This window comes from Rhodanobacter sp. FW106-PBR-R2A-1-15, from assembly GCF_058789735.1.
This window is the reverse complement of the sequence record NZ_JBYTEM010000006.1, coordinates 57,125-112,055: the sequence shown is the minus strand read 5'-3', so window position 1 is coordinate 112,055 and position 54,931 is coordinate 57,125. Positions and strand designations below refer to the sequence as shown.

At 66.6% G+C, this 54,931-nt stretch carries 56 protein-coding genes, 1 tRNA gene and 1 other RNA gene (2 of these 58 cut by a window edge); 23 read left to right on the top strand and 35 right to left on the bottom strand.

Annotation, left to right across the window (positions count from 1 at the left end; translation table 11 throughout):
* Window positions 1-37, bottom strand: the 5' end (the start) of a protein-coding gene (locus AC3WTD_RS05470) for a carboxypeptidase-like regulatory domain-containing protein (RefSeq protein ID WP_027492515.1). It extends 359 nt beyond the left edge of the window; only the first 37 of its 396 coding nucleotides appear in the window; its start codon is at window positions 35-37; its stop codon lies off the left edge, out of view.
* Window positions 38-340: 303 nt separating this feature from the next.
* Window positions 341-1,348, bottom strand: a complete 1,008-nt coding sequence (locus AC3WTD_RS05465) for a hypothetical protein (RefSeq protein WP_492613143.1) — start codon at window positions 1,346-1,348, stop codon at window positions 341-343.
* 515 nt (window positions 1,349-1,863) lie between these two features.
* Here AC3WTD_RS05465 and AC3WTD_RS05460 point away from each other — a divergent pair.
* Window positions 1,864-2,106: a hypothetical protein gene (locus tag AC3WTD_RS05460; RefSeq protein ID WP_492613142.1), complete on the top strand. Its 243-nt coding sequence runs from the start codon at window positions 1,864-1,866 to the stop codon at window positions 2,104-2,106.
* A gap of 30 nt (window positions 2,107-2,136) precedes the next feature.
* Here the strand turns inward: AC3WTD_RS05460 and AC3WTD_RS05455 are convergent, their stop codons facing one another.
* Window positions 2,137-3,198, bottom strand: a complete 1,062-nt coding sequence (locus AC3WTD_RS05455) for a hypothetical protein (RefSeq protein ID WP_492613141.1) — start codon at window positions 3,196-3,198, stop codon at window positions 2,137-2,139.
* 273 nt (window positions 3,199-3,471) lie between these two features.
* Between AC3WTD_RS05455 and AC3WTD_RS05450 the strand changes: the two genes are divergently transcribed.
* The 6 genes from AC3WTD_RS05450 (at window position 3,472) to AC3WTD_RS05425 (ending at window position 9,092) form a co-directional block, all read left to right on the top strand.
* Window positions 3,472-5,052 (top strand): SDR family NAD(P)-dependent oxidoreductase, encoded by a 1,581-nt coding sequence (locus AC3WTD_RS05450; RefSeq protein WP_492613140.1) that lies wholly within the window; start codon window positions 3,472-3,474, stop codon window positions 5,050-5,052.
* Window positions 5,053-5,156: 104 nt separating this feature from the next.
* Window positions 5,157-5,873 (top strand): pirin family protein, encoded by a 717-nt coding sequence (locus AC3WTD_RS05445; protein WP_492613139.1) that lies wholly within the window; start codon window positions 5,157-5,159, stop codon window positions 5,871-5,873.
* Window positions 5,874-6,011: 138 nt separating this feature from the next.
* Window positions 6,012-7,088, top strand: coding sequence for a bifunctional DNA-binding transcriptional regulator/O6-methylguanine-DNA methyltransferase Ada (gene ada / locus AC3WTD_RS05440; RefSeq protein ID WP_492613138.1), 1,077 nt, complete (start codon window positions 6,012-6,014; stop codon window positions 7,086-7,088).
* Window positions 7,085-7,816: a 2OG-Fe(II) oxygenase gene (locus AC3WTD_RS05435; RefSeq protein WP_492613137.1), complete on the top strand. Its 732-nt coding sequence runs from the start codon at window positions 7,085-7,087 to the stop codon at window positions 7,814-7,816. Before ada ends, AC3WTD_RS05435 begins: the two co-directional genes overlap by 4 nt.
* Window positions 7,813-8,469, top strand: coding sequence for a DNA oxidative demethylase AlkB (gene alkB / locus AC3WTD_RS05430; RefSeq protein WP_492613136.1), 657 nt, complete (start codon window positions 7,813-7,815; stop codon window positions 8,467-8,469). Before AC3WTD_RS05435 ends, alkB begins: the two co-directional genes overlap by 4 nt.
* A 182-nt stretch (window positions 8,470-8,651) precedes the next feature.
* Complete coding sequence (locus AC3WTD_RS05425) at window positions 8,652-9,092, top strand: DNA-3-methyladenine glycosylase family protein (RefSeq protein ID WP_492613152.1); 441 nt, start codon at window positions 8,652-8,654, stop codon at window positions 9,090-9,092.
* On the opposite strand, the gene AC3WTD_RS05420 is transcribed toward AC3WTD_RS05425, so the two are convergent.
* A complete protein-coding gene (locus AC3WTD_RS05420; RefSeq protein WP_492613135.1) occupies window positions 9,073-9,258 on the bottom strand; it encodes a hypothetical protein in 186 nt (61 codons plus the stop codon). The two genes, AC3WTD_RS05425 and AC3WTD_RS05420, sit on opposite strands and share 20 nt — an antisense overlap.
* A gap of 65 nt (window positions 9,259-9,323) precedes the next feature.
* Here AC3WTD_RS05420 and AC3WTD_RS05415 point away from each other — a divergent pair, with 65 nt between their 5' ends.
* Entirely contained in the window at window positions 9,324-10,265 is a 942-nt protein-coding gene (locus AC3WTD_RS05415; RefSeq protein ID WP_492613134.1) for an MBL fold metallo-hydrolase, read from the top strand.
* Window positions 10,266-10,276: 11 nt separating this feature from the next.
* Here AC3WTD_RS05415 and bla read toward each other — a convergent pair whose 3' ends face one another.
* The 11 genes from bla to cmk form a co-directional block, all read right to left on the bottom strand.
* Complete coding sequence (bla, locus tag AC3WTD_RS05410; protein ID WP_492613133.1) at window positions 10,277-11,155, bottom strand: subclass B3 metallo-beta-lactamase; 879 nt, start codon at window positions 11,153-11,155, stop codon at window positions 10,277-10,279.
* Between the two features lie 101 nt (window positions 11,156-11,256).
* Complete coding sequence (locus AC3WTD_RS05405; protein WP_492613132.1) at window positions 11,257-11,604, bottom strand: tRNA-binding protein; 348 nt, start codon at window positions 11,602-11,604, stop codon at window positions 11,257-11,259.
* Window positions 11,601-12,890, bottom strand: coding sequence for an NAD(P)/FAD-dependent oxidoreductase (locus AC3WTD_RS05400; RefSeq protein WP_492613131.1), 1,290 nt, complete (start codon window positions 12,888-12,890; stop codon window positions 11,601-11,603). The genes AC3WTD_RS05405 and AC3WTD_RS05400 overlap by 4 nt, the downstream gene beginning before the upstream one ends.
* A gap of 78 nt (window positions 12,891-12,968) precedes the next feature.
* Entirely contained in the window at window positions 12,969-13,844 is an 876-nt protein-coding gene (galU, locus tag AC3WTD_RS05395; RefSeq protein WP_027492503.1) for a UTP--glucose-1-phosphate uridylyltransferase GalU, read from the bottom strand.
* Window positions 13,841-15,739, bottom strand: coding sequence for a polysaccharide biosynthesis protein (locus tag AC3WTD_RS05390; protein ID WP_492613130.1), 1,899 nt, complete (start codon window positions 15,737-15,739; stop codon window positions 13,841-13,843). Before AC3WTD_RS05390 ends, galU begins: the two co-directional genes overlap by 4 nt.
* Window positions 15,726-16,742, bottom strand: coding sequence for an MraY family glycosyltransferase (locus tag AC3WTD_RS05385; RefSeq protein WP_492613129.1), 1,017 nt, complete (start codon window positions 16,740-16,742; stop codon window positions 15,726-15,728). Before AC3WTD_RS05385 ends, AC3WTD_RS05390 begins: the two co-directional genes overlap by 14 nt.
* 49 nt (window positions 16,743-16,791) lie before the next feature.
* Window positions 16,792-17,964, bottom strand: coding sequence for a lipopolysaccharide assembly protein LapB (gene lapB, locus AC3WTD_RS05380; RefSeq protein WP_027492500.1), 1,173 nt, complete (start codon window positions 17,962-17,964; stop codon window positions 16,792-16,794).
* Window positions 17,961-18,209 (bottom strand): lipopolysaccharide assembly protein LapA domain-containing protein, encoded by a 249-nt coding sequence (locus AC3WTD_RS05375; RefSeq protein ID WP_027492499.1) that lies wholly within the window; start codon window positions 18,207-18,209, stop codon window positions 17,961-17,963. The genes lapB and AC3WTD_RS05375 overlap by 4 nt, the downstream gene beginning before the upstream one ends.
* A 167-nt stretch (window positions 18,210-18,376) precedes the next feature.
* Window positions 18,377-18,676, bottom strand: coding sequence for an integration host factor subunit beta (locus AC3WTD_RS05370; RefSeq protein ID WP_008436224.1), 300 nt, complete (start codon window positions 18,674-18,676; stop codon window positions 18,377-18,379).
* Between the two features lie 78 nt (window positions 18,677-18,754).
* A complete protein-coding gene (rpsA, locus tag AC3WTD_RS05365; protein WP_027492498.1) occupies window positions 18,755-20,428 on the bottom strand; it encodes a 30S ribosomal protein S1 in 1,674 nt (557 codons plus the stop codon).
* Between the two features lie 176 nt (window positions 20,429-20,604).
* The gene (cmk, locus tag AC3WTD_RS05360) at window positions 20,605-21,282 is read right to left on the bottom strand and encodes a (d)CMP kinase (protein WP_027492497.1); all 678 of its coding nucleotides are present in this window, start codon (window positions 21,280-21,282) and stop codon (window positions 20,605-20,607) included.
* A gap of 111 nt (window positions 21,283-21,393) precedes the next feature.
* Here cmk and AC3WTD_RS05355 point away from each other — a divergent pair, with 111 nt between their 5' ends.
* The 4 genes from AC3WTD_RS05355 (at window position 21,394) to ykgO (ending at window position 25,100) form a co-directional block, all read left to right on the top strand.
* Window positions 21,394-21,651 (top strand): acyl-CoA-binding protein, encoded by a 258-nt coding sequence (locus AC3WTD_RS05355; protein ID WP_039953753.1) that lies wholly within the window; start codon window positions 21,394-21,396, stop codon window positions 21,649-21,651.
* Window positions 21,652-21,739: 88 nt separating this feature from the next.
* Window positions 21,740-23,758, top strand: coding sequence for an oxidoreductase (locus tag AC3WTD_RS05350; RefSeq protein WP_492613128.1), 2,019 nt, complete (start codon window positions 21,740-21,742; stop codon window positions 23,756-23,758).
* A gap of 242 nt (window positions 23,759-24,000) precedes the next feature.
* A complete protein-coding gene (locus tag AC3WTD_RS05345; protein WP_492613127.1) occupies window positions 24,001-24,912 on the top strand; it encodes a LysR substrate-binding domain-containing protein in 912 nt (303 codons plus the stop codon).
* Between the two features lie 62 nt (window positions 24,913-24,974).
* Window positions 24,975-25,100: a type B 50S ribosomal protein L36 gene (gene ykgO / locus AC3WTD_RS05340; protein ID WP_007508267.1), complete on the top strand. Its 126-nt coding sequence runs from the start codon at window positions 24,975-24,977 to the stop codon at window positions 25,098-25,100.
* Between the two features lie 86 nt (window positions 25,101-25,186).
* Here ykgO and greA read toward each other — a convergent pair whose 3' ends face one another.
* From greA to carA, 3 genes are read right to left on the bottom strand one after another with little or no spacing between them, the layout of a single operon-like run.
* Window positions 25,187-25,663: a transcription elongation factor GreA gene (gene greA, locus AC3WTD_RS05335; RefSeq protein ID WP_027492492.1), complete on the bottom strand. Its 477-nt coding sequence runs from the start codon at window positions 25,661-25,663 to the stop codon at window positions 25,187-25,189.
* Window positions 25,660-28,887, bottom strand: coding sequence for a carbamoyl-phosphate synthase large subunit (carB, locus tag AC3WTD_RS05330; RefSeq protein ID WP_492613126.1), 3,228 nt, complete (start codon window positions 28,885-28,887; stop codon window positions 25,660-25,662). The genes greA and carB overlap by 4 nt, the downstream gene beginning before the upstream one ends.
* Window positions 28,880-30,016: a glutamine-hydrolyzing carbamoyl-phosphate synthase small subunit gene (gene carA / locus AC3WTD_RS05325; RefSeq protein WP_492613125.1), complete on the bottom strand. Its 1,137-nt coding sequence runs from the start codon at window positions 30,014-30,016 to the stop codon at window positions 28,880-28,882. Before carA ends, carB begins: the two co-directional genes overlap by 8 nt.
* Window positions 30,017-30,233: 217 nt before the next feature.
* On the opposite strand from carA, the gene AC3WTD_RS05320 reads away from it, so the two are divergent.
* Window positions 30,234-30,929, top strand: a complete 696-nt coding sequence (locus AC3WTD_RS05320) for a 2OG-Fe(II) oxygenase (RefSeq protein WP_027492489.1) — start codon at window positions 30,234-30,236, stop codon at window positions 30,927-30,929.
* A gap of 41 nt (window positions 30,930-30,970) precedes the next feature.
* Here AC3WTD_RS05320 and dapB read toward each other — a convergent pair whose 3' ends face one another.
* The 5 genes from dapB to hrcA all read right to left on the bottom strand — a co-directional run bounded on the left by dapB (window position 30,971) and on the right by hrcA (window position 36,814).
* A complete protein-coding gene (gene dapB / locus AC3WTD_RS05315) occupies window positions 30,971-31,771 on the bottom strand; it encodes a 4-hydroxy-tetrahydrodipicolinate reductase (RefSeq protein ID WP_027492488.1) in 801 nt (266 codons plus the stop codon).
* Window positions 31,772-31,822: 51 nt separating this feature from the next.
* Entirely contained in the window at window positions 31,823-32,950 is a 1,128-nt protein-coding gene (gene dnaJ, locus AC3WTD_RS05310) for a molecular chaperone DnaJ (protein ID WP_492613124.1), read from the bottom strand.
* A 105-nt stretch (window positions 32,951-33,055) separates the two neighbouring features.
* A complete protein-coding gene (dnaK, locus tag AC3WTD_RS05305) occupies window positions 33,056-34,972 on the bottom strand; it encodes a molecular chaperone DnaK (protein ID WP_027492486.1) in 1,917 nt (638 codons plus the stop codon).
* Between the two features lie 154 nt (window positions 34,973-35,126).
* A complete protein-coding gene (gene grpE, locus AC3WTD_RS05300) occupies window positions 35,127-35,660 on the bottom strand; it encodes a nucleotide exchange factor GrpE (RefSeq protein WP_027492485.1) in 534 nt (177 codons plus the stop codon).
* Between the two features lie 83 nt (window positions 35,661-35,743).
* Entirely contained in the window at window positions 35,744-36,814 is a 1,071-nt protein-coding gene (hrcA, locus tag AC3WTD_RS05295) for a heat-inducible transcriptional repressor HrcA (RefSeq protein WP_027492484.1), read from the bottom strand.
* Between the two features lie 123 nt (window positions 36,815-36,937).
* Between hrcA and recN the strand changes: the two genes are divergently transcribed.
* A complete protein-coding gene (gene recN, locus AC3WTD_RS05290) occupies window positions 36,938-38,611 on the top strand; it encodes a DNA repair protein RecN (protein ID WP_492613123.1) in 1,674 nt (557 codons plus the stop codon).
* A gap of 13 nt (window positions 38,612-38,624) precedes the next feature.
* On the opposite strand, the gene AC3WTD_RS05285 is transcribed toward recN, so the two are convergent.
* On the bottom strand, window positions 38,625-39,260 hold the full coding sequence (locus AC3WTD_RS05285) for a response regulator transcription factor (RefSeq protein ID WP_027492482.1): 636 nt from the start codon (window positions 39,258-39,260) through the stop codon (window positions 38,625-38,627).
* 92 nt (window positions 39,261-39,352) lie between these two features.
* Here AC3WTD_RS05285 and AC3WTD_RS05280 point away from each other — a divergent pair, with 92 nt between their 5' ends.
* Complete coding sequence (locus tag AC3WTD_RS05280) at window positions 39,353-40,945, top strand: MASE1 domain-containing sensor histidine kinase (RefSeq protein WP_027492481.1); 1,593 nt, start codon at window positions 39,353-39,355, stop codon at window positions 40,943-40,945.
* A gap of 296 nt (window positions 40,946-41,241) precedes the next feature.
* Here the strand turns inward: AC3WTD_RS05280 and fur are convergent, their stop codons facing one another.
* Window positions 41,242-41,664, bottom strand: a complete 423-nt coding sequence (gene fur / locus AC3WTD_RS05275; RefSeq protein ID WP_492613122.1) for a ferric iron uptake transcriptional regulator — start codon at window positions 41,662-41,664, stop codon at window positions 41,242-41,244.
* 74 nt (window positions 41,665-41,738) lie between these two features.
* On the opposite strand from fur, the gene AC3WTD_RS05270 reads away from it, so the two are divergent.
* Window positions 41,739-42,209 (top strand): outer membrane protein assembly factor BamE, encoded by a 471-nt coding sequence (locus tag AC3WTD_RS05270; RefSeq protein WP_027492479.1) that lies wholly within the window; start codon window positions 41,739-41,741, stop codon window positions 42,207-42,209.
* 17 nt (window positions 42,210-42,226) lie between these two features.
* Here AC3WTD_RS05270 and AC3WTD_RS05265 read toward each other — a convergent pair whose 3' ends face one another.
* The gene (locus tag AC3WTD_RS05265) at window positions 42,227-42,505 is read right to left on the bottom strand and encodes an RnfH family protein (RefSeq protein WP_235642104.1); all 279 of its coding nucleotides are present in this window, start codon (window positions 42,503-42,505) and stop codon (window positions 42,227-42,229) included.
* Window positions 42,498-42,929, bottom strand: coding sequence for a type II toxin-antitoxin system RatA family toxin (locus tag AC3WTD_RS05260; protein WP_492613121.1), 432 nt, complete (start codon window positions 42,927-42,929; stop codon window positions 42,498-42,500). The genes AC3WTD_RS05265 and AC3WTD_RS05260 overlap by 8 nt, the downstream gene beginning before the upstream one ends.
* Window positions 42,930-43,069: 140 nt before the next feature.
* On the opposite strand from AC3WTD_RS05260, the gene smpB reads away from it, so the two are divergent.
* Window positions 43,070-43,561, top strand: a complete 492-nt coding sequence (gene smpB, locus AC3WTD_RS05255; protein WP_027492477.1) for an SsrA-binding protein SmpB — start codon at window positions 43,070-43,072, stop codon at window positions 43,559-43,561.
* Between the two features lie 53 nt (window positions 43,562-43,614).
* Here smpB and ssrA read toward each other — a convergent pair.
* Window positions 43,615-43,968: a transfer-messenger RNA gene (gene ssrA, locus AC3WTD_RS05250) on the bottom strand.
* 200 nt (window positions 43,969-44,168) lie between these two features.
* Here ssrA and AC3WTD_RS05245 point away from each other — a divergent pair.
* On the top strand, window positions 44,169-44,492 hold the full coding sequence (locus AC3WTD_RS05245; protein WP_027492476.1) for a c-type cytochrome: 324 nt from the start codon (window positions 44,169-44,171) through the stop codon (window positions 44,490-44,492).
* Between the two features lie 19 nt (window positions 44,493-44,511).
* The gene (locus AC3WTD_RS05240) at window positions 44,512-44,865 is read left to right on the top strand and encodes a c-type cytochrome (protein ID WP_008436183.1); all 354 of its coding nucleotides are present in this window, start codon (window positions 44,512-44,514) and stop codon (window positions 44,863-44,865) included.
* A gap of 76 nt (window positions 44,866-44,941) precedes the next feature.
* On the opposite strand, the gene AC3WTD_RS05235 is transcribed toward AC3WTD_RS05240, so the two are convergent.
* Complete coding sequence (locus AC3WTD_RS05235) at window positions 44,942-45,550, bottom strand: NfuA family Fe-S biogenesis protein (protein WP_027492475.1); 609 nt, start codon at window positions 45,548-45,550, stop codon at window positions 44,942-44,944.
* 152 nt (window positions 45,551-45,702) lie between these two features.
* Here AC3WTD_RS05235 and AC3WTD_RS05230 point away from each other — a divergent pair, with 152 nt between their 5' ends.
* A complete protein-coding gene (locus AC3WTD_RS05230; RefSeq protein WP_492613120.1) occupies window positions 45,703-46,044 on the top strand; it encodes a 4a-hydroxytetrahydrobiopterin dehydratase in 342 nt (113 codons plus the stop codon).
* Here the strand turns inward: AC3WTD_RS05230 and AC3WTD_RS05225 are convergent, their stop codons facing one another.
* Window positions 46,045-47,043, bottom strand: a complete 999-nt coding sequence (locus AC3WTD_RS05225; RefSeq protein WP_492613119.1) for an RluA family pseudouridine synthase — start codon at window positions 47,041-47,043, stop codon at window positions 46,045-46,047.
* A gap of 335 nt (window positions 47,044-47,378) precedes the next feature.
* On the opposite strand from AC3WTD_RS05225, the gene AC3WTD_RS05220 reads away from it, so the two are divergent.
* Entirely contained in the window at window positions 47,379-50,522 is a 3,144-nt protein-coding gene (locus tag AC3WTD_RS05220) for an Rne/Rng family ribonuclease (protein WP_492613118.1), read from the top strand.
* A gap of 81 nt (window positions 50,523-50,603) precedes the next feature.
* On the opposite strand, the gene AC3WTD_RS05215 is transcribed toward AC3WTD_RS05220, so the two are convergent.
* Window positions 50,604-51,257, bottom strand: a complete 654-nt coding sequence (locus tag AC3WTD_RS05215; RefSeq protein WP_027492471.1) for a response regulator — start codon at window positions 51,255-51,257, stop codon at window positions 50,604-50,606.
* 138 nt (window positions 51,258-51,395) lie between these two features.
* Window positions 51,396-51,641 carry a hypothetical protein gene (locus AC3WTD_RS05210; protein WP_492613117.1) on the bottom strand — a complete coding sequence of 82 codons (246 nt, stop codon included), beginning with the start codon at window positions 51,639-51,641 and terminating at the stop codon, window positions 51,396-51,398.
* A gap of 625 nt (window positions 51,642-52,266) precedes the next feature.
* Here AC3WTD_RS05210 and AC3WTD_RS05205 point away from each other — a divergent pair.
* A complete protein-coding gene (locus AC3WTD_RS05205; RefSeq protein ID WP_492613116.1) occupies window positions 52,267-53,226 on the top strand; it encodes a RelA/SpoT domain-containing protein in 960 nt (319 codons plus the stop codon).
* A gap of 231 nt (window positions 53,227-53,457) precedes the next feature.
* Here the strand turns inward: AC3WTD_RS05205 and AC3WTD_RS05200 are convergent.
* The 3 genes from AC3WTD_RS05200 to tpiA form a co-directional block, all read right to left on the bottom strand.
* Window positions 53,458-53,542, bottom strand: a tRNA-Leu gene (locus AC3WTD_RS05200).
* A gap of 11 nt (window positions 53,543-53,553) precedes the next feature.
* The gene (gene secG, locus AC3WTD_RS05195; protein ID WP_027492469.1) at window positions 53,554-54,015 is read right to left on the bottom strand and encodes a preprotein translocase subunit SecG; all 462 of its coding nucleotides are present in this window, start codon (window positions 54,013-54,015) and stop codon (window positions 53,554-53,556) included.
* A gap of 7 nt (window positions 54,016-54,022) precedes the next feature.
* The gene (gene tpiA, locus AC3WTD_RS05190) at window positions 54,023-54,790 is read right to left on the bottom strand and encodes a triose-phosphate isomerase (RefSeq protein ID WP_027492468.1); all 768 of its coding nucleotides are present in this window, start codon (window positions 54,788-54,790) and stop codon (window positions 54,023-54,025) included.
* 125 nt (window positions 54,791-54,915) lie between these two features.
* Between tpiA and AC3WTD_RS05185 the strand changes: the two genes are divergently transcribed.
* Window positions 54,916-54,931 carry the 5' portion of an SDR family NAD(P)-dependent oxidoreductase gene (locus AC3WTD_RS05185; RefSeq protein ID WP_492613115.1) on the top strand. Its footprint extends 794 nt past the window's final position, so only the first 16 of its 810 coding nucleotides appear in the window; its start codon is at window positions 54,916-54,918; the stop codon falls past the right edge of the window.

The following is a 54,931-nucleotide window of genomic DNA, read 5'->3' as shown; positions in this document are numbered from 1 at the left end:
GCCGGGGAGGATGGCTCGGGAGGGAGTGCTTGTTCATGGAATTTTCCTGATTTCGTTGAAACGACAGGGGACCTGAGCCCGCCAGCTTGCCTGGCCATCCGCTCACGGAAATTCCGGACGGCCGCCTGCCAGGCCTGGGGATGGCCACCTTGGCAGGCATCGATTCGCCCTCCGTCCGCGGCCATCGGGAGCCGCGCGGCCACACGCGATGGTTGCGCGCAGCCTATGCCACGTCAGGCCGGCGCCGAAGGGTCAGAGGTCATTGAAGGTCGGAAGTCATGCATCTGTGAAGTTGCAGCGATGCGCGCCCGTTTTTACGGCAACCGCTCGGCCCACAGGCTCAGCCGTTCTTTTCCTGTGCCTGTTTGACTGGCCACGGCGCGGCGCGCCAGCAGGCGTTGTAGAAATCCTTGATGGCCTGGCTGGCCGGATAGAGCACGAAGGTGGCGCCGTAGCGGAACGCGCTGCGCCGACCACCGACCCAGGCGCCGATGGAGCTCGACGAAAGCAGCCGCCCCAGCTCGCCAGGCGGCCACGGCCGGCTGATCACCACGGCGCTATCGACGACGCGCGCCGCACCGCGCGGTTCGACCAGCACAGGCTGGCGATCGACCTCGAAATACGATCGCGTTTCGTGCGCCACGATCTGCGCGGCGCGGGTGGCACCCACCTGGTCGTAGGCGGTGAGCGTCACGCTGCCCGGCTGACATTGCAGGACCAGCCGATAGGTGCCGCGCCGGTTCTCCTGATGCAGTTCCAGCGAAGGCGCCGGCGGCAACAGCCAGCTTTTCGTCTTCAAGGGCAACCGGCCGTTGTTGGCCAGGCCGGCGACGGTCATCTGGTCCGCGTCCAACCAGATCGGCGAATCGACGGCGGACGCCGACGGCGCAGCGAGAGCATCGAGGTCGATGCCCATCGCCTTGAGGTAGGCGTCCGCCTCCCCCTGCAGCGGCTGGTCCGGCGTGGTACCGGCGGACCGGTGGCGGATCAGACCGATGCGATCGCCACCCGTGGGAGCCCAGCGGTAAAGGCCGCCAAAGTAGGCATAGGCGCACGCACCGCTGCAGACGGCGGCCTTCGCGCCCCGGTAGCCGCCACGCTTGCGCCGCGGCGTGCCCAGATGCGTCGTCATCGAGCTGGCGCGGAACAGGCGCCCCAGCGCCATGCCGGCCGCCAGCTCGCCCTGCGCGGAGTTCAGGTAGACGTCGGCCCCGGCGGGAACCTTGCCCGACTTCAGCAAGGCCTCGAACCGCTGCGGCGCATCGGCGTCGATCACGCCGTAGAGATAAATCTGCGGCGCCCCGGCCAGCGTCACCGTCATGCGGTCGTCGTTGACTTGGATGGCCATGCGCTGCGGCGTGGTATCTGCGTTGCGGCGCGCCGCAACGCCTTCGGCGCGCGCCGCACTGACCAAGCCTGCACAGACGAGCAGCCACCAAGCGCAACCAACGATGCGCGAGCAGCGTCGGCGTGCAGCGTTCTCGAATGGGCCGTATCGCACTACTGCTCCCACGATTCAAACGATGGGGTTTCGAAGCTGCAGGATGTCCCGCAGGTGAACGCGGGAGCGTGCCATGGGAACGTGATCGGCAGCAACGAGAAACGCGCCTTCCACCCGGCAGACCCGGTCGATCGACGCCACCACCACGCTGCAGGTCAACACGCAGACCTACTTCTGGCAGGCCAACGGGCACATCCTGCGCATGCATTTCAATGTGGCGCGGTCATTCTCGACGCGGGCGCGGGTCGAGAATGCCAGCGTCTGCGGTACCCCGGCGGGCTTTCGCAGGCACGCTCGGCCGGGGCGCTCGTTCTACGTCGACGCCGTCTGGGAATACAGCCTCAGCCGGCGCTGGGTGCTGGGTGCTGGCGCTCGACCTCAGCTGTTGGCGCAGTCACGGTGCCCGCGTACGCGGTGATGGGGCTGCGGGTTCGCCTACCCCCCTGGACGGGCGCTCCAGCGAGGCGTTCGGCTTTGCGCCGGCGATCGAGTACAGCTGGAGTCCCACGCTGGGCGTGCTGTTTGGTACCCGTGTCATCACCGACGGACACAACACGCCGACCACGATCACGCCGCCGCTGGCGATCAACTACTACGTGCACTGAGTCGCGCTACGCCAGCGGGGTCGCGGGGGTTCAGCCGAAGGTGACGTGCGTCGGCTCCGGACGTACGCCGGGGCGCCGGCCGTCTACGAACATGTGCAGGCGGCCGCCGACCACCGCGACCTGGGCACGGCCAGCCAGCTGCATCGCCGGGAACGCCGCCGGCGACTTGGCCAGGCCAAGCTGATGCTCGGCGCGCATCCGCGCGCTCTTGGCGGCAAACCAGGCCTTCGGGCCGGCCAGCAGGGCGCCCGAATCGGACTCCGCCCGGCGCGAGTCCTCGATGCTTCGGCGCAGGTGGGCCAGGTGGTGCTCGTTGAAGACCTCGCTCAGGGCGGCGGTCTTGAACGGCGAGGCGGCGTACTCGTCGAGCAGGCTGCCCAGCGCGGCAACCACGCGCAACACGATCCGTCGGTTCACACACTCCACGTCCGAGCTACCGGTCGAGGCTTGCCAGATGCCGTCGAGGGCTGCGGCCAGCGCAAAGTACTCGGCCTGGTTGAGCGGGCGGCGCGCCAGCGGGGTGCTCCGCCGATCGATCAGCCAGGCCTGGTCGACTGCCGGTAGCGCCCGCGAGCGGCTCGCGACGCGGGCACGGGCCTCTTTCATCGACAGGTTCTCGTCGGCGGCCAGCCGCAGCGAGAGCGCCTCGCGGGTCAGCGGCTGCGTGCGCGTGGTGCCGTCGGCGCGGTACCAGCGGCGGTACTCCAGCGTGGCCGGGTGGAACATGTCGTGCGGCGGCCGCAGCGCGACGCACGCCTCGGCGGCGTAATCGAGCGCCGGCGCCATCGACCGCAGGCCGGCAGCGTGGGCGGCAAGCACCCGCCCAAGCAGGATCTCGGCCACGACCAGGTGCCGATGACAGTCAGCCCGATGCCCGGCCCCGCTTCGCGCGAAATAGACGAAACGTACGCGAGCCGCGGGCCTGGCGTTGCCCGGCCGGAGGGGCGCCTTGGTGCCATGACAACCCTGCCCGGCGATCCGGTGGCCGATCGGCAGCGCGCGGTGCGCGGTAGGCAGGTCGCCCAGCAGGGTATCGACGGAGGAAACAGCAACACCGGCAGTTCTGGCCTTGGCGGCCTCTTTCAGGGGCACACTTGCGGGGGTCGACACACTCACAAAAAACCTTCGCTGCTGAAAGGCGGCCACGATGCTCGACTCTGTCACACCGCGCCGCCCGGATACCGCTGATGCCGTCCCGCCTGGACAGCCACGACGCCACTTTTGCATTAGCCGTGCCACGAAAATGTGCACTGCTGCGCAATAATCGAACTTCGACTCTGTTTGAGTCGCGCCGGCGCTTTCCGGGCCGAGACGGAAAACAGGCAAAATAGGCGGCTGGCGAGGCACTTGCCCGCCCCTACGACGATGGATCAGCTCTTGACGACCGTGCCCGCCCCCACCGCCCTGCCCGATCATGCGGGCGCCGACCTGCTGGAGCGCCTGCGCGACGCCACGGCACTGCTGGAATCGGTAGCCGCCGACCGGCAGCTGCTGGACCGGCTTCCAGCCGAGGATCGCCAACGTCTGCACCAGGCCGTGGCGCAGCTCTACCACCCCGACCCGGCGGCCCGCCGGATCAAGCTGAAAGCCGCCGAAAAGGCACGCTACGCCTCGAAGGTGGCGGCTGAAGACACCGTGCTGAACCAGACCGGCATCCGCAGCCTGCGCCGCAAGCCGGTATTCACCACGCCGAACGCATTCGCGCCGGAAGGCTTCCTGCCGCACGACGTGCCGCCGGCGGCCGACGCCGCGCAACCGCGCGAGTCGGTCGAGCCGAAGCACTGCTACGTGTGCAAGCAGAAATACACGGCCATCCACTTCTTCTACGACCAGCTGTGCCCGGAGTGCGCCGCGTTCAACTATGCCAAGCGCGGCGAGCTGGCCGACCTGCGCGGCCGGGTGGCGCTGCTTACCGGCGGCCGCGTGAAGATCGGTTACCAGGCCGGACTCAAGCTGCTGCGCGCCGGCGCCGAGCTGATCGTCACCACCCGCTTCCCACGCGACTCGGCCGCGCGCTATGCGGAAGAACCCGACTTTGCCGAATGGGGTCACCGCCTGCAGGTCTACGGCCTCGACCTGCGCCACACGCCCAGCGTGGAGGCGTTCTGCCAGGAACTGGTGGCGACGCGGCCACGGCTGGATTTCATCATCAACAACGCCTGCCAGACCGTGCGCCGGCCGCCGGAGTTCTACGCGCACATGATGGAAGGCGAGACCGCCGCGCTGCACGAGTTGCCCGAGCACGTGCGCCGGCTGGTAGGCCACTACGAGGGCCTGCGCGGCGCGGAGATCCTGCCCGGCAGCACCGCGCTGGCCAGCCGCGGTCCGGAACTGGCCGGGCTGACCCGCGCTGCCGAGCTGTCGCAGCTCCCCCTGCTGCCGGAAGAGCTGCTGGCGCAGAGCCACCTGTTCCCCGAAGGCCGGCTGGACCAGGACCTGCAGCAGGTCGACCTGCGCCAGCGCAACTCGTGGCGGCTGCTGATGGCCGAAGTGCCGTCGGTGGAATTGCTGGAGGTACAGCTGGTGAACGCGATCGCGCCGTTCATCATCAACGCGCGGCTGAAGCCGCTGATGCTGCGCACGGGCGAGCGCGACAAGCACATCGTCAACGTGTCGGCGATGGAAGGCCAGTTCTACCGCAGCTTCAAGACCACCCGCCACCCGCACACCAACATGGCCAAGGCCGCGCTGAACATGATGACGCGCACCGCGGCCACCGATTACCACAACGACGGTATCCACATGAACAGCGTCGACACCGGCTGGGTGACCGACGAGGACCCGGCCGAGCTGGCGGCGAAGAAGGTGCGCGAGGAGCGCTTCCACCCGCCGCTGGACATCGTCGACGGCGCCGCGCGCATCGTCGATCCGATCATCCACGGCATCAATACCGGCGAGCACGTGTGGGGCCAGTTCCTGAAGGATTACCGGCCGACCGACTGGTGAGTCCACTGGCGCCGAAACGACGACGATCCGTTTCCTTCGCGCCGGTTTCAGATGCTGCTGCGTAACCTTATGTTGGGAACAGGCGCCATCGGGCGCGATCAAGCATGAGGGATACCGCTGTGATTGAACGCAGACCTTTCGACCGCCTGGGCGGAGCCAACCACGGCTGGCTCAAGGCGAAACACCACTTCTCGTTCGCCGGCTACCACGACGCGAAGCGCATGGGTTGGGGCGCGCTGCGTGTGTGGAACGACGACACCATCGCGCCGCAGACCGGCTTTCCGCCGCATCCGCATGCGGACATGGAGATCATCACCTACGTGCGCGAAGGCGCCATCAGCCATCAGGACAGCCTCGGCAACGCCGGTCGCACCGAAGCCGGCGACGTGCAGGTAATGAGCGCCGGCACCGGCATCACCCATGCCGAGTACAACCGCGAGAACGTGACCACGCGCATCTTCCAGATCTGGATCATCCCCGACGAGAACGGCAAGCCGCCGTCCTGGGGCGCGCGACCGTTCCCCAAGGGGGACCGTTCGGGCCGCTTCGTGGCACTGGCCAGCGGTTTCAAGGAAGATACCGAGGCCTTGCCGCTGCGTACCAACGCGCGCGTGCTCGGCGCCACGCTCAAGGCCGGCGAAAGCGTCGCATACGCGTTGCAGCATGGTCGCTACGCCTACCTGGTGCCGGCCACCGGCAAGGTGGACGTCAATGGCGTGAAGCTGGAGGCCCGCGACGGCGCGGCGATCCGCGACGAGGCCACGCTGCACATCACCGCGATCGAGGATGCCGAGCTGGTGCTGGTGGACGCCGCGCCCTGAGTTTCGCATGGCGGTCGACGCCATGCCGGTGCTCGCCGGCATGGCTGCGCTTCGATTCGACCGCAAGACCCGGAGTGCCACGGCGGCTGTCGGTCCGTAGATTGCGCCTTGAGCGATAATCCGACGGAAGGAACAGCCATGCATACCTTCGACAAACAGGCGGCACGCGCCGCCACCCTGGCCGACCCGCGCTGGGTCGCGGTACAGGCGCGCGATGCGCACGCCGATGGAAGCTTCTTCTACTCGGTGCGCAGCACCGGCGTGTACTGCCGCCCGTCCTGCTCCGCACGAGCGGCCCGGCCGGAGAACGTCGCCTTCCACGCCACCGCCGCCGAAGCGGAGCGCGCCGGCTTTCGCCCCTGCAGGCGCTGCCGGCCCGATCAGCCGTCGCTGGCGCAGCAGCAGGCGGCGATGGTCACCGCCGCCTGCCGCGCGATCGAGCATGCCGAGACCGCGCCGACGCTGGAACAGTTGGCCCAACCGAGCGGCCTCAGCCCGTTCCATTTCCACCGCGTGTTCAAGGCGGTCACCGGGGTGACCCCGAAACAGTACGCCGCGGCGCATCGCAACCGCCGCGTGCGCAATGGCCTGGAGCACAGCCACAGCGTGACCGCGGCGATCTTCGATGCCGGCTACAACGCCAGCAGCCGCTTCTACGAAACTGCCGACCAGGTACTGGGCATGACACCTTCCAGCTATCGCGCCGGCGGCGTCGACAGCGAGATCCGTTTCGCCATCGGCGCCTGTTCGCTGGGCGCGATCCTGGTGGCGCAGAGCGAACGCGGCGTGTGCGCGATCCTGCTCGGTGACGACCCGGACGCGCTCGCGCGCGAGCTGCAGGATCGCTTCGCCAAGGCCCGGCTGATCGGCGGCGACCGCGATTACGAACGCCTGGTGGCGCAGGTGGTCGGCTTCATCGAGGCGCCCGCGATCGGCCTGGACCTGCCGCTGGATGTGCGCGGTACCGCATTCCAGCAGCGCGTATGGCAAGCGCTGCGCGAGATTCCAGCGGGAAGCACCGCCAGCTACGGCGAAATCGCGCGGCGCATCGGCGCACCCACGGCAGCGCGCGCGGTGGCCCAGGCGTGCGCCAGCAACCTGCTGGCGGTGGCGATCCCGTGCCACCGCGTGGTGCGCAACGACGGCGGCCTGTCCGGCTATCGCTGGGGCGTGCCGCGCAAACGCGCCCTGCTGGAGCGCGAGGCGCAGGCATGAATGCGCAGCTGCAAGCGTCCGCCGGCACCGGGGCGCGGCTGCACGGGTACGACTGGGCCGGCATCGCCGATGAGCTCGATACGCACGGCGGCGCGATGCTGAAAGCCCTGCTGTCGCCGCAAGAGTGCCTGGCATTGGCCGGCATGTATGCGGACGACGAACGTTTCCGCAGCCGTGTGGTGATGGGCCAGCACGGTTTCGGCCGTGGCGAGTACCGCTATTTCGAGTACCCCCTGCCCGAACGGGTGGTCGCGCTGCGCGACGGGATCTATCCGCCGCTGGCGCCCATCGCCAACCGCTGGAACGCGGCAATGGGGTTGGCCACACGCTACCCGGCCACGCATGCCGAGTTCATCGCCCGTTGCCATGCCGCCGGCCAGCAACGTCCCACCCCGCTGCTGCTGCAGTACGGCGCCGGTGATTACAACTGCCTGCACCAGGACCTGTACGGTGAGCAGGTGTTTCCGCTGCAGCTGGCGGTCCTGCTGTCCGAGCCGGGACGCGATTTCAGCGGCGGCGAATTCGTGCTGACCGAGCAGCGCCCGCGCATGCAGTCGCGCGTCGACGTGGTGCCGCTGCGCCAGGGCGACGCGGTGCTGTTCGCGGTGCACCAGCGCCCGGTGCAGGGCACGCGCGGCAGCTACCGGGTGAACCTGCGCCACGGCATCAGTCGCGTGCGCAGTGGTCGCCGCCATACGCTCGGCATCATCTTCCACGACGCCGCATGATCACCACCGACCTGTTCGGCGCCAACCACCATCCCGTCCGTCGGGACGAGCGGCTGTGCGACGGCGCGGTGGTGCTGCGCGGCTTCGCCCTGGCGGAGGAATCGGCGTTGCTGCAGGCGGTGACGGCGATCGCGGCGCAGGCCCCGTTCCGCCATCAGCTCACGCCCGGCGGCCTGCGCATGTCGGTGGCGATGACCAATGCCGGGCCGCTGGGCTGGACCAGCGATCGCCGCGGCTACCGCTACGCTCCACGCGATCCGGACCGCGGCGAGCCATGGCCGCCGCTGCCGCCGGCATTCATGCGGCTGGCGGTGGCCGCCGCCGCACGCGCCGGCTTTCCCGGCTTCGTGCCGGATGCCTGCCTGCTCAATCGCTACGAACCCGGCACCCGGCTCAGCCTGCACCAGGACCGCGACGAACGCGATCTCGGGCCGCCGATCGTGTCGGCGTCGCTGGGCATACCGGCGGTGTTCCTGTTCGGCGGCCTGCGGCGCACCGACCCCGTGCAGCGCGTGCCGCTGGCGCATGGCGACGTGGTGGTGTGGGGCGGCGCGGCGCGATTGCGCTTCCATGGCGTGCTGCCGCTGAAGACGAACCATCACGCCGCGCTGGGCGAGCGCCGCATCAACCTGAGTTTTCGCCGTGCCGGCTGACGCCGCCACGTTCCTGGCCGCGCTCGACGCCGACTGGGCAAGCCTGATCGCGCAGGTCGGCCCGTGCAGCCACCAGGCAAAACCGGCGCGCGCGCCGTACGAGGCGCTGGTACGCGCGGTGGCCTACCAGCAACTGCACGTGCGGGCCGGCGACGCGATCCTGGCGCGGCTGCTGGCGCTGCATCCGCAGGCAGGCGTTTCCGTCACCGGCGCAATTGCTGGAGGCCGATGTCGACAGCCTGCGCCGCTGCGGCTTTTCGGCGCGCAAGATCGAGACGATCCGCGGCATTGCCGCGGCCACGGTCGACGGCGTCGTTCCCGATCTGGCCACGGCATTGGTGCTGCCGGACGAGGAACTGGTCGCCCGGCTCTGCGTGTTGAAAGGCATCGGCCGCTGGACGGTGGAGATGTTCCTGATCTACAGCCTGGACCGCCCGGACATCCTGCCAGCGGACGACTTCGGCGTACGCGAGGGCTATCGCCTGCTGAAGTCGCTGGACACGGCGCCCGCGCCGAAGGCGCTGGCGGCGATCGGTGCGAACTGGAGCCCGCACCGCACCGCTGCGGCCTGGTACCTGTGGTGCGTGCCACGCCCGCCGAAGCTCAGGCAGACGGTGGGCTGACGCCCAGCCGGTGCCCGTACACCAGCTTGCCGCCCAGCCAGCCGGCCACGCCCAGGCAGAGGAAACCCAGCACGCTCAGCCCGATGGCCAGCAGGCCCGGTGCAATGACCTGCAGGTGATGCAGGCGCAGGAACAAGCTGGTCCCGGATGGCCGGAACTCGACCATGGTCCGGGTGCCTGCGCTGCGGCGGCTTGCTACCCTCGACGGATCGTCCGGTTCACGAGGCAGGCATGGCACACACCCACGGCATCCACGGCATCCACGGCATCCACACCATCGACACCGGCTTCGTGCGTCCGCAGTTCGATGCGGCCTACCTGGTGGTCGAGCACGACCGCGGCGCCTTCATCGACTGCGGCACGAACTTCGCTGTGCCGCGCATGCTGGCGGCGCTCGACGAAGCCGGGATTTCCGCCGCCGCGGTGGACTGGCTGATCCTCACCCACGTGCACCTGGACCACGCCGGCGGCGCCGGCGAGCTGATCGCAAGGCTGCCGAACGCGCAGCTGGTGGTGCACCCGCGCGGCGCCCGTCACATGATCGATCCGTCGGCGCTGTGGGCCGGCGCCAGCGCGGTGTACGGCGAGTCGGTGATGGAGCAGACCTACGGGCGGCTGCGCCCGATCCCGGCCGAGCGGGTGACCGCGGTGCCGGACGGACACGTGGTGGATCTGGCCGGTCGTCCGCTGCGCTGCCTTGACACCCCCGGCCACGCGAAGCACCACCTCACCGTATACGACGAGCGCGCCGCCGTGTGCTTCACTGGCGACGTATTCGGCCTCTCCTACCACGATTTCGATACCAAGAACGGCCCGTTCATCCTGCCCACCACATCGCCGGTGCAGTTCGATCCGCCCGCGCTGCATGCGTCGATCGAGCGCTTGCTCGCGCTGAAGCCCGAGGCGATGTACCTCACCCACTATGGCCAGGTGGAGGGCGTCGAACGGCTGGCGGCCGATCTGCACGTGCAGATCGACGCGATGGTCGCGCTGGCCCGCGCCGCGCACGGCCGGCCCGACCGGCACGCTGCGCTGATGGAATCGCTCACCGAGCTCTACGCCGCCCGCGCCGAAGCCCATGGCTGGCAGCAGGGCCGCGACGCGCTGCGTCAGCTGCTGGGCATGGACATCGAGCTGAACGCACAGGGGCTGGAGGTATGGCTGGACCGCTGATCGGCAGCGGCTCACTTGCCTGTTGTGCGTGCTTCTTGCCGCTCCTTCGTCAGTCGTTCCTCGAAACGTGGCTCCGCCGCCGCGGCGTAGCTGCGGCAGGCGCCGGTATCGATCAAGGCGGCGGACGAACGCTTGCGATCGCGTGCGGCAACCTTCTGCATGAAGCCGCTGGCCTCCGGATGCGGGGTGATCAGGATGTCGCAAGGCAGACCGGCGACGGTCGCGAAGGACTGGCGGAAAGCCGCGACCCGGGCGAGCTCGTCGCTGTAGCGGAAGCTCTCGCGGCTGAGTGCAGTGAGGCTGTCGACATAGGCCAGCGACAGGCAGCGCCCCGCTTCGCACGAGCGCCAGGTCCACGAGGTGCTGCCCGTGGTGTGGCCGGGCGTGTAATGCGCCGTGACGGCGATCGAGCCTGCCTGCGCCGCTGCACCGTCGGCCACCACCTTGACCGGCGTGACCGCCGGGTAGCGCGGCGCCATGCCGTACTGGGGATCGTCCGGGTCGCCGCCGCCTAGGCGTAGCGCCTTCGCACCGGCCGCGCTGGCCGCCACCGTGGCGCCGCTGTCGCGCGCCAGCCGGGCGATGGCCCCGGCGTGGTCGGAATGGGCGTGCGAGTTGAGGATCAGCCTGACGTCGCGCAGACGGAAACCGAGCGCGCGGATGTTCGCCTCGATCTGCGCCGCGTTGCCTTCCAGCGTGCCGTCGATCAGCACGTGGCCCTGCGGCGAGGTGATCAGGATCGCGCTCAGCCCTTGCGTGCCCACGTACCAGCTGTTGCCGTAGATGTGGAACGGCTGCTGCGGCTGGCTCCAGCTCGCCTGCTGCGCCTGCGCCAGGCTGGCCAGAGAAAGGCCAGCGCCGATCCACAGCGTGCGGATGATGCGGTTCATGCGCGAGCTCCATGACCGGACGGGACCGTCATGGTGGCTGGCGATGGCGAACAGGTGCTGGCACGTTGCAGGCAAATTGCGGGCAACGTGCCGTGATCGGCTCAGGCCAGCCGGGTGCCGTTCGGTACCGGGCGTTCGATCGCGGTGAGCACCACGCCCGCGTCGGTGGGAAAGCCGGTCAGCAGGAACTGCGAGCGGAACGGGCCGATCTGCTTTTCGGGGAAGTTGATCACCCCCACGACCTGCCGCCCCAGCAGATCCTCGGCTTGGTACAGCGCGGCAATTTGCGCGCTGGTCTTCTTCTCGCCGTAGGGGCCGAAATCCACCCAGACCTTCCACGCCGGCTTGCGCGCCGCGGGAAACGGATCCACCTTCGTCACCGTACCGGCGACGATCAGCACCTGCTCGAAATCGGCCCAGCTGATCTCGGGGTGATTCACTTCGCTCATCCTTCCAGCCTCGTCTTCAGACAATCGCGGCTCTGCTGCCACCAGTAACTGGCCTGTGCCGCAAGATAACCGAACGGGCGATGGGTGCTGCCCAGGCCGTAGTCGGCGAACTGTTGCCAGCGGTCGTCGCCTTCGGCGATCGCCGCCGCCAGCAGTTCGCCGGCGACACAGGTCGGCGCCAGCCCGTGCCCGCCGAAGGCCTGCGCCCACCACAGGCCGCGGCCGTCGCCGCCGATCTGCGGCATCTGGTGCCGCGCGTAGCTCATCAGGCCCGACCAGGCGTGGTCGACTCGCACGCCATCCAGTTGCGGGAACACCCGCAGCAGGTCTTTCATCAGCAACCGCTGCACTCCGCGCGGCGAGCGGTTGAGCACCGAGATGCGCCCGCCCCACAGCAGGCGGGTATCCGGCAGCGCGCGGTAGTAGTCGAAGGCGAAGCGGCTGTCGTAGATCGCCGCGTGGGTGTGCAGGCAGTCGTCCAGCCGCACGCCGAGCGGCTCGGTCACCATCACGTAGGTGGCGATCGGCAGGATCGCGCGGTCGATCGTTTTCTGCAGGCCGGCCAGGTAGCCGCCGCAGGCCAGCACTACCTGGTCGGCCAGCAGGTCGCCTTGCGCCGTGCGCAGGCGCCACCGCATGCCCTCGCGCACGAGGCTGCGCACACCGCTGTACTCATGGATGCGCACGCCCTTCCCGGCTGCCGCGGCGGCCAGGCCGATCGCGTAGTTGAGCGGGTGCAGGTGCAGCGCATCGCGCTCGTACAGGCCGTCGTGGTAACGCTCGCTGCGGATGCGCGCGCGCAATTCGGTTTCGGGCAGCCACTGCCAATGTACGCCGTAATGGTCGCCCAGCAACTGCTGGCGCTGGCGCAACACGGCCGGATCGCGGAACCAGTTGGCCCAGATCACCCCTTCGTCGACCATGTCGCAGGCGATCGAATGATCGGCGACGCGCTGGCGGATGCGCCCGACCGCCTCGGTGGTGAGTTTGAACAGCGCCTGCGCGCGCGCCTCGCCCAACTGGTCGAGCAGCGTTTGCTCGCCCAGCGAATAGCCGGCGAAGACGAAGCCGCCGTTGCGGCCGGAGGCGCCGAAGCCGACCTGCTCGTGCTCCAGCAGCACCACCTCGCGCACGCCACGCTCGGCCAGCCCCAGCGCAGTGTTCAGGCCGGCGAAGCCGCCGCCGATCACCGCAACGCGCGCCTGCGTGCTGCCCTGGAGCGGTTGCCAGGCCGGATACGGCGTGGCGGTGGCGCGATAGTAGGACGTGGCCGAGGGGGACTTCATGCTGCAGCGATGAGCGACGCCGGTGTCCGTGACGTAGTGGGCACGGCCTTCATGGCCGCGCGTTGTGGCCGCCGTGGTTCAAAGCTGGCCAAGGAACTCTCGCACGGTGGGCGCAAGCTTCGGATCCTGCATCGCCATGTGCATGGTGGCGCGCACCAGCCCGGCCTTGTTGCCGCAGTCGAAGCGGGTGCCTTCGAAGCGGTAGGCCAGTACCTTGCCTTGCTCCTTCAGCAACGCATCGATGGCGTCGGTGAGCTGGATCTCGCCGCCGGCGCCGGGCGTGGTCTGCTCCAGCAGCTGGAAGATGCGGCCCGGCAGCACGTAGCGGCCAACCACGGCCAGATTCGACGGTGCGTCGGCCGGCTTGGGCTTCTCCACCATGTGGCGGATCTGCGCGCTGCGCTCGTCGACCGGCACGGCATCGACGATGCCGTACTTGTCGGTCTGGTCGCGCGGCACTTCCTCCACCGCGATCACCCCGGCCTGCTGCGCATCGGCGAGCTCCGCCATCTGCCGCAGCGCGCCCTTGCCGGCACCGTTCCAGATCAGGTCGTCCGGCAGGATCACGCCGAACGGCTCGTCGCCGACCACGGGCTTGGCGCACAGCACGGCATGGCCCAGGCCGAGCGCCTCGGGCTGGGTCACGAAGATCGCCCGCACGTGCCGCGGCAAGGTGCCCTGCACCAGTGCCAGCAGCTCGGCCTTGCCCTTCTCTTGCAGTTTCGACTCCAGCTCGTAGGCCTTGTCGAAGTAGTCGGCGATCGCATGCTTGTAGCGGTTGGTGACGAAGACCAGGGTGTCGGCACCTGCATCCACCGCCTCGTCGACGGCATACTGGATCAGCGGCTTGTCGAGCACCGGCAGCATTTCCTTGGCGACCACCTTGGTCGCCGGCAGGAAGCGCGTGCCGAGTCCGGCCACGGGAAACACCACTTTGCGCAGGGGCTTGCTCACTCATTGATCTCCGGGTTGGCGCGGCGGATCGACACCACGTTGTCCGGATGCACCGTTTCGCTCCAGCGGAACGAAGGCAGCAGGCTGGATACGCAGCGGCGAAGTTCTTCCTCATTGAAAACATCGGCCGCCTCGGCGGCCTTGCACAGCATGGCCTGCAGCAACTCCCACGACACTTCGCGATGCTGCGCCAGGAAGATCTTGGCGTGCGCGGTGGCGCTGTAGTTCTCCAGCGGATGGAACAGTTCCTCGAACAGCTTCTCGCCCGCACGCAGGCCGGTGTACACGATCGGTATCTCGCTGCCCGGCTTCTTGCCGGCGAGGCGGATCATCTGCTCGGCCAGATCGCGGATCTTCACCGGCTCACCCATGTCCAGCGCGAAGATCTCGCCGCCCTTGCCGATGCTCGCGGTCTGCAGGATCAGCTGGCAGGCCTCGGGAATGGTCATGAAGTAGCGCGAGATCTCCGGGTGCGTCACGGTAACCGGGCCGCCCTCGCGGATCTGCCGCCGGAACAGCGGCACCACCGAACCGGCCGAATCCAGCACGTTGCCGAAACGCACCGTCATGAAGCGCGTGGCGGTGTGCGCATCGAGATTCTGGCAATAGATCTCCGCGACGCGCTTGCACGCGCCCATCACGCTGGTCGGGTTGACCGCCTTGTCGGTGGAGATCAGCACGAAGCATTCCACGCCGACCGCGCAGGCCGCATCGGCCACCGTGCGCGTGCCCAGTGCATTGTTGCGGAACGCCGTGCGCAACTGGTCCTGCAGCAGCGGCACATGCTTGTAGGCGGCGGCATGGAACACCACCTGCGGCCGGAAGTCCGCGAAGGCCTTGCGCATGGCGGCCTCGTCGCCGCAGTTGGCCAGGATGCCGTCGAAGATCAGCTCGGGGAAATCCGCGCGCAGCTCCTGGCTGATCCGGTACAGGTTGTACTCGCTCTGTTCGACCACGGTGAGCGACTGTGCGCCCAGCCGGGCCACCTGGCGGCACAGCTCCGAGCCGATCGAGCCGCCGCCGCCGGTGACCAGCACGCGGCGCCCGCTCAGGGTTTCGCGAATCGCGGTCCAGTCCAGTTCCACCGTGTCGCGGCCGAGCAGGTCCTCGATCGCCACTTCCTTGATCTGGTTGAACTGGGCGCGGCCGGCCACCACGTCTTCCAGCCGCGGCACCGTCCGGTACGGCAGGTCGGTGGCGTCGCACAGCGAGACCACCCGCCGCATCTCGGCGGTCGAGGCGCCGGGCAGCGCGATCAGCAGCATGTCGACCGCCACTTCGCGGGCGACCTCGGGCAGCTGGTCGAACCGCCCGAGCACCGGGTGACCGTTGATACTGGCGCCGCGCAGGCTGGGGTTGTCGTCGACGAAACCGACCACGCCGTAGCGGTTGTCGCGCTGCAGGTCGCGCGAGAGTACTTCGCCGGCCCGGTCGGCGCCGACGATCAGCACGCGCTTGGCGACCTGGTTCTGCAGCAGGTCGTTGCGGCTGTCCTTCCAGTAGCGATAGGCCAGGCGCGGTACCCCCAGCAGCGCGGCAAGCAGCAACGGGTAGAGCACCAGCACCGAGCGCGGAACCCCTTCCAGCCGGTTGTAGAGGAACAGCGACACGCCGATGAACAGCGAGCCGACGACCACGGCGCGCGCAATGTTCCACAAATCCGGCAGGCTGGCGAAACGCCAGACGCTGCGGTACAGCCCGGTCCAGCGGAAGATCAACCCCTGCACCAGCAGCACGATCGGAAACTCGAACAGCCGGAAACTGAAGATCTCGTCGGGTTTCAGCGCATACCGCAGCAGCTTGGCGATCCACCAGGCGAGCGCGGCCATGGCCAGGTCGTGCAGCACGACAGCGATACGCGGATGGATGAAGCCGACAAGCCTACGCAGCGACATGGGTTACCTTGGGCAGATGGCGTCGCAGGCAGCGACGTTTCAGCGCCAGCCAGGCGACTGCCGCTGCAAGATAGACAGCCATGGTAATCGGCAGCGCCATGTACAGATGACTCCAGGCCAACCAGGCCGAAGGTGCCGCGACCAGCAGGTTCCAGCCCATATAGATCATGTCCGAGCGTGCGTGAGTTCCCCCGCGTCGCACCAGCCACTGGTAGAGGTGTTCGCGATGGGCAGTGTACCAGCGCCGCCCGCGCCACATGCGGGTCAGCAGGGTCAGGCTGGCATCCGCCACGAAGGCGGATGACAGGATCAGCGCCGGCCACAACCACGAGGGATCGACGCGCCACAGCATGGCACTGAAGGCGAAGATCAGCAGGCCCACGCTGCCGCTGCCGACGTCGCCCATGAAGATCCGCGCCGGCGGCCGGTTGAAGCACCAGAAGCCCAGCGCCGATGCCGCAAAGACCGCCGCCGCCAGCGCAGATTGCCCCGCTGCGACAGCCAGCCCGGCCAGGCCGGCGCCCACGAAGATCGCCTGCTGCGCCAGCAGGCCATCGATGCCGTCCATGAAGTTGTGCAGGTTGATGCTCCAGGCGCCGGCGATCAGCAGCAGCGGCATCCACCATCCCGACAAGCCGGTAGTCAGCAGGCCCAGCGAAAACAGGCCCACCGCCAGCAATTGGACGCCCAGTCGCGGCAGGATCGGCAGCGAGCGGTGGTCGTCCCACCAGCCAGCCAGCGCCACCAGCACCAGCGCGGCGAGCAGGCTGGCGATCACGCTTGCCGGCCACGCCGCCGGCGGATGCCGCAGCACGCCCGGCAGACACACCAGCATGGCCACGACGATGCCGATGCCACCGCCGCGCGGGGTGGGCAGGCGATGCGAGCGGCGTGGCCCGGGCTGGTCCAGCATGCCGCGCCGCTGCGCGTAGCCGATCGCGCCGCGCACCAGCAGCAGGGTGATCGACAAGCTGGCCAGCAACCATCCGATGGTCGTGTACATGCTCACTTCAATGGGCTCACTGCAATGGGCTCACTTCACTCGGCTCATTTCACTCACTGGCGACGCCGTGGATCGGCCGGATCGTGCTCCAGCTCTTGCAACTGGGGCATTGCCAATGATGCGCCTTGGCACCGAAACCGCAGCGGCTGCAGCGGTACATCGCCTGGCCTTCCAGCAGCTTGCGGGTGAGATCGCGCAGGATCAGAAAATTCTCGCGCGCCTCGCCTTCGATCTTGTCCATGGTGGCGTCGATCAGGGCCATCAGTCCACGCACCGATGGCCGCTTGCGCAATTGTGCGGTCAGGAAGTCGATCGCCGCCCGCTCGCCATCGCGCTGGCGGTACAGGTGGGTCAGCGCCAGCACCGGCGACACGCCGTGGTAGCGCCCGAGCATGTCGTGCAGGAAATGTTCCGCGCGTTCCATCTGCTGCGAACGGGCGTAGCTGTTGAGCAGCGGCGGCAGGATATCCGGGGTGAAGGCGATATCAGCCTTGATCGCTGCCTCGTAGGCAGCGACCGCCTCGGCGTGCTGGCCGTCCTCGGACAGCAGGCGGCCGGTCAGCATGAAGGCGCGCACGCAGCCGGGCTGGCACTCGAACGCCTGGCGCAGGTAGTCGCGCGCCTCGGCGCGGGCGCCGTGCTGGCGCGAGCGGTCGGCCAGCTCGCAGTAGAACTGGGCGATCATCGGCGCCTCGTCCTCACCGGTCATCACTTCCAGCCGCCGCGCGTGCTCGATCGCCTTGTGCCAGTCACGCTCGTGCTGGTAGATCGCGATCAGGTGGCGCAGCGCCGACGGCGCGTGTGCATCCATCGCCACCAGGTCGGAGAACAGCGCCTCGGCACGATCCAGCAGGCCGGCACGCATGTAATCCTCGCCCAGCTCCAGCAAGGCCACCGTCTTCATCGCATCGGTCAGACCCGGCCGTGAAACCAGGTGCTGGTGCAGCCGGATCGCGCGGTCCACTTCGCCGCGGCGGCGGAACAGGTTGCCCAGCGCCAGGTGCGTCTCGACCGTGTCGCGGTTGTACTCGGCCAGCTTGAGGAAGACCTCGATCGCCTTGTCCTGCTCTTCGTTGAGCAGGTAGTTCAGGCCGCGGAAATAGTCCGAGGACAGTTCGCTGACCTCGGCACCGGAACGGCGCGCATCAGCCTGACGGGAAGCCCACCAGCCCAGCACGAAGGCAGCCGGCACCAGCGGAACCAGTACATACAGGAGATTCATGGTTTGGCCGGCGACTGCTTGTCCGCGCGGGGTTGCCGGCGGCGTTGGCGCATGCTTGCACCGAGCCAGGCGGTGAGCCCGCCCAGCAGCCAGCCGATCACCAGCGCCCCCAGCAGGGCGGCACCCTTGGGCAACTGCATCCGGACAAACGCGAAGTCGTAACCGACCAGGTCGGCATTGAGCGCACCCAGCACGACGCCGGCGGCAACGAAGATCACGAGAACGATGATGGCGAGCAGTCGCATGGCCAAGACTTTACCCGATTGGTCGTGACAGGCACAGGCAGCACCGGCCGCCTCGTGCGGCAGCGCTTCATCGCGGGCCAGCGGTCGCCTGGCGGCAGGCAACAAAAAGGCAGGACCAACTTGCGTCGCCTGCCTTCGATTGGTTTTCCGGTGTGGCGGCCAGGATATCAGGCGGTTTTCTGCTCCAGATCCTGGTTGACGCGCTCGCGCAATTCCTTGCCCGGCTTGAAATGCGGAACGTGCTTGCCGGGCAGCGCCACGGCCTCGCCCGTCTTGGGGTTGCGCCCCATGCGCGGCGGCCGGTAATGCAGCGCAAAGCTGCCGAAGCCGCGCACCTCGATGCGTTCGCCGTGAGCGAGGGCATGGCTCATCTGCTCGATGACGCTCTTGACGGCCATCTCGACGTCCGCGAACGCAAGATGGGTCTGGCGCCTGGCGAGCGCCTCGATCAATTCGGATTTAGTCATGGGGCCCCAATGTCCGTGACATGAAACAACGGGGCGACGGCGATGAGCCGCCGCCCCGTATCAGGCTGCTGCAGGCGCTCAGTCGGCCTTGTTGAACTGCTCCTTGAGCAGCGCACCAAGCTTGGTCGTACCGCTGGCCGCGGACGAATAATCCACCGACGTGTCGGGTGCATCTTCCTCGTCCTTGGCGCGGATCGAGAGCGCCAGCTGGCGACCCTTGCGATCCATGCCGGTGAACTTGGCCTCGACCTTGTCGCCCACCTTCAGGTGCTGGGTGGCGTCGTCGATGCGTTCCTTGGCGATGTCGTTGGCGCGCAGGTAACCCTCCACGCCTTCGCCCAGGTCGATCACGGCGCCCTTCGCGTCGACTTCCTTGACGGTGCCGGTAACGATGCTGCCGCGCGGATTCGCCGCCATGAACTGGCCGAACGGATCCTGCTCCATCTGCTTGATGCCGAGGCTGATGCGCTCGCGCTCCGGATCCACCGCCAGCACCACGGCCTCGATCTCGTCGCCCTTCTTGAAGTTGCGCACGAGGTCTTCGCCGGACATCTGCCAGGAGATGTCGGACAGGTGCACCAGGCCGTCGATGCCGCCGTCCAGGCCGATGAACACGCCGAAGTCGGTGATCGACTTGATCTGGCCGGAGACCTTGTCGCCCTTCTTGTGCATGGCGGCGAACGCTTCCCACGGGTTGGAGCGCGTCTGCTTGATGCCCAGCGAGATGCGGCGACGCTCTTCATCCACGTCCAGCACCATCACTTCGGTCTCGTCGCCGACCTGCACCACCTTGGCCGGGTTGACGTTCTTGTTGGTCCAGTCCATCTCGGACACGTGCACCAGGCCTTCCACGCCCGGCTCGATCTCGACGAAGCAGCCGTAATCGGTGACGTTGGAGACCTTGCCGAACAGGCGGCTGCCGACCGGGTAGCGACGGGCGATGGCGACCCACGGGTCGTCGCCCAGCTGCTTCAGGCCCAGCGAGACGCGGTTGCGCTCCTTGTCGTACTTCAGCACGCGCACGTCCAGCTCGTCGCCGACGTTGACCACTTCGGACGGATGACGCACGCGCTTCCACGCCATGTCAGTGATGTGCAGCAGGCCGTCGATGCCGCCCAGGTCCACGAACGCGCCGTAGTCAGTGAGGTTCTTGACCGTGCCCTTGACCACGGCGCCCTCGGTCAGGCGCTCCAGCAGCTTCTCGCGCTCCTCGGAGAACTCGGTCTCGACGACGGCGCGGCGGCTGACCACCACGTTGTTGCGCTTGCGGTCCAGCTTGATGATCTTGAACTCGAGTTCCTTGCCCTCGAGGTAGACCGGGTCGCGCACCGGGCGCACGTCGACCAGCGAGCCCGGCAGGAACGCGCGGACGTCCTTGATGTCGACGGTGAAACCACCCTTGACCTTGCCGGAGATCATGCCGACGATGGTCTCTTCCTTGTCGAACGCCTGCTCCAAGTCGTCCCACACCATCGAGCGCTTGGCTTTCTCGCGCGACAGCTTGGTCTCGCCGAAACCGTCTTCCAGGGCTTCGAGGGCTACCTTCACCTCGTCGCCCACCTGCACTTCCAGCACGCCGCTCTCGCTCTTGAACTGCTCGATCGGGACGATGCCTTCGCTCTTCAGGCCGGCATTGATCACGACGACGTCGTTGCGGATTTCCACCACGATGCCGGTGACGATGGCACCGGGCTTCAGCTTGGAAATGGCCTGCTGGCTCTGTTCAAACAGTTCGGCAAAACTTTCAGTCATGTTGATTCCATAGTGGGAAAAGACCGTCGCCCGTTGCGCCTGGTTGAGTGTTGCGCACGGACTTTCCGGTCCACCGGTTGTGGGTGTTTTCGGGTGGTTCCGCAGAACCGACCGTCGACACCATGGGCCAAAACCCCCTGCCACGGCAGGGGCACAGAAGCCGCCGCGCAATCCGCTCAGGACTGCACGACGGCAAGTACTTTCGCGACGACCTCGTCGATACCCATGCCGGTGGTATCCACCAGCACGGCATCTTCGGCAGGCTTGAGCGGCGCAACCGCACGTGATGCATCGCGGCTGTCACGCGCCTCAATTTCTCGCTGAAGGCCGCCAAGTGTAACGTTGAGTCCCTTTTCCTTCAACTGCTTATAGCGCCTTTTCGCCCGTTCGGCGGCGCTCGCGGTGAGGAAAACCTTGTGCGCGGCATCCGGGAAGATCACCGTGCCCATGTCGCGCCCATCGGCGACCAGCCCAGGCGCCCTGCGGAAACCCAGTTGCAGCGCCACCAAGGCCTCGCGCACCGACGACATCGAGGCGATCGCCGAGGCCGCCGCTCCGGCGGTTTCGGTGCGCAGCTCGTCGGTGGCGTCGTGGCCGTTGACGATCACCCGGGTCTCGCCGCCGCTGGCGGCGCGGAACTGGATCTTCGTGCCCTGCGCGCAGCGGGTCACCGCCTCCACGTCCGACAGGTCCAGCCCTTCCGCGCCGGCGGCGTAGCCCACCGCGCGGTACAGCGCCCCGGAGTCCAGCAGCCGCCAGCCCAGCCGCTCGGCCACCAGCGCGCTGACGGTGCCCTTGCCCGATCCCGACGGCCCGTCAATGGTGAGTACGGGAACGGCGGGAGCATGGCTCATGGCGGAGTCCTGGGCTGGCTGGAGAAGCGGCAGTTTAACGCGTTGACCCTATTGGGAACGCGTGCTATCTAGCCGGTCTCCCCTGTCCGCCAGCCCTGCCCGCACCGCCTTATGACCGACCTTCGCCGCGAGTTCGAGCAGGCTGCCAGAGACATTCGGCGATTGGCCAGGCGCCCGGACAACGACACCTTGCTGAAGCTCTATGCGCTCTACAAGCAGGGCTCGGAGGGCGATCTCAAGCGGGCGCAGCCCGGTTTCTTCGATTTCGTCGGCACCGCCAAGCATGAAGCCTGGGCGCAGCTGAACGGGGTTCCCGAGGAAGAGGCCATGCGGCGCTACATCGCGCTGGTCTACCAACTGCTGGCCTGAGGCCTGCGGCGGCTTGCACACGCGGCGCTTGCTTTCAAACGCCGAATCCCGGCACATTCATACGGCCGTTTGAATTTCAGGGGGTCGCATGAATTACCCGAAGCTGTTCGCTCCGCTCGACCTGGGTCACATCACCCTGCCCAACCGCATCCTGATGGGCTCGATGCACACCGGGTTGGAGGACAAAGCCCGCGACTACGACAAGCTGGCCGCGTATTTCGCCGAACGTGCCCGCGGCGGCGTCGGGCTGATGGTCACCGGTGGCATCTCACCGAGCATCGAGGGCTGGCTGAAGCCATTCGGCGGCCGCCTCACCCTGCCCTGGCACAAGCCGCGGCATCGCAAGCTGACCCGTGCCGTGCACGCCGAAGGCGGGCGTATCTGCCTGCAGATCCTGCATGCCGGCCGCTATGGCTATCACCCGCTGTCGGTGGCGCCATCGAGAATCAAGTCGCCGATCACCCCGTTCACGCCGCGGGCGCTCAGCACCCGCGGGGTGGAGCGCACCATCGGCGATTTCGTGCGCTGCGCGAGGCTGGCACAGGACGCCGGCTACGACGGCGTCGAGGTGATGGGTTCGGAAGGCTATCTGATCAACGAATTCATCGCCGCACGCACCAACCAGCGCAACGATGCCTGGGGCGGCGACGCCGCGCGGCGCATGCGTTTTCCGGTCGAGATCGTGCGCCGTACGCGCGAGGCGGTGGGCCGCGATTTCATCATCATCTACCGCCTGTCGATGCTCGACCTGGTCGAAGGCGGCCAGGACTGGGAGGAGGTCGCCAGCCTGGCCAGGGCGGTGGAGGCGGCCGGCGCCAGCATCATCAACACCGGCATCGGCTGGCACGAGGCGCGCGTGCCGACCATCGTCACCAGCGTGCCGCGCGCCGGCTTCGCCTGGGTGACGCAGAAGCTCAAGGGCGAGGTGGCGATCCCGCTGGTCGCCACCAACCGCATCAACATGCCGGACGTGGCCGAACGCATCCTCGCCGAGGGTGAGGCTGACATGGTCTCGATGGCGCGCCCGCTGCTGGCCGACCCGGCCTGGGCGAACAAGGCGAAGGCCGGGCGCAGCGAGCGCATCAACACCTGCATCGCCTGCAACCAGGCCTGCCTTGACCATGTGTTCCAGAACAAGCGCGCCAGCTGCCTGGTCAACCCGCGCGCCTGCTATGAGACCGAGCTGAAGATCGAAGCCAGTGCTGCGCGCAAGCGCATCGCCGTGGTCGGCGCGGGCCCGGCCGGCATGGCCTGTGCTGCCACCCTGGGCGAACGCGGCCATGCGGTGACCCTGATCGACCAGGCCGGCGAAATCGGCGGCCAATTCAACTACGCCAAGCAGATCCCGGGCAAGGAAGAATTCCACGAGACGCTGCGCTATTTCCGCCACCGACTGCAGGATGTCGGCGTCGGCGTCCGGCTCGGTCAGGCGGCGGACGCTGCCTCGCTGCGTGCCGGCGGCTACGACGAGGTGGTGATCGCCACCGGCATCACGCCGCGTCGGGTGAGCTTTCCCGGCAGCGACGATCCGCGCGTGCTGGGCTATCTCGATGTGCTGGCCCGACACCATCCGGTGGGTGCCCGGGTGGCGATCATCGGCGCTGGCGGCATCGGCTTCGACGTGGCCGAGTTCCTGGTCGAGCACGCGCCATCCCCCACCACCGACGTGGTTCGCTGGACCCGCGAATGGGGCGTGGACCTGCAGCTGCGGCAGCGCGGCGGCCTGCAACCGCCGCATCCGGAAGCACCGGCACGTCAGGTCTGGTTGCTCCAGCGCAGCGAGGGGCGTCCCGGTGCGCGGCTCAACAAGACGACCGGCTGGGTACACCGCGCCACACTCAAGACGAAGCGGGTGACCATGCTGGGCAAGGTCGGTTATGAGCGTTTCGACGACCAGGGGCTGCACATCACCGTCGACGGCAAGCCGCAAGTCCTGCCGGTCGAGCACGTGGTGGTCTGTGCCGGCCAGGAGCCGAACCGCAGCCTCGCCGACGAACTGATCTCGATCGGCATGAAGGTGCACGTGATCGGTGGCGCCGACGTGGCCGCCGAGCTGGACGCCAAGCGCGCCATCGCCCAGGGCACCCGCGTGGCCAGCGAAATCTAGACGCCGGCACCGTTGCCATCGGGCAGCGGTGCCGGTCATGCAAAAGAAAGCGCCCCGCAGGGAAGACGCATCAACATGGGTTCAGGGGGGGAGTTGAACCAGATGTTGTATTTAGCGTCGCTGCGGGGCGAGGGCCGCCGCCACTAGGGGGGAGGGGAAGTGGCGGGACGGAAGTGATTTTATGATCGACGGAATAAAGTATCTAATATATATTTAGAACGTTATTTATTTCATATCACTATATGTTTGATCTTCGCCAATTACGCTACTTCGTCGCTGTCGCGGAAGAACTGAGCTTCACCCGCGCCGCGCTGAGACTGCACCTTTCCCAGCCTCCGCTATCGCAACAGATCCAGTCGCTGGAGCAGGATCTGGGCGTGCGCCTGCTGGAACGCACCAAACGCAGCGTGGCGCTCACCGAACCCGGCCGGGTGTTCCTTGAACAGGCCCGGCAGATCCTGGCCAAGGTGGATGAGGCGCGCAACCAGACGGTGGCCGCTGCCGCGGGTTACACCGGCCAGTTGCGGCTGGCCTACACCGTTTCGGTCTCGTTCCACCCGGTCATGCCACGGACCTTGCTGCGTTTTGGCCAGATCGCTCCCGACGTGCGCCTGCAACTGAACGAGATGTACACCGAACCGCAGTTTGCAGCCCTGCTCGCCGGCAGGATCGACGTCGGCTTTGTCCGCGACGAGCCGGTGCAGCCGCAGTACGCCCGCGACCTGCGCTTCAGCGTGATCGACCGCGAACCGCTGCTGCTTGCGCTGCCCGCGGGCCATCCGCTGGCTGGCCGCAGCCGCCTGCACCTGGCCGAAGTGGCCGGCGACGCGTTCGTGTCGCAACCGCGCGAACTTGCCGCCACGCTCTATGACCGGCTGGTGAAACTGGCGACGCAGGCCGGCTTCCAGCCGACGATCACCCAGCACGCCCAGCAGATCACCGGCCTGCTGGCCCTGGTGGCCGCCGGCTTGGGGCTGGCCCTGGTGCCGGCCAGCATGCGTGCCGTGCGCCTGGTCGGGGTTTGCTACGTGCCGCTGGAAGATTCCGATGCCTATCTGTTGCTGGCCGTGGCTTCCAGGACCGACGACCATTCCCCCGCCCTGCAGCAATTCCTGGCCACGGTGGCGCAAACCGCCCTCACGCCGGACTTGTGAGCAGCCACGCCGCCCGCTATACTTACGCGCTTACATTTTTAGTCTAGTGTCAGGAGCTGGCCGTGAAGGTGCTTAACTCTTTGAAGTCCGCCAAGGCGCGGCATCGCGACTGCAAGGTTGTGCGTCGTCGCGGCAAGGTGTTCGTGATCTGCAAGAGCAACCCCCGTTTCAAGGCTCGCCAGCGCTGAGCCCAGCCTGACGATGTCACAAAAAAGGCCGCGAAAGCGGCCTTTTTTGCGAGTGATCTCCGGCCAGCGGCGGTGCTGGCCGGAGATCATTCGTAGCGGACGTCGATGATCTCGTAGTGCTTGACGCCGTTCGGGGCGGTGAATTCGAAGCTGTCGCCGGCGCTCTTGCCGATCAGCGCGCGGGCGATCGGCGAGGACACCGCGATCAGCCGCTGCTTGATGTCCGCCTCCAGGTCGCCGACGATCTGGTAGGTCACCGTGGCGCCGGAGTCCTCGTCCTCCAGGTCCACCGTGGCGCCGAACACCACCTTGCTGCCGGCGCTCAGCCTCACCACGTCAATGACCTCGGCGGTCGACAGCAGCGCTTCCAGCTGCGCGATGCGTCCCTCGGTGAAGCTCTGCAGCTCACGCGCGGCGTGGTACTCCGCATTCTCCTTGAGGTCGCCGTGGGCGCGGGCTTCGGCGATCGCCGCGATGATACGCGGGCGTTCGACCGACTTCAGCCGCTCCAGCTCGGCGCGCAGGCGCTCGGAACCGGTCTTGGTAATCGGGGCGCGACTCATGCGTTTAGCTCCTTGTGCAGATCCTGCAGGCTGTGTACCTCACCGTCGCCGTGGAAATCCAGCGAATGCACCAGCGCGCGGGCACCGGCCACCGTGGTGGAATAGGTGACGCGATGCTGCAGCGCCTCGCGCCGGATCGAGAACGAATCGGCGATCGCCTGCTTGCCCTCGGTGGTGTTGACGATGTAGACGATCTCGCCGTTCTTGATCAGGTCGACGATGTGCGGACGGCCTTCGAGCACTTTGTTGACCCGTTCGCAGGCCACGCCGTGCCCGGTCAGGTAGCTGGCGGTACCGGCGGTGGCCACCACGCTGAAGCCGCGCGCGATGATTTCCCTGGCGACCGGCAGCAGGCGGTCCTTGTCGGCGTCACGCACCGACAGGAACGCCTTGCCGATCACCGGTGTCTTGATCCCGGCCGCCTCGTGGCCACGCGCGAAGGCCGCGCCGAAGCTGCGCCCCACGCCCATCACCTCGCCGGTCGAGCGCATCTCGGGGCCGAGGATCGGGTCGACATTCTGGAACTTCAGGAACGGGAAGACCGCCTCTTTCACCGAGTAATACGAGGGAATCACCTCGCGCGTCGCGCCCAGGGCGACCAGCGAGCGGCCTGCCATCACGCGGGCGGCGATCTTGGCCAGCGACACGCCGGTGGCCTTGGACACGAACGGCACCGTGCGCGAGGCACGCGGATTCACTTCCAGGATGTAGACAGTGTCGCCCTGGATCGCGAACTGCGTGTTCATCAGGCCGATGACCTTCAGCTCTTTCGCCATCGCGCTGACCTGGCGGCGCATTTCGTCCTGGATTTTCGCGCTCAGCGAATATGGCGGCAGCGAGCACGAAGAATCGCCCGAGTGCACGCCAGCCTCCTCGATGTGCTCCATGATGCCGCCGATCAGCACGGTGCCTTCGGCATCGGCAATCACGTCCACGTCGACCTCGACCGCATGGTCGAGGAAGCGGTCCAGCAGCACCGGCGAATCGTTCGACACCTTCACCGCATCACGGATGTAGCGCGACAGGTCGGCGTCGTCGTGCACCACTTCCATCGCGCGGCCGCCGAGCACGTAGCTCGGGCGCACCACCAGCGGGTAACCGATCTCGCGGGCCAGCGCCAGCGCCTCGTCGGCGTTGCGCGCGGTGCGGTTGGGCGGCTGCTTCAGACCGATCTTCTCGATCATGTGCTGGAAGCGCTCGCGGTCCTCGGCCAGGTCGATCGAATCGGGGCTGGTGCCGATGATCGGCACGCCGGCTGCCTCCAGCGCGCGCGCCAGCTTCAGCGGGGTCTGCCCGCCGTACTGCACGATCACGCCCTTGGGCTTTTCCACGTGGACGATTTCCAGCACGTCCTCCAGCGTCACCGGTTCGAAGTAAAGCCGGTCGGAGGTGTCGTAGTCGGTCGACACCGTTTCCGGGTTGCAGTTGACCATGATGGTTTCGTAACCATCCTCGCGCAGCGCCAGCGACGCGTGCACGCAGCAGTAGTCGAACTCGATGCCCTGCCCGATCCGGTTCGGGCCGCCGCCGAGCACGATGATCTTGTCGCGGCCGGTCGGTGCCGCCTCGCATTCTTCCTCGTAGGTCGAATACATGTAGGCGGTGCTGGTGGCGAACTCGGCCGCGCAGGAGTCCACCCGCTTGTACACCGGGCGCACGCCCAGGGTCTGCCGCAGGTGGCGCACGGCGGCTTCGTCGCTGCCGATCAGCTCGGCAATGCGCGCGTCGGCGAAACCGAGTCGCTTGAGTTCGCGCAGCCGCGGCGCATCGAGCGCGGTGATGCCCTGCCTGGTGATTTCCGCCTCGGTCTGCACGATGTCCTCAAACGCAGCGAGGAACCACGGATCGATCCGGCTGAGCTCGAACACTTCTTCCAGCGAGAGTCCGGCACGGAACGCGTCGGCCAGGTGGAACACGCGATCGGGCCGCGGCTCGCGCAACTCCCGCTTGAGCACGGCCAGCCCGTCGTCGGTGCCCAGGTCCAGGCCGGTCGGGTTGAGGCCGGTCTTGCCGATCTCCAGCCCACGCAAGGCCTTCTGCAGCGATTCGTGGAAGCTGCGCCCGATCGCCATCACTTCGCCGACCGATTTCATCTGCGTGGTCAGGCGGGCGTCGGCCGCCGGGAATTTCTCGAAGGCGAAACGTGGAATCTTGGTGACCACGTAGTCGATCGACGGCTCGAACGAGGCCGGCGTGCGACCGCCGGTGATGTCGTTCTTCAGCTCGTCCAGCGTGTAGCCCACCGCCAGCTTGGCGGCGACCTTGGCGATCGGGAAGCCGGTAGCCTTCGACGCCAGCGCGGACGAACGCGACACGCGCGGGTTCATCTCGATCACCACCACGCGACCGTCGACGGGGTTGACGCCGAACTGGACGTTGGAGCCGCCGGTGTCCACGCCGATCTTGCGCAGCACCGCGATGGAGGCATCGCGCAGGCGCTGGTATTCCTTGTCGGTGAGGGTCTGCGCCGGCGCCACGGTGATCGAGTCGCCGGTGTGCACGCCCATCGGGTCGAGATTCTCGATGGCGCAGATGATGATGCAGTTGTCCGCGGTGTCGCGGACCACTTCCATCTCGTACTCCTTCCAGCCCAGTACCGATTCGTCGATCAGCACTTCGTGGGTGGGTGACATCTCCAGGCCGCGCTTGACGATGGCCTCGAACTCCTCCTTGTTGTAGGCGATGCCGCCGCCGGTGCCGCCCAGCGTGAAGCTGGGCCGGATGATCACCGGGAAGCCGAGCCTGGCCTGGATCTCCACCGCGTGCTCGAAATTCCTGGCCACGTCCGACTTCGGGCTCTCCAGCCCAATCTCGGTCATCGCCCGCTTGAACAGCTCGCGGTCCTCGGCCATGCGAATGGCTTCGCGCCGGGCGCCGATCAGTTCGACGTGGTACTTCTCCAGCACACCGTGATCGGCCAGGTCCAGCGCGCAATTCAGCCCGGTCTGGCCGCCCATGGTCGGCAGCACCGCGTCAGGGCGCTCCTTGGCGATGATGCGCTCCACCGTCTGCCAGTTGATCGGCTCGATGTACACCGCGTCGGCGGTGTCCGGGTCGGTCATGATGGTGGCCGGGTTGGAGTTCACCAGGATCACCCGGTAACCCTCTTCCTTCAACGCCTTGCACGCCTGCGCGCCGGAGTAGTCGAACTCGCAGGCCTGGCCGATCACGATCGGGCCGGCGCCGATGATGAGGACACTCTTGATGTCGGTACGCTTAGGCATGGGTGCGGGCCTCCTGCATCAGTGCGGCGAAACGTTTGAACAGATAACCCATGTCGAGCGGGCCGGGGCTTGCTTCGGGATGGCCCTGGAAGCAGAACGCGGGTCGGTCGGTCAGCGCGAAGCCCTGCAGCGATCCGTCGAACAGCGAGACGTGGGTGACCCGCACGTTCGCCGGCAGTGTGGCCGGATCCACCGCGAAGCCATGGTTCTGGCTGGTGATCAGCACCCGGCCGTCGTCCAGATCCTTCACCGGATGATTCGCGCCGTGATGGCCGAACTTCATCTTCAGCGTCTTGCCGCCCAGCGCCAGGCCCATCAACTGGTGGCCGAGACAGATGCCGAACAGCGGGATCTTCGCCTCGAGGAACTGGCCGGTTGCCGCGATGGCGTAGTCGCAGGCCGCCGGATCGCCGGGGCCGTTGGACAGGAACACGCCATCGGGTTGCATGGCGAGCACCTCGGCGGCAGGCGTCTGCGCCGGCACCACGGTGACCTCGCAGCCCTGCTCGGCGAGCAGGCGCAGGATGTTGAGCTTGGTGCCGAAGTCGTAGGCGACCACCTTGAAGCGCATTGCGGGCTGGTTGAACGCGGTGCGGTCGAGGTCGTACACGCCCTCCTTCCACACGTACGGCGCGGCGGTGCTGACCACCTTGGCCAGGTCCATGCCGTTCAGGCCGGGAAACGCGCGGGCCTTGGCTAGCGCAGCATCTGCGTCGACCTGCTCACCGGCCACGATGCAGCCGGCGAGCGCGCCCTTGTCGCGCAGGATGCGGGTCAGCCGGCGGGTGTCGATGCCGGCGATCGCGACCGTGCCGTGGCGCTTCAGGTAATCGGGCAGGCTCTCGGTGCTGCGCCAGCTGCTGGCGCGGCGCGGCAGGTCGCGCACGATCAGCCCGGCCGCGTGCACGGTGGTGGATTCGGCGTCTTCGGCGTTGACGCCGGTGTTGCCGATGTGCGGATAGGTCAGCGTGACGATCTGGCGTGCATAGGAAGGATCGGTGAGGATCTCCTGGTAACCGGTCATGGCCGTGTTGAAAACCACCTCGCCGACGGTTTCGCCGGTGGCACCAACGGCATGGCCGCGAAAGACGCTGCCGTCTTCGAGGGCCAGCAGGGCAGGAATAGGCATCGGGGTAACCGCCTTTTGGATACAGCAAAGTCCGCAAGCCGCACTATCGCTGGCTTGTGGAGTTTGGTGGGGAAAGAAATTCGGGCGGGTAGAAATGATAAGCGGCGGGGCCGTTTCTGTCCACCTCAGGGAACGTGAATCCGTGAATTCTGTGGCTCTTACGCACCTCGCTGGCGGCGTACACTAAGCCACTTGTCTTGTTCGAGGCCGATGCCCCATGAGTGCCGCCGTACTGCTCGATCCCGCTCGTCTCGATCGCCCGGATACCACGGTGCAGCACCAGCCTTTCCCGTTCATGATGGCGCACGGTCAACTGCCGGACGAAGTGCGCGATGACCTGGATCGCGACTTTCCCCGCTACACCAGCGCCGGCTTTTTTCCCTACGACCCGGCCGACTGCGGCCCGAGCGTCAACGCGCTGATCGACAACATGACCGCGCCGACGTTTGCCCGCGCCATCGGCGAGCGCCTGGGCGTCGACCACCTCGAGCAGTACCCCACCCTGGTGACGCTGTGCCGCCTGCTCAACAAGCGCCACGGCACCATCCACACCGACAGCAAGTCCAAGGTGGTCACCGCGCTGATCTACCTGAACCCGCGATGGCCGGACACCAGCGATGGCTGCCTGCGCTTCCTGCGCAGCATCGACGACATCGACAGCGTCGTGGTGCCGGAGCTGGCTCCGCTCTACGGCGAGTTCGCGGTGTTCAAGCGTTGCGAGAACTCCTTCCATGGCCACCTGCCCTATGAAGGCGAGCGGCGGGTGATTCAGGTGGCCTGGTTGACCAGCGAGGAGGAGAAGCGGCGCAAGACGAAACGCGGCAAATTCTCGCGCGTGTTCAAGAAACTGTTCGGCCGTTTCGACACCAGGCTGGGCGCAGGCCGCGATCGCAGCGCTTCGCATCGCGACTGAGCCCAGGTCTGCTCCGCGGGTGCCGCGCTGGCGCGACTGGATCAGCGCAGCGTGGCGATCACGTCCTCCAACTGCCACGACCCGGCGGCACGACCCGCCAGCCAATGCGCCGCGTGCAGGGCGCCGCGTGCAAAGATCATGCGGTCGGTGGCTCGATGGGCCAGCTCCAGCCGTTCACCCTGCCCGATCAGCATGGCGGTGTGTTCGCCCACGATGTCGCCGCCGCGTACCACGGCAAACCCGATACTGCCTTCGCTCCGCCTGCCGATACGACCTTCGCGGCTGTAGACCGCCGCGGCCTCCAGCGTGGTGCCACGCGTTGCCGCCGCTGCCCGGCCGAGCGCCAGCGCGGTGCCGGATGGCGCGTCCTGCTTGCGGCCGTGATGCGCCTCGACGATTTCCAGGTCCCAGCCCGGCAGGGCCGCCGCCGCTTCGCGCAGCAGGCGCATCAGCACCGCCACGCCGAGGCTGAAGTTGGCGGCACGCAGGATCGCGATGCGCCGCGCAGCATCGTCCAGCCGTGCCTCGAGTACGGCGTCGATGCCGGTGGTGCCGCTGACCAGCGCCGTGCCTTGCGCCAGGCAATGGTCCAGCACTGGCGCCAGCGCAGCCGGGCTGCTGAAGTCGACGACCACGTCGATGGGCGGCGCCTGGGTCCAGTCATGCGCATAGCGCAGGGAACCCGTCGCGGCAACGGGTACCGGCTGGCCGTCGTGGACCGAACCCGGCGACACCACGGCATGCACCAGTTGGACGCCGGCGTCCTCGCCGAGCAGGTCGAGCAGCGCGCGGCCCATGCGACCGGAGGCGCCGCTCAAGGCGAGGCGAAGGGGACGAGTCATCGACGGCACGCTCCAGGGAACAGGGCATACATGCTAACCGCGCAGCGGGGTCTAGGCAGTAACCCTGGACCAGAATTTCTTCACGCCGTCGACCCAGCCCTTGGCGCGTGGCGTGTGCTTGCCGGCGTCGCTGCCGGCAAAGGTGGCTTCCAGCGATTCCAGCAATTCACGCTGCTGTCGGGTCAGCCGCACCGGGGTTTCCACCACCACGCGACAGATCAGGTCGCCGTGGCGGCTGCTGCGCACCGACTTGACGCCGCGGCCACGCAGGCGGAACTGGGTGCCGGTCTGGGTTTCCGGCGGGATGCTGACCGGCACTTCGCCCTCCAGCGTCGGCACCGGCAGTTCGGCGCCCAGCGCTGCCTGCGAAAAGCGTATCGGCAATTCGCAATACAAGTCGTTGCCGTCGCGCTGGAAGATCTCGTGCTCGCGCACGCGCACTTCCACGTACAGGTCGCCGGCCGGCGCACCGGCGGGACCGGCCTCGCCCTGCCCGGAGAGGCGGATGCGGTCGCCGTTGTCGACGCCCTCGGGGATCTGCACCGATAGCGTGCGGGTTTCTTCCAGGCGCCCTTCGCCATGGCACTCGCGGCATGGCTTCTCGATCGCCTGGCCGCTGCCGCCGCAATGCGGGCAGGCCTGCTGGATGGAGAAGATGCCGTTCTGCATGCGCACCTGGCCGTGGCCGTTGCAGGTCTTGCATTTGCTGACCTTGCCGTCCTCCGAGCCGCTGCCGTTGCAGTGCTGGCAGTTGACCTGGGTCGGCACCTCGATCTGCCGGCTCACGCCGAACACGGCCTCCTCCAGGCCCAGCTCGATGATGTAGCGCAAGTCGGCGCCGCGCCGCGGACGGCCACGTCCACCGCCGCTGCGGCCGAAGATGTCGCCGAAGATGTCGCCGAAGATGTCGCCCATGTCGCCGAAGCCGGCACCGCCGCGACCGCCCATGCCGTTCTCGAAGGCGGCGTGACCATGCTGGTCGTACATCGCGCGCTTCGAAGTGTCGGACAGGACTTCGTAGGCCTCCTTGGCCTCCTTGAACTTGTCCTGCGCGGTGGGATCGTCCGGGCAGCGGTCCGGGTGGTACTTCATCGCCAGCCGACGAAAGGATTTCTTCAGCTCGGCTTCGCTGACGCTGCGCTCGACGCCCAGCACCTCGTAGTAGTCACGCTTGCTCATTCATGCATCCACACTGCTTGCCACGCCCTCGCCTCCAGCAAGACAGCCCGCGCCGGGAGGAGCCGGCGCGGGCTGGTCGATCGGCCATGCCGAAGACGGCGCCGATTATTGCTTGTTGTCCTTCACTTCGGTGAACTCGGCGTCGACCACGTCGTCCGGCTGGGCCGAACCGCCCGGTGCGGACTGCGCGCCGGCATCGGCCGGGCCGCCCTGCGCGGCCGCGTACAGCGCCTGCGCCACCTGCTCCAGCTTGCCGACCTTGGCCTCGATCGTCGCCTTGTCGTCGCCGTCCTTCGCCTTCTCCAGGTCGGACAACGCGCCCTCGATGCTGCTGAGCTGGTCGGCCGGCACCTTGCCGCCGTGTTCCTTCAGCGCGCTGCGGGTGGCGTGCACCAGTTGGTCGGCCTTGTTGCGGGTGGCGACCAGCTCGTGGAACTTCTTGTCCTCTTCCTTGTTCGCCTCGGCGTCGGCGACCATCCGGGCGATCTCTTCCTCGGACAGGCCCGAACCGGCCTTGATCTCGATCTTCTGTTCCTTGCCAGTCTTCTTGTCCTTGGCCGACACATGCAGGATGCCGTTCGCATCGATGTCGAAGGTGACCTCGATCTGCGGCATGCCGCGCGGCGCCGGCTCGATGCCCTGCAGGTCGAACTTGCCCAGCGACTTGTTCGCGCTGGCGCGCTCGCGCTCGCCCTGCAGCACGTGCACGGTCACCGCGGTCTGGTTGTCGTCGGCGGTGGAGAAGGTCTGCGACGCCTTGGTCGGCACCGTGGTGTTCTTCTCGATCAGCTTGGTCATCACCCCGCCCATGGTCTCGATGCCCAGCGACAGCGGGGTGACGTCGAGCAGCAGCACGTCCTTGACCGAACCACCCAGCACGCCGCCCTGGATCGCCGCGCCCACGGCGACGGCTTCGTCCGGGTTGACGTCCTTGCGCGGCTCCTTGCCGAAGAAGTCCTTCACCGCCTCCTGCACCTTCGGCATGCGGGTCTGGCCGCCGACCAGGATCACGTCGTCGATGTCGGCCACGCGCAGGCCGGCGTCGTTCAACGCGGTGCGGCACGGCTCGATGGTGCGCTTGACCAGGTCTTCCACCAGTGCTTCCAGCTTGGCGCGGGTCAGCTTGATGTTGAGATGCTTCGGGCCCGACGCGTCGGCCGTCACGTACGGCAGGTTCACGTCGGTCTGGTGGTTCGAGGACAGCTCGATCTTGGCGCGCTCGGCGGCGTCCTTCAGGCGCTGCAGCGCAAGCGGGTCCTTGCGCAGGTCGATGCCCTGCTCCTTCTGGAACTCCTCGACCAGATAGTCGATGACGCGCATGTCGAAGTCCTCGCCGCCGAGGAAGGTGTCGCCGTTGGTGGCCAGCACCTCGAACTGCTTCTCGCCGTCGACTTCGGCGATCTCGATGATCGACACGTCGAAGGTGCCGCCACCCAAGTCGTACACCGCGATCTTGCGGTCGCCGCCCTTCTTGTCCAGGCCATAGGCCAGCGCGGCCGCGGTCGGCTCGTTGATGATGCGCTTCACTTCCAGGCCGGCGATCTTGCCGGCGTCCTTGGTCGCCTGGCGCTGGCTGTCGTTGAAGTACGCAGGCACCGTGATCACTGCCTCGGTGATCGTCTCGCCGAGGTAGTCCTCGGCGGTCTTCTTCATCTTCATCAGCACCTTGGCGGAGATTTCCTGCGGCGCCATCTTCTTGCCGTCGGAGGTCTGCACCCAGGCGTCACCGTTGTCGTGCGCGATCACGCCATAGGGCACGATGTGCAGGTCCTTTTGCACTTCCTTGTCGGTGAACTTGCGGCCGATCAGGCGCTTTACCGCGTAGAAGGTGTTCTTCGGGTTGGTCACGCTCTGGCGCTTGGCCGAGGCGCCCACCAGCACCTCGCCGTCCTTGGTGAAGGCGACGATGGACGGCGTGGTGCGATCGCCTTCCGAGTTCTCGATGACCTTGGTCGTGCTGCCGTCCATCACGGCCACGCAGGAGTTGGTCGTACCCAAGTCGATGCCGATGATCTTGCCCATGTGATTGCTCTCCGAATTTTGCGTGCGGCCCCCGCGGCCGCGATGGTTTCCAGATGGGGTTCTGCCTGGGTGATTCAATGCCGGCAAGGCCCCGGATGCGATTTGACGATGCCTGCCGCCGCGCCATTCAGGCGGGCGCCGGCAATGGCGCCGCTCAGTCCTTCGCCACTGCGACCAGCGCGGGGCGCAGCAGGCGATCGTTCAGCACGTAACCCTTCTGCAGCACGCTGACCACGGTACCCGGCGCCTGGCCCGGCGCCTCGACCATGCTCACTGCATGGTGGCGTTCAGGATCGAGCGGCTGGCCCAGCGGATCGATCTGCGACATGCCGTGGTTCTCGGCCACCTTGAGCAAGGCCTTCAGGGTCAGGCCAAGGCCCTCGCGTATCGAGGCGACGTCGCCGCCTTCGATGGCCAGGCCGCTCTCCAGGCCGTCGTAGACCGGCAGCAGTTCGCTCAGCAATTTCTCGTTGGCGAAGCGGCGGGCCTGTTCCAGGTCGCGGTGCAGCCGGCGGCGCTGGTTCTCGAGTTCGGCCTTTTCGCGCAGCACGGTCTCGCGCAACTCGGCGTTGCTTGCCTCCAGCCCGGCTACGCGCGCCTGCAGGCTTTCCAGTTCCGTGGCCGACGATTCACCCGGCTGGCCTTGGACTGGCGTATCACCAGGCGACTGCGGATCGTTGTTCTGCATGCTCACTCCAAAAACAGTTGTCATGGCCAGCATGCATGCCGGCCGCCCTGGAAAAATTCGCGATAAACCCGCTCCCGCTGGGGTTATAGGGTCGTGGCGGCGCGATTCAAGGCGTCGCTGAGCAATCCGGCGGTAGCCTGCACCACCGGAATCACCCGTTCGTAGGCCATCCGGGTCGGGCCGATCACGCCGACCGCGCCCAGCACGCGCCCCTGCGCGCCGTAGCTGGCGGTGACCACGCTGCAGCCATCGAGCGCAGTGAAGCCGGATTCCTCGCCGATGAACAGGCGCACACCCGGCGCACGGGCGCAGACTTCCATCAGTTGCAGCAATTCGTTCTTCTGCTGGAAGGCCTCGAACAACTCGCGCAGGCGCTGCAGGTCGGCCAGCTCGGAATAGCCCATCAGATTGGTCTGGCCGCTGACCAGCACATCGGGGCCGCCCGGTCCGGTCGCCGGCGGTGCAAATGAAGCGGTGGCCAGCTCGACCGTGCTGGCGAGCAGCTGGTTGAGTTCGCTGCCGGTCTTGCGCACCTCGGCCAGCAGATGGGCGCGGATGTCGTCCACACGCAGGCCGGTGAAATGGCTGTTCAAGTAGTTGGCGGCGTGTTCCAGCTCGCTGCCACCGAGTGGCCGGGCCAGTTGCACGATGCGGTTCTGCACCTGGTTGTCGCTGAACACCAGGATCACCAGCACCCGCGCATCCGGCAGCGCCACGAAGTCGATGTGCCGCAGCGGGAAATCGGCCTGGCGCGGTACCGTGACCACGCCGGCGAAGTGGGTCATCGCCGACAGCAGGGTGGACACATTGCCGAGCAGGTCGCGGGTGGTGGTCGGCCCCGGCGGCAGCTCGCGCTGCAGCCGTGCCATCTCGGCGCGCGGCAGCGGCTGCAGTTCGATCAGGCTGTCGACGAACAGGCGCAGGCCGCGCGGCGTGGGTACCCTTCCTGCCGAGGTATGCGGCGAGGCGACCAGACCAGCGTCCTCGAGGTCGGCCATGATGTTGCGGATCGTCGCCGGGCTCACGTCCAGGCCGGACGAACGCGACAGCGTGCGCGAACCGACCGGCTCGCCGTCGACCAGGTACTGGGCAATCAGCGTGCGCAACAGGCGGCGGGCGCGGGCGTCGAGGTCATGGCCGGGTGGCTTGATCATGCTGTCGTAGCAATCCTTGAGACCCCAAAGAAATAAGGTTTGCGCGCGCAGCTTGCAAGTGGAGCGGTGTCTTGCGCCGCCGGGCTGCCGCTACAATCCCGCCACTCCATCAGCAGCCTGCCCATGCTCACTTCGCTCTACGTCCGCCATTTCGCCGTCGTCGAAGCTGCCGAGGTGGCTTTCGGCCCGGGCCTGACCGTGGTCAGCGGCGAGACCGGCGCCGGCAAGTCGCTGCTGGTCGACGCACTGATGCTGCTGGCCGGCGCCCGCGCCGACAGCGGCATGGTACGCGCCGGCAGCGACCGCGCCGAACTGGCCGCCGAGTTCGACCTGGCCGAACTGCCTGCCGCGCGCGACTGGCTGCAGCGCGAGGAACTGGACGAGGACGGCGGCTGCCAGCTGCGCCGGGTGATCCGTGCCGAGGGCAGTTCCAAGGCATGGATCAACGGCCGTCCCGCCAACGCCCGCCAGCTCGGCGAATTGGCCGCGCTGCTGGTCGAGATCCACGGCCAGCACGAACATCAGGCATTGCTGTCGCGCCCGCACCAGCTTGCCTTGCTCGACGCCTACGCCGGCCACGACGAGCTGCTTGCGCAAGTGCGCGGCAACGCCGTGCGGTGGCGCGAACTCGGCACGCGCATGCGCAAGCTCAGCGGCGGCGACGATCGCGACCAGCGCATCGAACTGCTGCGCCATGAAATCGGCGAGCTGGAGAAATGGGCGCTGCCTGCCGCCGAACTGGCCGAACTCGAGACGCAGCACAAACGCCTCGCCAACGCTGGCCGGCTGGCCGAAGGCACCGCCGGCGTGGTCGAGCTGCTCGACGGCGACAGCGAATTCGCCTTGCGTCGCGCCCTCGGCCGGGCGCAGGCCGAACTGGGCAAGCTGGCCGCGCTCGACGAGCGGCTGAACCCGCTGCTGGAACTGCTCGACAATGCCGGTATCCAGCTCGGCGAAGCCGCCGACGGCCTGGCGCGCTATGCACAGGACGTCGACCTCGACCCCGAGCGATTCACCGAGGTCGACAACCACCTGGCCCGCCTGCACGAGCTGTCGCGCCGGCACCGCTTGCCCGCGGCCGAGCTGCACGACCGGCTCGCCGTCTTGCAGGCCGAACTGGCCGAGCTCGAAGGCGCCGGTGACGTGCTGGAACAACTGATGGCGCAACGTGAGCGCCTGCGGGGCGACTACACCCACGCGGCGGCCAAACTCAGTGAGGCTCGCGCCGCGGCGGCGGCTCGGCTCGGCGACGAGGTCAGCGTGCTGATGGGCGAGCTGGGCATGGTGGGCGGCCTGTTGCGCGTCGAGCTGGAACCCTCCAGCGGCGACGAGCCGGATCCGCAGGGCGGTGAACGCTGCGAGCTGCTGGTGAGCGCCAACCCCGGCCAGCCGCCGCGACCGCTGCGCAAGGTCGCCTCCGGCGGCGAACTGGCGCGCATCAGCCTGGCGATCGAAGTGGTTACCCTGGGCAAGGACACCGTCGGCAGCATGATCTTCGACGAGGTCGACAGCGGCATCGGCGGCGCCGTTGCCGAGGTGGTCGGACAGAAGTTGCGCGCGCTGGGCGCCCAGCGCCAGGTGCTGTGCGTCACCCACCTGCCGCAGGTGGCCGCCCAGGGACACGCGCACCTCAAGGTCAGCAAGCACAGCGACGGCGACTCCACCCACACGCAGATCGAGGTGCTCGACGCCGCCGGCCGGCGCGACGAGCTGGCGCGCATGCTGGGCGGCCTTGAGATCACCCGCGAGACGCGGGCCCATGCCAGGCAGATGCTGGAGCGGGCGCAGAGCGCCTGATCCCTGCGGCCGCTCAGCTCGCCAGCGGCAACATGCCGCGCTCGGAGGCCATCCGGTACAGGTCCAGTTCCGAGCCAGCACCCAGTTTGCCCATCAGGCTGGCCCGATGGATGTAGACCGTCTTCTGGCCGATCCCCAGTTCCGCCGCCACCTGCTTAGGCGCGCGGCCACCGGCCAGCAGCAGGAATACCTCGCGCTCGCGCGCGGTCAGCCGGCTGATCGGGTCCAGCGCTGCATCCGGCCGATCGGCCCGGCGCTGGCGCAGGTCGGAGCTGAGGAAACATTCCCCCTGCATCACCGCGCGCAAGCCCGCCACCAGTTCCTCCGGCGCCACCCCCTTGGTGACGTAGCCGCTGGCGCCGCGGCGCAGCGCCTCGGACACGTAGGGTTCGCCGTCGTGCATGCTCAGCACCACGACATGCGTTTGCGCATGCACGCTGAGCAGGTGTTCGATCAAGGGCAGCCCGCTGCCGTCCGGCAGCGAAAGATCGAGCGCGACCAGGTCGGGGTGCCAGTGGCCCACCGCCTCGACCGCGTCGTCGGCGCTGCGGCACTCGGCCACCACGTCGAGATCGGGCTCCATCTCGATCAGCCGCTTGAAGCCCTCGCGAACGATGGCATGGTCATCGACCAGAACGATGCTGTACATCCCATTACTTTACACAGGGACTCCCCACTCATGCACATCCGGCCCGCCGCGTGGCTGGCCACCGCGCCGCGGCGCACATGTAACATCCGCGCATGCGCCTGAAGCCCCTACGCCTGCCCGACTCCGGCCCGCTGCTTGGCGCCGGCTACCTGTTGCTGTGGCTGCTGCTGTGGCTGACCGTGCAGCCATACTGGATGCTGCCGTATGGCCTGCGTTTCGGTGCGCTGCTGCTGGTGCCGGTGCGTTACTGGGGCTGGCTGCTGGGTGGCGAGCTGGTCGCCACCGCCGGCATCAGCCTAGTCCATGGCCTGCCCCGGGGCTGGCTTGGCTTCGCTATCGACGAACTGCCCGAACCACTGGTGATGGCCGCTAGCCTGTGGCTGCTACGACGGTTCAATCTGCACGCCAGCCTGCACAGCCCTCAGGAAGTGACCCGCCTGCTGCTCTCGGTGGTGCTGGTGGTGACCGCCACCACCGCGGTAGACGCAGCCTTGCTGGCGCTGGTCAGTACGCCGGGCTCGTCGGAACTGATCATCGGCGTACTCGGCGAGGAACTGCTCAGCCACTATCTGGGCATCCTGTTGATCGTGCCGCTGATGATCATGCTGCTGCGGACCCGCATCGAGCGGCGCGCCCTGGCCAGCCTGTTCATGGATGGCCTGCTGGTGCTGCTGCCGTCCATGACGATCCTGCTGGTGCTGTCCGAACAGGCCGCTCCCCAGCCGCAATTTGCCCGCGTGCTGTCGCTGGCGCCGGTGCTGTTCTTCGCCTTTCGCCATGGCTGGCGCGGCGCCAGCCTGGCCATGCTGGTCACCAGCCTCGGCATGACCCTGGTCGACCAGCACCTGGGGCACGCTCCCTCGACCGCCGCGGCCTACCTGTTTCTGGCCGTGGCCGGAACCGGCGCGCTGATGTTGGGCTCGGCCACCGACGCCCTGCGCCGGAGCAGCGAGCGGGTGGCCGAGCAGAACGTCTACCTGGGCGCGGTCAACCGCCGACTGGATCAGCTGGCCCATCAATTGCGCGACGCCGCGCGCGGCAACCTGCAGACGGACGAGAACCAGCGCCGGCACCTGGCCGCCGAGCTGCACGATGAGCTGGGGCAGAACATCACCGCAATCCAGACCCACGTGAAGCTGGCCCAGGCGCGGCTGCTGCAGGCCGGCATGGAGGACATCAGCACCTCGATCAACACCATCCTGGCGCATATGCGACGCGCCCTGCACCGCCTGCTGGACGACCTGCGCCCAGCCGTACTGGATGAATTCGGTTTGCTGCGCGCGCTCGACGAGGGCCCGATCCGTGATCTGATGGGCGCCGCCGGGATGGTTTACCGCACCGAACTGCACGGCGATCCGCGACTGCTCGACGACGACACCCGCACCGCGATCTACCGGCTGGTGCAGGAAAGCGCGACCAACGCCGTCAAGCACGCCAAGGCCAGCGAGTTCCGGCTGCGCCTGCGCATCGGAGAGCGCCAGGGCATCGCAGTGGCCGTGCTCGACCTGCGCGACGACGGCACCGGCCTGCCCAACCGCCTGCCCCGTGGTGGGCGCGGCCTGCAAGGGATGCGCGACCGGGTCACTTCGCTCGGCGGACAGTTCCGCTTGCGTCCCGCCCCGGTCGGTGTCCACCTGCGGATTCTGCTGCGGGGCAGCAATCACCTCACCGAAAGCAGCCAGTGAGCCTAGGAATTTTTCCGATACCGGAAACGTGAAGCCCTCGTTAGCATCCTTCCCATCGATGTGGGGGAGCCGCCGTCGCAAGATGGCGGATCAAGGTCCCCGTGGGGACGGGGGCCTTGAAACAACGGCAGGATGCCGTTTCGCCGCTACCTGGCGAGAGTCAAAGGCGACAGCGAGCCATTCGCGCCGCCGACCGACAGGTAGGGGAGCAGCCGCGGGTGGACAGGAGTCCTCCCCGCGGCTTTTTTATGTCCGCCTGGGCACGGCTGTTCGCCCGGGGCTGGCGTTCGGGACGCTCAGCCTTTGTGCACGCGCTGCTTCGGCCTCACATACAGCACCAGACTGTGATCCTCGATCACGTAGCCGTGCTTCGCGGCAATCTCGTGCTGCAGCCGTTCGATCTCCTCGCTGATGAACTCGACTACTTTGCCGCTGTCCACATCGATCATGTGGTCGTGGTGCTTGCCGCGATCGAGTTCGTAGACTGCCTGGCCGCCTTCGAAGTTGTGCTTGACGATGATGCCCGCTGCCTCGAACTGGGTCAGCACGCGATATACCGTCGCCAAGCCGATGTCTTCCTGGTGGGCCAGCAGTTTCTTGTAGACATCTTCGGCAGTGAGATGCTGCGTGCCCTCTTCGTCGAAGACCTGCAGGATACGCATGCGCGGATGGGTCACCTTGAGGCCGACCCGGCGCAGCTCTTTGGTTTCCTGTTCCATGACCCACCCCGCACACGGCGTTTCCGAGCCGGTAGTGTATCATCCGACACCTTCATGATCCGGACGCGAAACGCATGCAAAAGCTGATCTCCCTGCTGGTTTTCGCCATGCTGGCGCTCTCCGTCGCCGGCTGCCATATCGTCTACAAGCCGGACGTGCAGCAAGGCAACCTGCTGGACAAGAAAACCGTGGATCAGCTCAAGCCCGGCATGACCAAGCACCAGGTGCTGGTGCTACTGGGCACGCCCTCGGTGAATACGCCGTTCGACCAGGGCCGCTGGGATTACGTATCGACCCTGTCGCACCGCGGCGGTGCGATGAAGGTGCGCACGCTCACACTGACCTTCAACAACGATACGCTGGTGCGTACAGAAGGCAATTTCTTCGCGCAGGATGCCCAGCAGCTGATCAACGACAGCAAGAAATACAGCGCCGGCTACCCGGCCAACGAGACCCAGGGCGACAAGAGCACGTCTCCGAACGACAAGAAGAACGACGGCGGCTTCGGCCAGGATGGCAACCCGGGCGGCCATGACGGGCACTGACCCGGCGGCCTGATCCCTCAGCGGGCGCGCCGGCGGCGCGCTTCCATCGGGTCGAGCAGCAGCGGCCGGTAGATCTCGATACGGTCTCCTTCACGCAGCTGCCGCTCCGGCGCCACCTTTCGCGCAAACAGGCCGAGGCGAGCCGGATCGGCCGCAGCTGCCGGAAGCACAGCGGCGATCCCGGAGGCGCCGACCGCCTGCATCACCGTGCTGCCTTCCGCCAGCTCGACTCGGCGCCGGATCGGCCCTGCCGTCCCCGCGTAAACCACCTCGACGCGGATCGTGCGCTCAGCCATGGACTCGTTCCGCCTCGCGGCAAAAGTCATCCACCATGCGTCCGGCCAGCCCCTGGAAGCCCAGTTTCAGGGCGCCGCCACCGAGCCGGCCGGCGTAATCGAAATCCAGCGCGAACGCGACCTTGCATCCCGCATCGCCCAGCGCCATGAAATCCCATACGCCCTCCAGGCTGCGGAACGGGCCATCGACCAGATCCATCTGCAGGCGCCGCGGCGGATCGACCGTGTTGCGCGTGGTGAAGCTCTGATGAAACCCGGCAAACTTGAGATCCAGCCGCGCCACCAGCACGTTGCCGTTGCGCTCGAGGATCTCGGCCCCGGCACACCAGGAGAAGCGCTTTGGGTATGCTTCGACCTCATTGACCAGGTCGAACATCTGCGCCGGCGAGTACTTCACCAGCGCGCTGCGACGAATTTCGATCACGGCAACCTCTTGAGCTTGTGCATTCATCCATGAATGCGAAGATCAGGCAAGCGTCCTTCCATGGACGCACTCTCAACAAAAGCGTCGCCCCGATGGGCGACGGGCAGTGCGGCCGCCCAGAGGCCCGAAGTTTAGCGGACATGGCCAAGAGCAAGAACAAGGACAACAAGGGCAGCGGCACCATCGCGCTCAACAAGCGCGCACGCTTTGAGTACCACATCGACCAGCGCTTCGAGGCCGGCATCGCCCTGCAAGGCTGGGAACTGAAGGCCCTGCGCGCGGGCCGGATCAATTTTGGCGACGCCTACGCGGTCGTGCTGAAGAACGAGATTTTCCTGGTCGGCGCCTCGATCCCGCCGTTGATCAGTGCATCCACCCACGTCATCGCCGAGGACCGGCGCACCCGCAAGCTGCTGCTGCATCGCAAGGAGATCGACCAGCTGGTCGGCGCAGTCGAGCGCAAGGGCTACACCCTGGTGCCCACGGCGCTGTACTGGAAAGGCAACAAGGTGAAGGTCGAGATCGGGCTTGCCCGCGGCAAGCAGGAGCACGACAAGCGCGACACCGAAAAGCAGCGCGACTGGCAGATCGAGAAACAGCGCACCATGCGCTCGCACAACCGCACGGCCTGAAGCCGTCACAGGAAATACAAAAGAAAACCCCCGGCAAACCGGGGGTTTTATGTTGGTGGAGGTGGGGGGAGTCGAACCCCCGTCCGAAGGCGTTAAATGCCCGGATCTACATGCGTAGCCCACCGTTCGATCTCGTTCCGCGACAAGCACGATGGGCAAGGCGCACCGCGGAACCAGCCTGATTGATTTAGCCTAGAACCGCCAGGCGGCAGCGTTCGGCGATCTCATGATAATGACCCTACACCGACGAGCATGAGCACAAGTGGGTTCGGGGCTAGGCCTTAAGCGGCCAGAGCGTAGTTGTCGTCGTTGGCAACTATGAGTTTGCTGCTGGATTAACGAGGAAAGCTGCCCCCTCGGCATGCACCAAGTCATCTCACTGCCCCCGTCGAAGCCAGGACACCCCCGGGGAAAACGATCCGACCGCAACAGTATATGGGGACGCCACTCGCGACAGCAATGCCGCGTGGCCAAGCCGGCCCTATCGGATGTGTGCTGCGCAAACATTGACCAACGTCAAGCCGAGTGTTGTTAGGTCGTTAACGCAACGTCTATACTCGGTGACTTGCGTACTTCCCTATCCGTCGTACTCGTGGGAATGATCTCGATGACTCGATTGCCCTTGCTTGGCTTGGCCCTGGCCACAGCCCTCTTTGCCGCCACCAGCGTTCACGCCGAGGGCGACAAGGCTGCCGGACGCGCACTGATCTATACCTGTGCCGGTTGTCACGGCGTACCCGGCTACACCAACGCCTATCCGCAGTACCCGGTGCCGAAGATCGCCGGCCAGAACGAGCAATACATCATCAATGCCCTGCAGGGTTACCAAAGCGGCGGCCGCAAGCACCCGACCATGGACGCGCAGGCGCAGAGCATGTCGGCCACGGACATCCAGAACATTGCCGCCTATCTTTCCAGCCTCGCCAAGTAAGTTGCCAAGGACTTCCCGCATGAAACGTGCAATCACCCTGCTTTCATTCGGCGCCATCCTGGCGTTCGCTTCGTCCCAGTTGCTTGCTGCAGGCAACGCCGAAAACGGCAAGCAGAAAGCCGCCACCTGTTTCGCCTGTCACGGCACCGACGGCAACGCCGTGGATCCGCAGTATCCGCGCCTGGCTGGCCAGTACAACCTCTACCTGCAGCGCGTATTGCACGAGTACAAGGAAGGCCAGCGCGACAACCCGATCATGAAGGGCATGGTGGCCACCTTGTCCGACCAGGACATCGAAGACGTTTCGACGTACTTCTCCAGCCTGCCGAGCAAGCTCGACACCCTCAAGAACCACATCAGCGGCAGCAAGTAGGCGCCGTATCTTCACCCGAAGAACAAAGGGCCCGCACTCGGCGGGCCCTTTGCTTTTGCACCGGCCATGTCGCTGTTCAGGCGAGCGCCGATTTGCCCCCCGCCTTGCTGTAGTAAGGCTTTGCCCCGGAGGCGTGATCGGTGGCGTCGCGCACGGCGGTGACTTCGGGCACCCGCTCGCGCAAGGTCTTTTCCACGCCCTGCTTCAGCGTCACGTCGACCATGCCGCAACCATGGCAGCCTCCGCCGAACTGCAGCAGCACCGCACCGTCGGCGTCGATCTCCAGCAAGGTGACCCGGCCGCCATGCGAAGCCAGCTTCGGATTGATTTCCGCTTCCAGCACGTAACGCACGCGCTCGATCAGGCCCGCTTCCACGCCCGGCACATGGCCCTTGATCTTCGGTGCGCGGATATTGAGCTGGCCGCCGGTGGCGTTCGGCTCGAAGTCGATGCTGGCCTGGTCCAGCCAGCTGGCGCTGTCGCCGTCAATATGGAAGTCGAAGCCGGCGCATTCCACCGTCCACTCCCCGCCGACCAGGTCCACCGGCTCGCAGAACTCCAGCTCACAGTTCGCTGCCGGCGTGCCCGGCGAGGTCACCCGCAGGCGGATGCCCAGCCCCTCGATGCCCTGCTGCGAAAGAAGGCGCAGGAAATGCTGCTGCGCACGTTCCGAGATTTCGATCATGCCTGCTCCGGGGTATCCAATCGATGCCGGCAGCTGCGCCAGCGAAACAGCACTATTTTAGTCCAGTTTCGAGCCATACGCCCGCTTTGACTTTTGTGCGCGCAACTTCGACGCTTCACGTCCCGAGAATCTCAACTCCGATGGAGACCCTCATGAACGCCAACGACCTGGCTAGCCGGCACTGCCAACCGCGCAAAGGCAAGGAATATGCACTGGACGCCGCGCAGGTGACTGAACTGCTGCAGCGGGTACCTGGCTGGCAGCTGCGCCGCGACGGTATGGCCATTGTCAAGGATTTCCGCTTCGCCGATTTCCACCACACCCTGGGTTTCATCAACGCGGTGGGTTTCATGGCCAACCAGGAAGACCATCACCCGGACCTCGAAGCCGGCTACAGCCACTGTCAGCTGCTATGGTCGACCCACGACGTGGGCGGCCTGTCGCTGAACGACTTCATCTGCGCGGCGCGGGTCGACGCCCTGCTAGGGCGCTGATCAGAAATCGGTGCGCGACTTTTCCTGCATCCACACCAGTCGCTTGCCCTTCACCGCCAGCACGTCGAGGAAATCCTTGAGGTCGTCGGGCAATGGCGCGGAAAAACTGTAGGAACGCCCGTCCAGGTCGAAGCTCATGTGCGAGGCATGCAGGAACATCCGGTTCAGGCCCATCTCGCGGTAGCGCTTGTTCATCTCGCGATCGCCGTACTTCGCGTCGCCGGCCAGCGGATGGCCGATGTGCGCCGCATGCACGCGGATCTGGTGGGTGCGCCCGGTACCGAGTGTGGCCTGCATCAGCCGGGCGCTGGGGTATTGCTCCATCTCGCGGAAGAAGGTCAGCGACGGCTTGCCGTTGTCGGCGACCCGCACCATCCGTTCACCGCCCTGCAGCACGGACTTCAACAGCGGCGCATTCACGTCGAACTTCGCCTTGGCCGGATGACCAAGCATCAGGCACAGGTACTGCTTGGTGACCGCGCCGGCACGGATCGCCGCCTGCAGGCCGGTCAGCCCGGCCCGGGTCCGGGCAAACACCAGCACGCCGCTGGTGTCGCGGTCCAACCGGTGCACCAGCTCCAGGTGTTCCTGCGGACGGGCGGCGCGCAGCAGTTCGATCGCCCCGTGGCTGACCCCGCTGCCGCCATGGCTGGCCACGCCGGCCGGCTTGTCGATCACCAGGAAGTGCTTGTCCTCGAAAATGATCGCGTCGGCCACCGACGCCACCAGGCCACTGGCCGGGGCTCGCTCCTCCGGCCGCTCCGCCACCCGCACCGGGGGGATACGCAGCGTATCACCATCAGCGAGACGTGTATCCGGCTTGGCCCGCTTGCCGTTCACCCGCACCTGACCGGTACGCAAAAGCCGATAAATCATACTCTTGGGCACGCCCTTGAGCAGGGTCACCAGCGCGTTGTCGATGCGTTGCCCATCGCGCTCGGGGCCAATCTCGACCTGACGTACCCCGTGAGGTGCGTCATGGGAAGTTGCCGTCTGCATTGAAAAAAACCTGCTTAAATAGGATACTCGGCGGGCGCTACATTCAGCCCACCGAAGTCCGGATCGGGCCGGGTGCCCGCCCGTAACGTCGGCGAGGATTGCTCCAGTTGCTTTCGGCGGCCGGTCGCGACTCCCTTTCATCGTAACGGTTTGGGCCGTCGTTTGTCCGATGCCATTGCGGTATCGGGGCGGCAGGCGCAGCTGACCGAATCATCCCGACGCCGGAAACGGTGCCGTTTTTTTTGCCGCTTAACCGCAGCGGCGCGATCCCCGGCAGGCCGCCATTGTGGCGCCACCGTGGCACGCGACGCGCGGCCAAGCCGAGGATTACCACCATGAAACGCATGTTGATCAACGCGACTCAGCGTGAAGAGTTGCGCGTGGCCATTGTCGATGGCCAGAACCTCTACGACCTGGACATCGAAATCCCTTCGCGGGAGCAGAAAAAGTCCAATATTTACAAGGGTCGAATCACCAGGGTTGAGGCTTCACTCGAAGCCTGCTTCATCGAGTACGGCGCCGAGCGCCACGGTTTCCTGCCACTGAAGGAAATCTCCCGCGAGTACTTCACCCCGGGCCTGGACCCGCACAAGGCGAACATCCGCGAGCTGATCAAGGAAGGTCAGGAAGTCGTCGTGCAGGTGGAGAAAGAGGAACGCGGCAACAAGGGCGCCGCCCTGACCACGTTCATCAGCCTGGCCGGCCGCTACATGGTGCTGATGCCGAACAATCCGAAGGCCGGCGGCGTCTCGCGCCGGATCGAGGGCGAGGACCGGCAGGCGCTGAAGGAGGCGCTGGATCACGTCACGGTACCCGACGATGTCGGCCTGATCGTGCGCACCGCCGGCCTCGGCCGCGACGCCGAAGAGCTGCAATGGGACCTGGACTACCTGCTGACCTTGTGGAAGTCGATCTCCGAAGCGGCCAGCAAGCAGAAAGCGCCGTTCCTGATCTACCAGGAATCGAAGCTGTTCATCCGCGCCCTGCGCGACTACCTGCGCAGCGACATTGGCGAGATCCTGATCGACGACGAGCCGCTGTACAACGACGCCCGCGATTTCATGCAGCAGGTGATGCCCAACGCCCTGCGCAAGCTCAAGCTGTACCGCGACGACACCCCGCTGTTCACCCGCTACCAGATCGAAACCCAGATCGAGAGCGCGTTCGACCGCCAGGTACGCCTGCCGTCGGGTGGTTCGATCGTGATCGACCAGACCGAAGCGCTCACCGCGATCGACGTCAACTCATCCAAGGCGACCAAGGGCAGCGACATCGAGGAAACGGCGTTCAACACCAATTGCGAGGCCGCGGTGGAAATCGCCCGCCAGGCGCGCATCCGCGACGCCGGCGGCCTGCTGGTGATCGACTTCATCGACATGGACAGTCCGAAGCACCAGCGTGAGGTGGAGGATCGCCTGAAAGATGCTCTGAAACTGGACCGCGCCCGCGTGCAGATCGGTCGCATCTCGCGCTTCGGTCTGCTCGAGATGTCGCGTCAGCGGTTGCGTCCCAGCCTCGGCGAAGCCACCCAGATCACCTGCCCGCGCTGCGAAGGCCACGGCCATATCCGCGGCGTGGAGTCGCTGTCGCTGTCTACCCTGCGACTGATCGAAGAACACGCGATGAAAGACAACACCGGCCAGGTGCTGGTGCAGGTACCCACCAGTGTCGCCAACTTCCTGCTCAACGAAAAGCGCGCCAGCGTGGTCGAGATCGAGCTGCGCCACAAGGCGCACGTGGTGATCGTCGCCGACGAAAAGCTGGAGACGCCGCACATCGAGATCCAGCGCATCCGCGAGGCGGACATGGGCGAGCACAGCAAGCCCAGCTACGAGCGCCTCACCGCGGTGGACGCCGTCGAACTGCCGAAGATGGGGCAGACCCTGGGCAGCGGCGAGCAGCCTGCGGTAAGCGGCATCGTGCCCGCCAGCCCGGCGCCAGTGCGCGAGGAAGTCGTTGCGCCGGTCGCCACGGCAGCGCCGGTTGTCCGCCGCCAGCCGGCGGCAGCCCCCGCCCCTGCCGCTGCACCCAGCGGCGGCATCATCTCGCGCCTGTTCGGCTGGTTCCACAGCACGGAGGTGGCGGCACCCGCACCGGCACCGAAACGCACCGACAACGCCAACGACGGCGGCGGCCGCAGCCGTCGTGACGAGCGCGGCACCCGCACCGGCACCAGTTCGAGCGTATCGCCGCGCCAGCCGCGACGCGAGGCCGCCCAGCCAGGCTCGACGAAACCCGCTTCCGCGCAGCAGGCCCGCGGCAACCGCCAGCGCAGCAACGAGGCCCAGGCGCGCCCTGCGCAACAACCCCAGAGCCAGACCGCCAAGGCGGACCGCCAGCCCAAGCCGGCCGCGGCAGTCGAGGGCAACCCGGCGCGCGCAGAGCGCAAGCCGAATCCGGCGCAGCCGTCCAAGGTGGAACGCCAACCGCGTGTCGCCGCAGACGAGCTTCCCGCCGTCGCACCACCGGGTGATGCGGCGAACGAAGCCGAACTGCTGCTGACGCCGCCGGCGGCTTCATCCATGCCCGAAGCCGCCGACAACACCACGGATGCCGAGGGCAACCAGTCGCGTCGCCGCCGCGGTCGTCGTGGCGGCCGCCGGCGCCGGCGTCACGATGAAGTCGCCGCTGACGGCACGGGTGTCGACAGCACGCAGGCCCAGGCGCTCGACGACGAGGATCGCGACGAAACCACTGCGACCGCAGACGTCCCGATCGCGCGCACCGAACCGTCGTTGCATGAATCGTCGCCGGTGGTCGCCGCTGGCGAGGCAGCACCGGCCATTCCGCCGGTGCGCCAACCGACGCCTGTCCAGCCGAACGAAACGCGCGCCGTAACGCCTGTCGTGACTGCAGCCAGCACCACGACGCCCGTCACCACGGCATTCAACCTGCCGCCGCTGCCGCCGATTCCGGAGTCGGTGAAGTCCGCCGCGACGATGGCCGCAGCTGACGAACACGAGCTTGTCAGGGTCGCCCCGGTAAGCACACCTGCGCCAATGTCGCCAGCCACCAGCGTCGCGGTGAACAGCGTGGATACACAGGTCGCCAAGGCCGATCCCGCTTCGGCGGCTGTCATCACCGCCGTGGCAACACCGACGACGCTCAGTCGAGCGGCCTCCGACACCACGTCATCAGCGGTCGTCGCAGTGTCGGGTGAAGAACCCGTTCCGACAGCGGTGACCCCGGCAAGCTCGACGATCGCCACGCCGGCCGCAATGGCGACAGCTCCGGCACCGACCGCTTCACTTGTCCATGAGGCCAGCCCGTCGACGAGCGTGGTGTCTCCCGTTGCCGGCATGCCCGAAACGCCGGTTGCAGCCCAGCCTGCGGTTTCGCTGACGCCCCCCAAGCAGGGCGATCTGCTGGCGCAATCGGGGCCTCAGACCAGATTGCTTCCATCCACCGAGGAAAGCGAAGCTGCATCGCCACAGTCGCGCGGCGAGTCCGACGCCCACAAGAGCGACTCGAACGGCTGAGCCGCCACGCCGTGGAGCACGACAAAAAAACCGGACCTGGGTCCGGTTTTTTTTTCGCTTCAAGCCACCGACTGCGCGGCATCACGTACCAACATGATGATTCGGCGTATCGATCAGCCCATGCACCGTCATCAGGTGGGCAAGGCTGAGCACATGGTCCACGTGCAGCTTCTCCATGAGGCGCTGCTTGTAGGTGGACACCGTCTTCGGACTCAGGTTGAGCTGTTCACCGATGATCGTCAGCGGTTTGCCGCGCACCAGCATCATCGCGACCTCGAGTTCGCGGCTGGACAATACGTCGAACGGCGAGGCACTGCCGTCGAGAGTGGCCAGCGCCAGCTGCTGCGCTACGGCCGGGGCAAGATAGCGGCGGCCATTGGCCACCTGGCGCACGGCGGACACCAGTTCGTCGGCGCCGCAACCCTTGGTCAGGTAACCGAGCGCGCCGGCGTCGAGCAGGCGTTTGGGGAAACGCGCGTCATCGACCACGGTCACGATGACGACGTGGGTGGACATCTTCGAGCGGCAGACGCGTTCGGTGAGCTCGATCCCGCTCATACCGGGCATATGTACATCGACCAGGGCGATGTCGGGCCTCAGGCTCCGGATCAGCTGCAGGCCCTCCTCGGCGCTGCCCGCCTCGCCACCAACACGGATGTCCGGTTGTTGCTGCAGGATCATTCGGAAGCCGGTGCGAACCAGCTCGTGATCGTCCACCAGGACCACATTGATCACTTGACGCCCTCCTTGGTTGGGCTGCATGAAACTAGGCTGCGCGAGGCACCTTTGCAAGTGGCTCGTCGCTCGACACTCACGGTGTGGGATGCCCTCCGGAAGCAGCTGCACCGGTGGGTTCCAACATCAGCGAATGGCTTAGCTCGCCAGCGCCGCGACGGCACCATTGGTGTCGCCCCAGCCGTATTGCGCCAGCACGATCGCGCCGGTCGGCCCCGGCATTTCCACGCAAACCGGATGCCCGAGGCGCCCGTGCTCATCGCGAGCCATCTCGCGGGCAAGCTTGATTGCAGCCGCGAGCTGCAGGTTGCTGAACAACGTGACCTGGCCGCGACGAACATTCCAGTCACCCGCAGCCGCCTGCCCCAGCGAAATCGTCACCATGGACCCCATCCCCCTTGCCGCGAGGAGCCTGCAGCGGCGTGACAGCCGGCCTACCCTCGTGGTCGGCGCAATGTGTCACGGCGATGGCGGCGGATATGTCGGCCGGCGCCTACGCTCCCTGTACGGGAAGCGTGTTGCGATATCCGCCCCGATCTGCAGCATGCGTTCGTCGTGCCGGCCTGCGCCGCCGGCCGAGGCACTCTCCCCTCCCGCTCGTCGCAAACAAAAAAACCGCCAAAGGCGGTTTTTTTAAGCTCCTGCGGCGTTCAGCGAAGCCATCAATGTGGTGCCCAAGAGGGGCAGCCGGAATGGCTTAGTGGCGCCGTTTGTCGCGGACCAGGACCAATTTAGGACCAGCAAATCGGAGTTGGCAACAGTTGCCGAATGTGGGTCCCCCTCAGGACCAGAAACGCCAGCGCGTGTGTCCCGGCTCGGGACCCACGCCCAATGGCAGCAAATGGTCCCAGCGCGAACTGCCTCTGCCGCCGTGCCACAATGTCGCTTCGAATCGCGGAGGCGTCATGGGCAGAGGTTTCCCCGGTGGTTCACGTGAGCGCGTCAACAAGGCCGGCAATCGGGTTCGTGAAGGCGCCGCGACAGAGGAAGATCTGGCAATCATCAATGAGTGGCGCGCAGCGCATCGGCAGGTTATCAACACCTTCCAGGCAATCGTCCGCCTACGTGTCAAAAAACCGGCGCCAACATCGTGGTAGGTCAGCGCCTAAAGCGGCTTAGCACTATTTTCGACAAGCTCCAGCGGCAGAAAAACATGGCGCTAGGGCGAATGGACGACGTCGCTGGAATTCGCATGATCTTTCCCGATACCGCCAGCCTCGAGGCCTTCCGCGCGGACTTCCACACGGCACGGTTTAAGCACAGGCGCCGCAATACGGACGACCAGTACAACTACATCGCCCGGCCCAAGGTCGATGGCTACCGTGGCATTCACGACGTGTATGCCTATCAGGTCACGTCTAAGCACGCGCAAGTCGCGCTTGGGCTCTACATCGAGATTCAGTATCGCACGCTCGTGCAGCACGCCTGGGCTACCGCGAACGAAGTGGTTGGCTACATCACTGGAAACGAAACCAAGTTCGGTAGAGGCGATCCCCGCTATATGCGCATCATGGCGCTGACTAGCGAAATCCTCGCTCGAGCTCATGAGGCCACGACTGGCCCGCTTCCGGACCTGAGCGATTTGGATTTGGCCAGCGAATTTGTCAATCTGGACACAGAGCTCGGCCTTAGCGACGAGCTTGGCAGCATGCAGGGCGCCGACGTGCGGCAGCTGAGCGGCAAGCAGAACCACGTGCTGATATTCATGCGTAACGGCGAACTGCAGGTGAAGGATTTCACCAAAAACGCCTCGGCCATGAAGTGGCTGTTTCGCTATGAACGTGAAAATCCGGAAAGCAATGCCGTGCTCGTCGGCGGCGACACGCCTGACCAAGTCGAAATCACCTTCCGGAATTACTTCAAGGACACGAGCGAGTACCTGAAGCTCCTGATCGACGGCGTCCGCACGCTGGGGATCAAGATAGGCGCGAAATTCGAGGATGCGGATGTATCTGCTTCCAACCCATAGCGGACATGTGCCGCTTTGCTGAGGCAGCGCGCCAATTGAGCCGATCGGAGGCCGATCCGTGACCAAATCCGGGACCAATCCGAGACCAATCAGTAGAAATCGAGTGCAACTTTCCGCAAGTTTCTGCAATTCTTGGCAAGAAAAAGGCCCCTTGCGGGGCCAGTAAGTGCTTAATTTATAGTTAAATTGCAACGTTCGCCAACTGATGGCAACTTATCGCAACTTTATATGTGGTGCCCAAGAGGGGACTCGAACCCCTACGACTTGCGTCGCTACCACCTCAAGGTAGTGCGTCTACCAGTTCCGCCACCTGGGCAGGTGTGTTGCTCAGTGTTTCGCCGGCGGCTCGGTGGCTGCCGGTACCTCGCCCTGACTCTTGGACGGGGCGGGAGTTGCCGTCGGCTGTGCGGCCGGAACGGCATTGTTGGTTGCCGCGGGAACCGCCGACGGCACTTCCGTGCCAGCCGCCGACTTGGCCGGCGTCGTCTTGCCGGCGGCAGGCTTGTCGGCGAGTGACCCCATCACACCCAGGTCTTGCGTGTTGGTGTGCGGCGCACCGTTGCTGTGCAGGTAGATGCCCATGCCGAGGCTAAGCAGGAAAAACAGGCCAGCCAGGACGCCGGTCGCACGGGTCAGGAACGTGGACGAGCCACGCGCACCGAATACCGTGGCCGAAGCGCCGCCGCCGAAACCCGAGCCGGCATCCGCACCGGCACCGTTCTGCAGCAGGATCAGCACGATCATCGCCGCGGCGATCAGGATGTAGAACACGCTGAAAATGACGAACATAAGGTTTCTATTGAGCCTGTGGCGCCTGATGCGCCGCAGCGCAGATTCCAAGGAAATCCGATGCAGCCAGGGAGGCCCCGCCGATCAGCCCTCCATCCACGTCCGCCTGCGCGAACAGTTCCGCGGCATTGGCCGCCTTGACGCTGCCGCCGTAAATCAGTCGGGTCAGACGGGCAATCATAACATCTTCTTTTTCCAGTTGGCTACGAATGAAGGCGTGCACCTGCTGCACCTGTTGCGGGCTGGCGGTACATCCGGTGCCGATCGCCCACACGGGTTCATAGGCGATTACCGCGGTGTCGAAGCTGGCCACGCCGTTGAGTGCCAGCACCGCCTGCAGTTGCCGCGTGATGACTGCCTCGGTTTCGCCGGCCTCGCGCTGCGCCAGGGTTTCGCCCACGCAAAGGATCGGCGTCAGGCCGCCGGCGCGGGCCGCGGCGAACTTGCGCGCCACCAGCTCGTCGCTCTCGCCGTGGTACTGGCGCCGCTCGGAATGGCCGACCAGCACCCATTGCACGCCAACGTCCGCCAGCATGGCGGCGGAGACTTCGCCGGTATACGCACCCTGCCCTTCGTGCTCGCTGACGTCCTGCGCGCCGATGCCCACGCAGGAGCCGGCATGCTGCCTGGCCAGTTCGGCCACATAAGGAAACGGCGGAAGCACCACCACGTCGACGCCGTCGGGCGCGCAGGCGGCAATGTCGTCCACCAGCGGCTTGGCCATCGAACGGCTGCAATGCATTTTCCAGTTGCCGGCGATGAGTTTCTTGCGCATGGGCTGCTTCCGCTGCGGTCAAACGGCAAGCTTACCGAGGGGCCCCGGGATCGGCAAATCGGCGGACCACTGGCGCCGGTTCGCCGGTGCGCTCAAGAATGACGGCCCATCCGAAGGAATTGCACATGACTGTCGCTCGCC

What these genes read in the sequence shown, in the direction of transcription:
- AC3WTD_RS05465 (WP_492613143.1), bottom strand. Translation starts at nt 1,348, where the DNA reads ATGGCCATCCAAGTCAACGACGACCGCATGACGGTGACGCTGGCCGGG.
- AC3WTD_RS05450 (WP_492613140.1), top strand. Translation starts at nt 3,472, where the DNA reads ATGGATCAGCTCTTGACGACCGTGCCCGCCCCCACCGCCCTGCCCGAT.
- AC3WTD_RS05445 (WP_492613139.1), top strand. Translation starts at nt 5,157, where the DNA reads ATGAGGGATACCGCTGTGATTGAACGCAGACCTTTCGACCGCCTGGGC.
- ada (WP_492613138.1), top strand. Translation starts at nt 6,012, where the DNA reads ATGCATACCTTCGACAAACAGGCGGCACGCGCCGCCACCCTGGCCGAC.
- AC3WTD_RS05435 (WP_492613137.1), top strand. Translation starts at nt 7,085, where the DNA reads ATGAATGCGCAGCTGCAAGCGTCCGCCGGCACCGGGGCGCGGCTGCAC.
- alkB (WP_492613136.1), top strand. Translation starts at nt 7,813, where the DNA reads ATGATCACCACCGACCTGTTCGGCGCCAACCACCATCCCGTCCGTCGG.
- AC3WTD_RS05420 (WP_492613135.1), bottom strand. Translation starts at nt 9,258, where the DNA reads ATGGTCGAGTTCCGGCCATCCGGGACCAGCTTGTTCCTGCGCCTGCAT.
- AC3WTD_RS05415 (WP_492613134.1), top strand. Translation starts at nt 9,324, where the DNA reads ATGGCACACACCCACGGCATCCACGGCATCCACGGCATCCACACCATC.
- bla (WP_492613133.1), bottom strand. Translation starts at nt 11,155, where the DNA reads ATGAACCGCATCATCCGCACGCTGTGGATCGGCGCTGGCCTTTCTCTG.
- AC3WTD_RS05405 (WP_492613132.1), bottom strand. Translation starts at nt 11,604, where the DNA reads ATGAGCGAAGTGAATCACCCCGAGATCAGCTGGGCCGATTTCGAGCAG.
- AC3WTD_RS05400 (WP_492613131.1), bottom strand. Translation starts at nt 12,890, where the DNA reads ATGAAGTCCCCCTCGGCCACGTCCTACTATCGCGCCACCGCCACGCCG.
- AC3WTD_RS05390 (WP_492613130.1), bottom strand. Translation starts at nt 15,739, where the DNA reads ATGTCGCTGCGTAGGCTTGTCGGCTTCATCCATCCGCGTATCGCTGTC.
- AC3WTD_RS05385 (WP_492613129.1), bottom strand. Translation starts at nt 16,742, where the DNA reads ATGTACACGACCATCGGATGGTTGCTGGCCAGCTTGTCGATCACCCTG.
- lapB (WP_027492500.1), bottom strand. Translation starts at nt 17,964, where the DNA reads ATGAATCTCCTGTATGTACTGGTTCCGCTGGTGCCGGCTGCCTTCGTG.
- AC3WTD_RS05375 (WP_027492499.1), bottom strand. Translation starts at nt 18,209, where the DNA reads ATGCGACTGCTCGCCATCATCGTTCTCGTGATCTTCGTTGCCGCCGGC.
- AC3WTD_RS05370 (WP_008436224.1), bottom strand. Translation starts at nt 18,676, where the DNA reads ATGACTAAATCCGAATTGATCGAGGCGCTCGCCAGGCGCCAGACCCAT.
- rpsA (WP_027492498.1), bottom strand. Translation starts at nt 20,428, where the DNA reads ATGACTGAAAGTTTTGCCGAACTGTTTGAACAGAGCCAGCAGGCCATT.
- cmk (WP_027492497.1), bottom strand. Translation starts at nt 21,282, where the DNA reads ATGAGCCATGCTCCCGCCGTTCCCGTACTCACCATTGACGGGCCGTCG.
- AC3WTD_RS05355 (WP_039953753.1), top strand. Translation starts at nt 21,394, where the DNA reads ATGACCGACCTTCGCCGCGAGTTCGAGCAGGCTGCCAGAGACATTCGG.
- AC3WTD_RS05350 (WP_492613128.1), top strand. Translation starts at nt 21,740, where the DNA reads ATGAATTACCCGAAGCTGTTCGCTCCGCTCGACCTGGGTCACATCACC.
- AC3WTD_RS05345 (WP_492613127.1), top strand. Translation starts at nt 24,001, where the DNA reads ATGTTTGATCTTCGCCAATTACGCTACTTCGTCGCTGTCGCGGAAGAA.
- greA (WP_027492492.1), bottom strand. Translation starts at nt 25,663, where the DNA reads ATGAGTCGCGCCCCGATTACCAAGACCGGTTCCGAGCGCCTGCGCGCC.
- carB (WP_492613126.1), bottom strand. Translation starts at nt 28,887, where the DNA reads ATGCCTAAGCGTACCGACATCAAGAGTGTCCTCATCATCGGCGCCGGC.
- carA (WP_492613125.1), bottom strand. Translation starts at nt 30,016, where the DNA reads ATGCCTATTCCTGCCCTGCTGGCCCTCGAAGACGGCAGCGTCTTTCGC.
- AC3WTD_RS05320 (WP_027492489.1), top strand. Translation starts at nt 30,234, where the DNA reads ATGAGTGCCGCCGTACTGCTCGATCCCGCTCGTCTCGATCGCCCGGAT.
- dapB (WP_027492488.1), bottom strand. Translation starts at nt 31,771, where the DNA reads ATGACTCGTCCCCTTCGCCTCGCCTTGAGCGGCGCCTCCGGTCGCATG.
- dnaJ (WP_492613124.1), bottom strand. Translation starts at nt 32,950, where the DNA reads ATGAGCAAGCGTGACTACTACGAGGTGCTGGGCGTCGAGCGCAGCGTC.
- dnaK (WP_027492486.1), bottom strand. Translation starts at nt 34,972, where the DNA reads ATGGGCAAGATCATCGGCATCGACTTGGGTACGACCAACTCCTGCGTG.
- grpE (WP_027492485.1), bottom strand. Translation starts at nt 35,660, where the DNA reads ATGCAGAACAACGATCCGCAGTCGCCTGGTGATACGCCAGTCCAAGGC.
- hrcA (WP_027492484.1), bottom strand. Translation starts at nt 36,814, where the DNA reads ATGATCAAGCCACCCGGCCATGACCTCGACGCCCGCGCCCGCCGCCTG.
- recN (WP_492613123.1), top strand. Translation starts at nt 36,938, where the DNA reads ATGCTCACTTCGCTCTACGTCCGCCATTTCGCCGTCGTCGAAGCTGCC.
- AC3WTD_RS05285 (WP_027492482.1), bottom strand. Translation starts at nt 39,260, where the DNA reads ATGTACAGCATCGTTCTGGTCGATGACCATGCCATCGTTCGCGAGGGC.
- AC3WTD_RS05280 (WP_027492481.1), top strand. Translation starts at nt 39,353, where the DNA reads ATGCGCCTGAAGCCCCTACGCCTGCCCGACTCCGGCCCGCTGCTTGGC.
- fur (WP_492613122.1), bottom strand. Translation starts at nt 41,664, where the DNA reads ATGGAACAGGAAACCAAAGAGCTGCGCCGGGTCGGCCTCAAGGTGACC.
- AC3WTD_RS05270 (WP_027492479.1), top strand. Translation starts at nt 41,739, where the DNA reads ATGCAAAAGCTGATCTCCCTGCTGGTTTTCGCCATGCTGGCGCTCTCC.
- AC3WTD_RS05265 (WP_235642104.1), bottom strand. Translation starts at nt 42,505, where the DNA reads ATGGCTGAGCGCACGATCCGCGTCGAGGTGGTTTACGCGGGGACGGCA.
- smpB (WP_027492477.1), top strand. Translation starts at nt 43,070, where the DNA reads ATGGCCAAGAGCAAGAACAAGGACAACAAGGGCAGCGGCACCATCGCG.
- AC3WTD_RS05245 (WP_027492476.1), top strand. Translation starts at nt 44,169, where the DNA reads ATGACTCGATTGCCCTTGCTTGGCTTGGCCCTGGCCACAGCCCTCTTT.
- AC3WTD_RS05240 (WP_008436183.1), top strand. Translation starts at nt 44,512, where the DNA reads ATGAAACGTGCAATCACCCTGCTTTCATTCGGCGCCATCCTGGCGTTC.
- AC3WTD_RS05235 (WP_027492475.1), bottom strand. Translation starts at nt 45,550, where the DNA reads ATGATCGAAATCTCGGAACGTGCGCAGCAGCATTTCCTGCGCCTTCTT.
- AC3WTD_RS05230 (WP_492613120.1), top strand. Translation starts at nt 45,703, where the DNA reads ATGAACGCCAACGACCTGGCTAGCCGGCACTGCCAACCGCGCAAAGGC.
- AC3WTD_RS05225 (WP_492613119.1), bottom strand. Translation starts at nt 47,043, where the DNA reads ATGCAGACGGCAACTTCCCATGACGCACCTCACGGGGTACGTCAGGTC.
- AC3WTD_RS05220 (WP_492613118.1), top strand. Translation starts at nt 47,379, where the DNA reads ATGAAACGCATGTTGATCAACGCGACTCAGCGTGAAGAGTTGCGCGTG.
- AC3WTD_RS05210 (WP_492613117.1), bottom strand. Translation starts at nt 51,641, where the DNA reads ATGGTGACGATTTCGCTGGGGCAGGCGGCTGCGGGTGACTGGAATGTT.
- secG (WP_027492469.1), bottom strand. Translation starts at nt 54,015, where the DNA reads ATGTTCGTCATTTTCAGCGTGTTCTACATCCTGATCGCCGCGGCGATG.
- tpiA (WP_027492468.1), bottom strand. Translation starts at nt 54,790, where the DNA reads ATGCGCAAGAAACTCATCGCCGGCAACTGGAAAATGCATTGCAGCCGT.